This window comes from Ruminococcus sp. RTP21198st1_G1_RTP21198_201120 (genome assembly GCF_040924265.1).
GTDB classification, from domain to species: Bacteria; Bacillota; Clostridia; order Oscillospirales; family Ruminococcaceae; genus Hominimerdicola; species Hominimerdicola aceti.
Window position 1 is genome coordinate 1 of the sequence record NZ_JBCOMH010000004.1, and the last position, 57,671, is coordinate 57,671.

General features: G+C 44.6%; 51 protein-coding genes (1 of these 51 running past the window's edge). 26 read left to right on the forward strand and 25 right to left on the reverse strand.

Going from position 1 to position 57,671, the window contains the following annotated elements:
* Positions 1–258 precede the first annotated feature (258 nt).
* The gene (locus AB5627_RS03435) at positions 259–1,206 is read left to right on the forward strand and encodes an alpha/beta fold hydrolase (protein ID WP_117958033.1); all 948 of its coding nucleotides are present in this window, start codon (positions 259–261) and stop codon (positions 1,204–1,206) included.
* A 22-nt stretch (positions 1,207–1,228) separates the two neighbouring features.
* The gene (locus AB5627_RS03440) at positions 1,229–2,758 is read left to right on the forward strand and encodes a YifB family Mg chelatase-like AAA ATPase (protein ID WP_117958032.1); all 1,530 of its coding nucleotides are present in this window, start codon (positions 1,229–1,231) and stop codon (positions 2,756–2,758) included.
* A gap of 203 nt (positions 2,759–2,961) precedes the next feature.
* Here AB5627_RS03440 and AB5627_RS03445 read toward each other — a convergent pair whose 3' ends face one another.
* The 10 genes from AB5627_RS03445 to AB5627_RS03490 form a co-directional block, all read right to left on the reverse strand.
* The gene (locus AB5627_RS03445; RefSeq protein ID WP_118053775.1) at positions 2,962–5,043 is read right to left on the reverse strand and encodes a translation factor GTPase family protein; all 2,082 of its coding nucleotides are present in this window, start codon (positions 5,041–5,043) and stop codon (positions 2,962–2,964) included.
* Between the two features lie 383 nt (positions 5,044–5,426).
* Complete coding sequence (locus tag AB5627_RS03450; protein WP_148303556.1) at positions 5,427–6,029, reverse strand: dipicolinate synthase subunit B; 603 nt, start codon at positions 6,027–6,029, stop codon at positions 5,427–5,429.
* Complete coding sequence (locus tag AB5627_RS03455) at positions 6,001–6,870, reverse strand: dipicolinate synthase subunit DpsA (RefSeq protein ID WP_368369671.1); 870 nt, start codon at positions 6,868–6,870, stop codon at positions 6,001–6,003. The genes AB5627_RS03450 and AB5627_RS03455 overlap by 29 nt, the downstream gene beginning before the upstream one ends.
* A gap of 130 nt (positions 6,871–7,000) precedes the next feature.
* Complete coding sequence (locus AB5627_RS03460) at positions 7,001–7,861, reverse strand: histidinol-phosphatase HisJ family protein (RefSeq protein ID WP_368369672.1); 861 nt, start codon at positions 7,859–7,861, stop codon at positions 7,001–7,003.
* A gap of 30 nt (positions 7,862–7,891) precedes the next feature.
* Positions 7,892–8,671, reverse strand: a complete 780-nt coding sequence (locus tag AB5627_RS03465) for a sugar phosphate isomerase/epimerase family protein (protein WP_368369673.1) — start codon at positions 8,669–8,671, stop codon at positions 7,892–7,894.
* Between the two features lie 55 nt (positions 8,672–8,726).
* Positions 8,727–10,082 (reverse strand): PFL family protein, encoded by a 1,356-nt coding sequence (locus AB5627_RS03470; protein WP_022286600.1) that lies wholly within the window; start codon positions 10,080–10,082, stop codon positions 8,727–8,729.
* An 18-nt stretch (positions 10,083–10,100) separates the two neighbouring features.
* Positions 10,101–10,370 (reverse strand): ACT domain-containing protein, encoded by a 270-nt coding sequence (locus AB5627_RS03475; protein ID WP_022286601.1) that lies wholly within the window; start codon positions 10,368–10,370, stop codon positions 10,101–10,103.
* A gap of 299 nt (positions 10,371–10,669) precedes the next feature.
* A complete protein-coding gene (locus AB5627_RS03480; protein ID WP_022286602.1) occupies positions 10,670–12,169 on the reverse strand; it encodes a sialate O-acetylesterase in 1,500 nt (499 codons plus the stop codon).
* A 95-nt stretch (positions 12,170–12,264) separates the two neighbouring features.
* Complete coding sequence (locus AB5627_RS03485) at positions 12,265–12,753, reverse strand: GNAT family N-acetyltransferase (RefSeq protein WP_046441384.1); 489 nt, start codon at positions 12,751–12,753, stop codon at positions 12,265–12,267.
* A gap of 33 nt (positions 12,754–12,786) precedes the next feature.
* Entirely contained in the window at positions 12,787–14,403 is a 1,617-nt protein-coding gene (locus AB5627_RS03490; RefSeq protein WP_022286604.1) for an ABC-F family ATP-binding cassette domain-containing protein, read from the reverse strand.
* A 233-nt stretch (positions 14,404–14,636) separates the two neighbouring features.
* On the opposite strand from AB5627_RS03490, the gene glgA reads away from it, so the two are divergent.
* Positions 14,637–16,079, forward strand: coding sequence for a glycogen synthase GlgA (gene glgA, locus AB5627_RS03495; RefSeq protein ID WP_022286605.1), 1,443 nt, complete (start codon positions 14,637–14,639; stop codon positions 16,077–16,079).
* Between the two features lie 169 nt (positions 16,080–16,248).
* Here glgA and AB5627_RS03500 read toward each other — a convergent pair whose 3' ends face one another.
* Together AB5627_RS03500 and AB5627_RS03505 are read right to left on the reverse strand one after the other, a co-directional pair.
* Positions 16,249–17,322, reverse strand: a complete 1,074-nt coding sequence (locus AB5627_RS03500) for a 6-phosphofructokinase (protein ID WP_022286606.1) — start codon at positions 17,320–17,322, stop codon at positions 16,249–16,251.
* A gap of 43 nt (positions 17,323–17,365) precedes the next feature.
* The gene (locus AB5627_RS03505) at positions 17,366–19,471 is read right to left on the reverse strand and encodes a methyl-accepting chemotaxis protein (RefSeq protein WP_022286607.1); all 2,106 of its coding nucleotides are present in this window, start codon (positions 19,469–19,471) and stop codon (positions 17,366–17,368) included.
* 179 nt (positions 19,472–19,650) lie between these two features.
* Here AB5627_RS03505 and AB5627_RS03510 point away from each other — a divergent pair, with 179 nt between their 5' ends.
* Positions 19,651–20,514: a polysaccharide deacetylase family protein gene (locus AB5627_RS03510; protein WP_022286608.1), complete on the forward strand. Its 864-nt coding sequence runs from the start codon at positions 19,651–19,653 to the stop codon at positions 20,512–20,514.
* A gap of 214 nt (positions 20,515–20,728) precedes the next feature.
* On the opposite strand, the gene AB5627_RS03515 is transcribed toward AB5627_RS03510, so the two are convergent.
* The 3 genes from AB5627_RS03515 to AB5627_RS03525 are packed head-to-tail and all read right to left on the reverse strand — an operon-like array spanning position 20,729 to position 27,057.
* A complete protein-coding gene (locus AB5627_RS03515) occupies positions 20,729–21,745 on the reverse strand; it encodes a cadherin-like beta sandwich domain-containing protein (RefSeq protein ID WP_022286609.1) in 1,017 nt (338 codons plus the stop codon).
* Positions 21,746–21,772: 27 nt separating this feature from the next.
* On the reverse strand, positions 21,773–25,873 hold the full coding sequence (locus AB5627_RS03520) for a C1 family peptidase (protein ID WP_368369674.1): 4,101 nt from the start codon (positions 25,871–25,873) through the stop codon (positions 21,773–21,775).
* 20 nt (positions 25,874–25,893) lie between these two features.
* A complete protein-coding gene (locus AB5627_RS03525; RefSeq protein ID WP_022286611.1) occupies positions 25,894–27,057 on the reverse strand; it encodes a nucleotidyltransferase family protein in 1,164 nt (387 codons plus the stop codon).
* 233 nt (positions 27,058–27,290) lie between these two features.
* Here AB5627_RS03525 and AB5627_RS03530 point away from each other — a divergent pair, with 233 nt between their 5' ends.
* Entirely contained in the window at positions 27,291–28,487 is a 1,197-nt protein-coding gene (locus AB5627_RS03530; RefSeq protein WP_022286612.1) for an acetate/propionate family kinase, read from the forward strand.
* A gap of 141 nt (positions 28,488–28,628) precedes the next feature.
* Here AB5627_RS03530 and AB5627_RS03535 read toward each other — a convergent pair whose 3' ends face one another.
* From AB5627_RS03535 to AB5627_RS03555, 5 genes are all read right to left on the reverse strand, one after another.
* Positions 28,629–30,464: an ABC transporter ATP-binding protein gene (locus tag AB5627_RS03535; protein WP_022286613.1), complete on the reverse strand. Its 1,836-nt coding sequence runs from the start codon at positions 30,462–30,464 to the stop codon at positions 28,629–28,631.
* Entirely contained in the window at positions 30,464–32,197 is a 1,734-nt protein-coding gene (locus AB5627_RS03540) for an ABC transporter ATP-binding protein (protein ID WP_022286614.1), read from the reverse strand. Before AB5627_RS03540 ends, AB5627_RS03535 begins: the two co-directional genes overlap by 1 nt.
* Positions 32,198–32,427: 230 nt before the next feature.
* Positions 32,428–34,899, reverse strand: a complete 2,472-nt coding sequence (locus AB5627_RS03545) for a glycoside hydrolase family 2 protein (protein ID WP_022286615.1) — start codon at positions 34,897–34,899, stop codon at positions 32,428–32,430.
* Positions 34,900–34,910: 11 nt separating this feature from the next.
* Positions 34,911–35,981, reverse strand: coding sequence for an FkbM family methyltransferase (locus AB5627_RS03550; protein ID WP_022286616.1), 1,071 nt, complete (start codon positions 35,979–35,981; stop codon positions 34,911–34,913).
* A gap of 68 nt (positions 35,982–36,049) precedes the next feature.
* The gene (locus AB5627_RS03555; protein WP_368369675.1) at positions 36,050–36,466 is read right to left on the reverse strand and encodes a PH domain-containing protein; all 417 of its coding nucleotides are present in this window, start codon (positions 36,464–36,466) and stop codon (positions 36,050–36,052) included.
* Between the two features lie 614 nt (positions 36,467–37,080).
* Here AB5627_RS03555 and AB5627_RS03560 point away from each other — a divergent pair.
* On the forward strand, positions 37,081–37,899 hold the full coding sequence (locus AB5627_RS03560; protein ID WP_022286618.1) for a sporulation initiation factor Spo0A C-terminal domain-containing protein: 819 nt from the start codon (positions 37,081–37,083) through the stop codon (positions 37,897–37,899).
* Here the strand turns inward: AB5627_RS03560 and AB5627_RS03565 are convergent.
* The 3 genes from AB5627_RS03565 to AB5627_RS03575 all read right to left on the reverse strand — a co-directional run bounded on the left by AB5627_RS03565 (position 37,892) and on the right by AB5627_RS03575 (position 41,363).
* Positions 37,892–38,023 (reverse strand): hypothetical protein, encoded by a 132-nt coding sequence (locus AB5627_RS03565; protein WP_256321068.1) that lies wholly within the window; start codon positions 38,021–38,023, stop codon positions 37,892–37,894. The two genes, AB5627_RS03560 and AB5627_RS03565, sit on opposite strands and share 8 nt — an antisense overlap.
* A 429-nt stretch (positions 38,024–38,452) precedes the next feature.
* Entirely contained in the window at positions 38,453–38,809 is a 357-nt protein-coding gene (locus tag AB5627_RS03570) for a DUF1292 domain-containing protein (RefSeq protein WP_022286619.1), read from the reverse strand.
* Between the two features lie 1,585 nt (positions 38,810–40,394).
* On the reverse strand, positions 40,395–41,363 hold the full coding sequence (locus tag AB5627_RS03575; protein ID WP_022286620.1) for an aldo/keto reductase: 969 nt from the start codon (positions 41,361–41,363) through the stop codon (positions 40,395–40,397).
* Positions 41,364–41,570: 207 nt separating this feature from the next.
* On the opposite strand from AB5627_RS03575, the gene ylxM reads away from it, so the two are divergent.
* The 6 genes from ylxM to AB5627_RS03605 all read left to right on the forward strand — a co-directional run bounded on the left by ylxM (position 41,571) and on the right by AB5627_RS03605 (position 44,828).
* Positions 41,571–41,966 (forward strand): YlxM family DNA-binding protein, encoded by a 396-nt coding sequence (gene ylxM, locus AB5627_RS03580; protein WP_022286621.1) that lies wholly within the window; start codon positions 41,571–41,573, stop codon positions 41,964–41,966.
* 33 nt (positions 41,967–41,999) lie between these two features.
* Positions 42,000–43,367 carry a signal recognition particle protein gene (ffh, locus tag AB5627_RS03585; protein ID WP_022286622.1) on the forward strand — a complete coding sequence of 456 codons (1,368 nt, stop codon included), beginning with the start codon at positions 42,000–42,002 and terminating at the stop codon, positions 43,365–43,367.
* 67 nt (positions 43,368–43,434) lie between these two features.
* Positions 43,435–43,677, forward strand: coding sequence for a 30S ribosomal protein S16 (gene rpsP, locus AB5627_RS03590; protein WP_022286623.1), 243 nt, complete (start codon positions 43,435–43,437; stop codon positions 43,675–43,677).
* Positions 43,678–43,790: 113 nt separating this feature from the next.
* Positions 43,791–44,024 carry a KH domain-containing protein gene (locus AB5627_RS03595; RefSeq protein ID WP_022286624.1) on the forward strand — a complete coding sequence of 78 codons (234 nt, stop codon included), beginning with the start codon at positions 43,791–43,793 and terminating at the stop codon, positions 44,022–44,024.
* 54 nt (positions 44,025–44,078) lie between these two features.
* A complete protein-coding gene (locus tag AB5627_RS03600; RefSeq protein ID WP_022286625.1) occupies positions 44,079–44,438 on the forward strand; it encodes a sulfite exporter TauE/SafE family protein in 360 nt (119 codons plus the stop codon).
* 33 nt (positions 44,439–44,471) lie between these two features.
* Positions 44,472–44,828, forward strand: coding sequence for a sulfite exporter TauE/SafE family protein (locus tag AB5627_RS03605; RefSeq protein ID WP_147339929.1), 357 nt, complete (start codon positions 44,472–44,474; stop codon positions 44,826–44,828).
* On the opposite strand, the gene AB5627_RS03610 is transcribed toward AB5627_RS03605, so the two are convergent.
* Both AB5627_RS03610 and ruvX read right to left on the reverse strand, forming a co-directional pair.
* A complete protein-coding gene (locus AB5627_RS03610; protein ID WP_117958015.1) occupies positions 44,787–45,647 on the reverse strand; it encodes a metallophosphoesterase in 861 nt (286 codons plus the stop codon). The genes AB5627_RS03605 and AB5627_RS03610 overlap by 42 nt on opposite strands.
* On the reverse strand, positions 45,610–46,041 hold the full coding sequence (gene ruvX / locus AB5627_RS03615) for a Holliday junction resolvase RuvX (protein ID WP_022286628.1): 432 nt from the start codon (positions 46,039–46,041) through the stop codon (positions 45,610–45,612). Before ruvX ends, AB5627_RS03610 begins: the two co-directional genes overlap by 38 nt.
* Before the next feature lie 304 nt (positions 46,042–46,345).
* On the opposite strand from ruvX, the gene AB5627_RS03620 reads away from it, so the two are divergent.
* The 14 genes from AB5627_RS03620 to AB5627_RS03685 form a co-directional block, all read left to right on the forward strand.
* Positions 46,346–47,062, forward strand: a complete 717-nt coding sequence (locus tag AB5627_RS03620; RefSeq protein ID WP_265290410.1) for a hypothetical protein — start codon at positions 46,346–46,348, stop codon at positions 47,060–47,062.
* A 128-nt stretch (positions 47,063–47,190) separates the two neighbouring features.
* Entirely contained in the window at positions 47,191–48,147 is a 957-nt protein-coding gene (locus AB5627_RS03625; RefSeq protein ID WP_022286630.1) for a type I phosphomannose isomerase catalytic subunit, read from the forward strand.
* 10 nt (positions 48,148–48,157) lie between these two features.
* The gene (locus tag AB5627_RS03630; RefSeq protein WP_117858428.1) at positions 48,158–48,403 is read left to right on the forward strand and encodes a hypothetical protein; all 246 of its coding nucleotides are present in this window, start codon (positions 48,158–48,160) and stop codon (positions 48,401–48,403) included.
* A gap of 28 nt (positions 48,404–48,431) precedes the next feature.
* Complete coding sequence (locus tag AB5627_RS03635; RefSeq protein ID WP_022286632.1) at positions 48,432–49,391, forward strand: ROK family protein; 960 nt, start codon at positions 48,432–48,434, stop codon at positions 49,389–49,391.
* A 24-nt stretch (positions 49,392–49,415) separates the two neighbouring features.
* Positions 49,416–50,216: a hypothetical protein gene (locus AB5627_RS03640; protein WP_368369676.1), complete on the forward strand. Its 801-nt coding sequence runs from the start codon at positions 49,416–49,418 to the stop codon at positions 50,214–50,216.
* A gap of 44 nt (positions 50,217–50,260) precedes the next feature.
* Complete coding sequence (locus tag AB5627_RS03645; RefSeq protein WP_368369677.1) at positions 50,261–50,746, forward strand: hypothetical protein; 486 nt, start codon at positions 50,261–50,263, stop codon at positions 50,744–50,746.
* A 42-nt stretch (positions 50,747–50,788) separates the two neighbouring features.
* Positions 50,789–52,456 (forward strand): dihydroxy-acid dehydratase, encoded by a 1,668-nt coding sequence (ilvD, locus tag AB5627_RS03650; RefSeq protein ID WP_022286635.1) that lies wholly within the window; start codon positions 50,789–50,791, stop codon positions 52,454–52,456.
* A 39-nt stretch (positions 52,457–52,495) separates the two neighbouring features.
* Positions 52,496–52,975, forward strand: coding sequence for a hypothetical protein (locus AB5627_RS03655; RefSeq protein WP_265290409.1), 480 nt, complete (start codon positions 52,496–52,498; stop codon positions 52,973–52,975).
* A gap of 89 nt (positions 52,976–53,064) precedes the next feature.
* Positions 53,065–54,333, forward strand: coding sequence for a dihydroorotase (locus AB5627_RS03660; protein WP_022286637.1), 1,269 nt, complete (start codon positions 53,065–53,067; stop codon positions 54,331–54,333).
* Between the two features lie 28 nt (positions 54,334–54,361).
* Positions 54,362–55,297, forward strand: coding sequence for an orotidine-5'-phosphate decarboxylase (gene pyrF, locus AB5627_RS03665; protein ID WP_022286638.1), 936 nt, complete (start codon positions 54,362–54,364; stop codon positions 55,295–55,297).
* A gap of 21 nt (positions 55,298–55,318) precedes the next feature.
* On the forward strand, positions 55,319–55,801 hold the full coding sequence (locus AB5627_RS03670) for a hypothetical protein (RefSeq protein WP_046440459.1): 483 nt from the start codon (positions 55,319–55,321) through the stop codon (positions 55,799–55,801).
* A gap of 18 nt (positions 55,802–55,819) precedes the next feature.
* Complete coding sequence (locus tag AB5627_RS03675; RefSeq protein ID WP_038671067.1) at positions 55,820–56,593, forward strand: dihydroorotate dehydrogenase electron transfer subunit; 774 nt, start codon at positions 55,820–55,822, stop codon at positions 56,591–56,593.
* Positions 56,586–57,497, forward strand: a complete 912-nt coding sequence (locus AB5627_RS03680) for a dihydroorotate dehydrogenase (protein WP_022286641.1) — start codon at positions 56,586–56,588, stop codon at positions 57,495–57,497. Before AB5627_RS03675 ends, AB5627_RS03680 begins: the two co-directional genes overlap by 8 nt.
* Before the next feature lie 145 nt (positions 57,498–57,642).
* Positions 57,643–57,671, forward strand: partial view of a DUF4358 domain-containing protein gene (locus AB5627_RS03685; RefSeq protein WP_022286642.1) — the 5' end (the start) only. It continues 493 nt past the right edge of the window; the window shows 29 of its 522 coding nt (coding positions 1–29); its start codon is at positions 57,643–57,645; its stop codon lies beyond the right edge, outside the window.

Consider the following 57,671-nt stretch of genomic DNA (forward strand, 5'->3'; position numbering starts at 1 on the left):
CCCCTAGACCCCACAAGCCCTCTAGCGCCGGGCTTGAGCGTGCGCTTTATCTCTCGCTTCGCTCGGTGCTTTATTTTACTTTATACTTGCAATTTACTTTGGTCTGCTATGCTCATTCCTCATTCCTCACTCCTAACTCCTCACTTAAACTCCGCTCCTCACTCAAAAAAAACTTCCCCTTGATTATTCCCCCAAAAAGTGCTATACTATTGATAAGTAAAATTGTACGAAATCCTAACCCCAAGGAGGTAAATTTCTATGAATTGTACTCATTTCAAAAGCTACTATCCGTCCTCTGACGGACTTCATAAGATCGCGTATTACGTTCGTTTCCCTATCGGCACAGTAAGAGGTGTCGTTCAGATATCCCACGGTATGTGCGAATATTTCAGACGTTATGACGACCTCGCTGAGTTCCTCACAGGCTTAGGCTTCGCTGTCTGCGGAAACGACCACCTCGGTCATGGCGACAGTGTGAACGACAGCTCCGAGCTTGGCTACTTCTCCCCTGAACATGGCTGGGAAAACGCTGTCGAGGATATGTATACTCTCACAAAAATGATGAAACACAACTACCCTGACAAGCCGTATTTTCTTCTCGGCCACAGCATGGGAAGCTTCCTTGCAAGAGCTTTTGTCACCAAGCATGGCAGAAACCTCACAGCGGCTATCTTCTGTGGAACAAGCGGCGGCATGGAGGGTATTCCTGCTTTGCTCACCCTTGTTGACAGCCTGAAAATACTCCATGGTGATAAATATAGGAGCAACGCTGTAAATAAGCTTGCTTTCGGTGCTTATACAAGAAAAATTACCGATAAGGTCAGCGAATATGATTGGATATCCCGTGACCCTGAAATAGTTTCCACCTACGAAAAAGACCCTAAATGCAACTTTATTTTCACCCTAAACGGCTTTGAAAATCTTGCAAAGCTTTTGTGGTATGTTTCAAACGAAAAGTGGTTCTCCACCTATCCGAAAACTTTGCCTACCTATCTTATAGCAGGCAGTGCCGACCCTGTGGGAAACTACGGAAAAGGCGTACTAAACGTGTTCAACAGGCTGTCCCTCAACGGCTGTGACGTTGAGATGAAGATATACGAAAATGCACGTCACGAGCTTGTGAACGAAACCAACCGCCGCGAAGTGTATAATGATATTGCAGATTTTCTGCTCGATATCATAAGCTCTGAAATGTGTTCAGATTAAGCTGTAAGGGAGAGAAGTCAACGTGTTTGCTGTAATAAACAGTGTAGGTCTGCTGGGGCTTAATGCCTTTGCGGTCAAGGTGGAGATAGAAGCTTCAAAGGGTCTGCCCTCTTTCGATATCGTGGGGCTTGCAGACGCATCTGTAAAAGAAAGCCGTGAACGTGTGCGTTCTGCACTGCGTTCAAGCGAGATAACATTGCCTCTGAGAAAAATAATCATAAATCTTGCACCTGCCGATGTGAGAAAAACAGGCTCGGTCTATGACTTAGCCGTGGCAGTTGCACTCTTGCGAATGGCTGACCTTGTTGATGACAGTATGCTTTCCACCTCCGCTTTTATCGGTGAGCTTTCTCTCAGCGGAGAAGTAAGACCTGTTCAGGGCGTTTTGCCTATGACCATAATGGCGCAGAAAATGGGACTTTCTGAGATATATGTTCCTACCGACAATGTTCGTGAAGCTTCCGTTGTGGAGGGTATAAAAGCCTATGGCGTAAGGTCTTTACGTGAGCTTGTTTTTCACTTTGAGAAAAAGGCGGCAATAGTTCCTGCGGCACATTATAAGCCCACCGCTGAAAGCTATTTCGGAAGTCTTGATTTTGCCGACGTAAAAGGACAATCAGCGGCAAAAAAAGCATTAGAGGTCGCAGCGGCAGGCGGTCACAACGTTCTTATGATAGGTTCGCCTGGCTCAGGAAAATCAATGCTTGCAAAACGTATGCCGTCGATACTTCCTGCCATGACCTTTGAGGAGTCCATAGAAACCACAAATATCCATTCTGTGGCAGGACTTTTGGACAGCAACAGTCCTCTTATCACCGCCAGACCTTTCCGTTCACCGCATCATACAGTTTCACCAGCAGGACTTTCAGGCGGAGGCTCTGTGCCAAAGCCCGGCGAGATATCCCTTGCACATAACGGCTTGCTTTTTCTTGACGAGCTTGCAGAGTTTTCACGCCCTGCCCTTGAGATCTTACGTCAGCCTTTGGAGGACAGGCAGGTGACCATATCCAGAGTGTCAGGGTCGATAACATACCCATGTTCGTTCATGCTTATTGCTGCAATGAATCCATGTCCATGCGGATATTTTGGTCACCCCACAAGAAAGTGCATATGCTCTCCGAAACAAGTTTCAAGCTATCTTTCCAAAGTCAGCGGACCACTTCTCGACCGTTTCGACATTCATTTGGAGGTCGCACCTGTTGAGTTTGCAGATCTTTCTTCCACTGCCAAAGAGGAGTCATCAGCGTCCATAAGAGAGCGTGTTCAAAAAGCCCGTGACATACAAAACGAGCGTTTCAAAGGCACTAGCATAACCTGCAACGCACGAATAACTTCTGATATTCTTCACGAGGTCTGCCCTGTGACAGATGAGGCTTCGAAGCTTTTGGAGAACGTTTTTGACAGGCTGGGTCTTTCAGCAAGAGCCTATGACCGCATACTTAAAGTCGCACGAACTGTTGCGGATATGGACGGTGCAGAGGTCATAGACAAAAAGCATATCGCAATGGCTGTTCAGTATCGAAGCCTTGACAGAAAATACTGGAATGGGTGATATGTGCGTCACATAAAAGCTGACAGGAAACGGGCGAACACTGTTCGCCCCTACTATGGCGTATTCAATACATATGATAATTGCAGACGGTTTTTATTCCGTCTGTTTTTTTGTGCAAAAAAGTACGGGAACGCCCGAAACATTCCCGTACTGTCCTTATCACAATTCTATAATTATCCCTTAAAAATTCTATTCCAAAAAAATCAATCTGCCACTGCGTTCTTTGCGATAACGTCTGCAACAAGATTTGCAGGAAGCGGCTCGTAACGTGCTTTTTCAAATGTGAACACGCCCTGACCCTGTGTCATTTGTCTCAGAAGCAACGTGAAGTCTGCCATTTCAGCCATTGGAACTTCCGCAACTATTTCTGTCATGCCCTTCTTTTCCGCAGGATTCATGCCCAGAACTCTGCCTCTTCTCTTATTAAGCTCGCCCATCATGTCGCCAGTGTTATCGTCAGGTACGAAAACGCTCAAGGAGCCGATCGGTTCGAGGAGAACAGGCTCTGCCTGACGCATACCCTCTTTGTATGCGATAGAAGCTGCCATTTTAAATGCCATTTCTGAGCTGTCAACGGGGTGATATGAGCCGTCCACAAGGATAGCTTTCAGACCTACTACAGGGAAACCTGCGAGAACGCCTTTCTTTACGCTTTCCTGCAAGCCCTTTTCTACGGCTGGGAAGAAGTTCTTTGGAACTGCTCCGCCAAACACCTTTTCTTCAAATACAAGGTCGTCAGATACGCATGGCTCAAATTCTATCCAAACGTCGCCATACTGACCGTGACCGCCTGACTGCTTCTTATGTCTGCCCTGCACCTTGACTTTCTTTCTGATTGTTTCACGATAGGAGATCTTAGGCACAGAAGTTTCTACTTCAACGCCGAATGTTCCCGCAAGTCTGCCCACAACAGAATCAAGGTGAAGTCCGCCCAAGGTGCTGAGTATCATTTCGTTTGTTGACGGGTCGAGCTTGTAATCTATAGTAAGGTCTTCTTCCATAAGTCTTGTCATTGCGGCGGATATCTTGCTTTCATCGCCCTGCTTTTTAGCTCTTACTGCCATTTTGTAGCACGGCTTAGGGAAGGTCATAGGTGCAAACTTAACAACTCTCGTGGAGTCACAGATAGTATCGTTGGTGTTCACGTTCATCTTCATTGCAACAACGATATCTCCACAGCCTGCTTCGGCAACGTCTATCTGCTTTTTGCCCTGAAGCGTAACAAGCTTTCCGACCTTTTCGGTGCTTCCTGTGGTAGCGTTCACAACCTCCTTGTTAGGTGTAAGCTTTCCTGAAAATACCTTTATATATGACATCTTGCCAACAAATGGGTCAGCAACTGTCTTGAATACAAATGCGCTCATAGGGTCGCTTTCAACGCAAGCGACCTCAACAGCTTCGCCGTCTGCTGTTTCGCCTATCATAGCGTCCTTTTCTGACGGAGGAGGGAGCAGTAGGTCTATCTCCTTAAGGAGCATATCAACACCTGAGAGATCTGTGGAAGAAACGCAGGTAACAGGAGTTATAATGCCTGAGTTCATGCCGCTATGTATTCCGTCGGTAAGCTCTTTCTGTGTGAATGCTTCGCCTGAGAAGAACTTTTCAAAAAGCGCCTCGTCAGTTTCTGCAACGGCTTCGGACACGGCTTCGATAAGTCCGTCGATACGATAGCCCATTTTCTCTGATACCTCAGCTGTAGGCATATCAGTTTCAACTGCCTTGCCGTCTTCATACTTATATGCTTTCATCTCAATGAGATTTACATAAGAAACTATCTTTCTGTCTGCGATAACAGGCACAACAACAGGGCAAACTGTAGGTCCGAACTCTGCTTTGAGCTGAGTAAGAACGTTATTGAAGTTTGCGTTATCGTCATCAAGCTTTGTTACAACGAACATTGTAGGCTTGCCCATTTTCTTTGCAAGGTCATAAGCCTTGTGAGTACCTACACGAACGCCTGATTTACCTGATACAGTGATGAGTACGCAACCGCTTGCGGCAATGCCCTCAACAGCTTCGCCCTCATAATCGAACATACCGGGAGTATCAAGAAGATTTACCTTGAACTCGCCAGTTTCCAAAGAAGAAAGAGATGTGTAAACAGAACATTTTCTCTTTATCTCATCAGGGGTATAATCAGAAACAGTGTTTCCGTCAGTTATCTTGCCGAGCCTGTCAGTAGCTCCGCTTTTATATAGCAGTGCCTCAGTCAGAGAGGTCTTTCCAGAACCTGCCTGACCTGCAATAGCAATATTTTTTATTTTTGTGCTGTCGTATTTTTTCAAGTTGATCGCTCCAATCTATGCCGTTGGACGGCTTAATGTGATATGCAGTATAATTATATGTATCATTTACACAAAATATATCAACCGCATAAGATAATTATATACTATTTTCACATAAATAGCAAGGGTGGAAAGAAAAATTTCTTTCGTGAATGTGAACAAAGTTTAGACTTGTTATAAAGCAGATTGCACAAGGGCGAAAGAAGTGAGGAGTGAGGAATGAGGAATTAGGAATTAGAAATTAGGAATGAGCAAAGCTGCCCTCAAGCGCCGAGCGAAGCGATTTTGCGGCGGCAGGACTTGCCCGAATATCTGTAGGGGTGCGGTTATCAGAGATGTGTGAATGCAAAAAAAGCTCCCCGAGCGTTTCGGAGAGCTTTGCGTTATTTTACCCTTATGATAGGCTGAAGCTGTATCCCTTCAAGAGCCGACTGAATAGTTTCGGGTATGAGTTCAAACTCAGCCACTATGGAGTTTGGCTTCTTTTCACAGTTGTCCTGCGCATATGGTACGAAATAGTAGTTTCTCAGATTTTGCAGATAACCTATGTTTTTAGCACACCCTGCCAGTGCGTCATTTGTCGATATGGCGATGACCACGGGACGAGCATTTCTCAGATGACTTTTTACCGCCATGGTGGCTGGAGTGTCCGTCAAGCCAAGAGCAAGCTTTGCTGCCGTGTTTGAGGTGCAGGGTGCTACTACCATGATATCACACATCTTTTTCGGGCCGATCGGCTCGGCTTCTTCTATGGTGCGTATGACCTTGCGGCCTGCTATGGTTTCAAGACGTTTGATGTTTTCTTCCGCTGTGCCAAAACGTGTAGATATAGATGCGGCGTTGAAAGACATTATTGGCACAAGCTTTGCGCCCTGCTGCACAAGCCGTTCTGCGGCGGCAAATGCCTTTTCAAAGGTGCAGAAGGAGCCGGTCATGCAAAAGCCTATTCGTATGCCGTCAAGTGACATTCTTTGTTCCCCTTTCATTCAAAATGTCCGTGACTGTTCGGGCGATTATCTCTCCTGCAGTCATAGGTGCGGCTTTGGCTGGAAGTCCCAATGCCCATACCACACGCCTGTTCAGCTTTGCGGCAGTTTCATGATCTACTCCGCCAGGTCGGGAGGCAAGGTCTATGATAAGAGATTTTTTATCCATTACGCCCAAAAGCTTTTCATCAAGTATCATGGCAGGGACGGTGTTTATTATTATAGTGTACCCCGAAATATTGTCCGCAAGAGCTGTGATAAGCTCTGCCTTATATCCTGCACCCTCGGCTTCTGCAAGCGCAGAAAGCTTTCTTGCGGATATAGTCACATCTGCGCCGACAGCCCGAAAAAGCTTAGCGCAGGCTTTCGCTACTCTACCATAGCCAATAACTAGGACGGTGGAACCGTTCACGGTGACAGCAAGCTCCTGCATGGCTATTTGCAAAGCGCCCTCCGCCGTGGGGATACAATTTCTTATAACAAGCTCCTCTCGCTTATAGTAATCCTTAACATCGAAGCCAAGAGAGGAGAAATATTCTATTTGATCACGGCGAAGCAGACCGCCTGCCACGAGTGCATTTTTCTTTAAATGCGTTGAAACGTCACTGCATGATACCTTTACATTACGGCTAGAAGAGATATCCAGCCCGTCAGCTTTCATAAGAGGAAGTACGAGAACGTCCGCCTTTTCGGTGAGCTGATCGAGATGAGCGAGGGGGATAGTGTCCTCGCCTTTATCGTCCATGCCGTAAGTATAGACTCTGCCGATTTTAGCGAGAGTCTGAGCTGTATATGTTTGTCTTGCGTCACCGCCGACGCAGAGGAAAACTGTTTTTTTCATATGGATACCTCCTGTGGGACTATGCCTGATAGAGTTATATATAATTATATGTATCGGTGGGCTAAATGTTACCGGCAAAACAAAACGCCCTATCCCTGCAAAGCAAGAATTGCGGCGCTTTGATATGATATCATATTTCTATCTTGATAAACTTCGGCTCGTGCTTTTTGAAATAGGTCAGATACTTAAAGCCTGCCGCCTGCGCCATTTCTACGCCTGCGGAAATATCTCTGCCGATATCTGCGGTGCAGTGGGCGTCTGAGCCTATGGTCAATATCTCGCCGCCGAGGGCTTTGTAGAGCTTCACATAGCCAAGGTCCGGGAGTGGCTTGCCGTATTTTTGCCTAAGTCCCGACACATTTATCTCTATGCCCTTGCCTTTTTGGATAAGTGTACAAAAAATTTCTCTGATAATATCTTCATATGGGGAAAGATCTATTTGTATACCGCAATCTCCTTGGATATATCGCAGAGGATAGGTGAGGTGTCCTAAAACGTCTAACTTGCCCCATTTGCACATTTCAAGCATTTCTTTGAAATAGTCGTCAAGGAGAGCATAGGTTTGCGACAAGTCCATATTTTTGTACTCTATCCAATAGAAATCGTCCTTGCCTTTATTCTGATGATGTGAGCCTATGATAAAATCAAGGCGTTTGTCGGAGGCTATCTCCTCGGCAAATTCTATATCCTGCAAAGGCTGACCAAGCTCTATTCCGCAGAGAAAATTTAAACCCTCCAGATGCTGGGAAGCTTCATACTGGGCGACTATGCTTGCGGGGGCATACTCCCCCGAGCCGTACATCATGCCGTCTTTCAGGGCTTCAGGGTCACCATAATGCTCGGCTTTGTAGCGGAAATTGCAATCGCAATGGTCAGTTATGGCAAATGCCGCCAAACCAAGCTCTTTGGCTTTTGCTAAAGACTGTTCTACAGTTCCCTCACCATCTGGGGAAAAGCCTGTGTGGGTGTGCATATCTATAAGAGTTTTCATAGGTTCTCCTATCTGTACAGAAATTTGTACTTATATAGAATTGTAAAGCTTTTCAAACTGTTTTGCCGCTTCTGCCGCACGTCTTACAAAGCTGTCAGGTGCAGCATTTCGGTACATGGTGGACTTTGACATATAAAGCTCTAATGACAATGGTGGCTGGTGGTCGAGGTTTTTGAGCTTTCTGAGAAATTTCTCAAAGTTCAGGTTGCCGTCAAATGGTATCATGTGTCCGTCGGTGTTGCCGTCGTTATCGTGGATATGCAGGCAGGCAAGCTTGCTTCCAAACTTCGTCAGGCAATCGGAATTCTTTGAGAAGCAATTCTCATGACCTGTATCGTAGCAAAATTTCACGTTATCATGGCTTCCGAACTGGTCAAACAGCACGTCAAGAAACTGCGGGAGCTGGATATTCTCAAAGGCGATATCGACGCCGTTTTCTTCTCCGCACTGTATTATCTTGGCGAAATTCTCTATACCGAAACGAGATACTTCGGGCGGAACAAGCCCGTCAGTGGGGTGGCATATCATGGTTTTTATGTCGTTTTCACCGCACACTCTTACACATTCAAGTGTTCGTTGGAGGATATATTCGCTCTCCGGGCATATTGTCCAAAGGGCGTTCATGCGGTCAAACTGTGAATGGACGTTTTCTATTTCCAGTCCAAAATTTCGTACAATATCATACTGCGTGTATTTTAGTCCGTCAGAAAAACCAAGCATTACACCGTCAAAGCCGTTCTCTTTTATAAGTCTTATGCGCTCCTCAAAGGGTATTTTGAAGGTGAAGTCTGCAAACATACAGCGTTTCAATCTGTTTTCCTCCTTACCAAAAACAGCGGCAGAATTGCTCTGCCGCCGTGAAAATTTAGTTTTTGAGAGAATGGAGTGGTGCAGGGATCTGTCCGCCACGATTGATGAACTTGGAAGGCGACTCTTTTTTGAGCGGCATAACAGGTCCGCAGCCAAAAAGTCCGCCCCAATCAAGTTCTTCGCCAACGCCCTTGCCAATAGCAGGGATAACTCTTACGGCGGTGGTCTTGTTGTTTACCATACCGATAGCAGCTTCGTCTGCGATGATAGCGGAAATAGTATCGGCTGGGGTATCGCCCGGAATACATATCATATCAAGACCAACTGAGCATACAGCGGTCATAGCTTCAAGTTTTTCAATGCAGAGCGCACCGCTCTTTGCGGCATCGATCATACCTGCGTCCTCAGAAACAGGGATAAATGCACCTGAAAGTCCGCCTATTCTTGAGCAAGCCATTACGCCGCCCTTTTTAACTGCGTCATTGAGCAGGGCGAGGGCTGCTGTTGTGCCATGTGTACCGCACTTTTCAAGTCCTATTTCCTCGAGGATATGGGCAACAGAGTCGCCTACTGCCGGAGTTGGTGCGAGTGAAAGGTCAACGATGCCGAATGGCACGCCAAGGCGCTTGGAAGCGATAGTTCCAACGAGCTGACCTACTCTTGTTATCTTATATGAGATCTCCTTGATAACGTCGGATATCTTTGTGATATCAGCGTCAGGATATTTTCTCAAAGCGGCTCTTACAACACCAGGACCTGATACGCCCACGTTTATCATGCAATCAGGCTCGCCAACTCCGTGGAAAGCACCTGCCATGAACGGGTTATCCTCAACTGCGTTACAGAAAACAACGAGTTTTGCTGCGCCAAAGCAGGCAGAGTCAACTGTTCTTTCTGCACACTCTCTTACAACGCCACCCATCATTTTGCAGGCATCCAGATTGATACCTGTTTTTGTTGAACCGATATTTACAGAGGAACATACTCTCTCAGTAGTAGCAAGTGCCTCTGGGATAGACTTGATAAGCTCGATATCGCCTGCGGAGAAGCCCTTTGGAACGAGGGCTGTATATCCACCGATAAGGTTTACGCCAACGTCCTTTGCGGCTCTGTCCATAGCGTGTGCAAATGGAACAGGTGAACACTTGCAGGCAGCAGACACGATAGCGATAGGGGTAACGGAAATTCTCTTATTTATGATCGGGATTCCAAGCTCCTTTTCTATCTGCTCGCCCACCTCAACAAGTCTTGCGGCTTTTGCGGTTATCTTCTTATAGACATTCTCGCAGGCAACGTTTATATCGCTGTCGATACAATCAAGCAGAGAAATGCCCATTGTGATAGTACGAATATCAAGACAATCGTCCTGTATCATTCGTATCGTTTCCAACACGTCATATGTATTAATCATTTTACAGAAATCTCCTCTTTAGATATGGTGCATACAGTTAAAAATATCCTCGTGCATGGTATGGATCTTTACACCCATTGTCTGACCAAGCTCTGTCAGTCCGTCCGCCATGGTAGCAAAATCGGAGTTGAGCTTTGTGATGTCAACAAGCATTATCATAGCAAAGAGGTCCTGCAAAACTGACTGAGTGACCTCGATAACATTCGCATTATATTCTGCACACTTTGTGCTTACCTTTGCAAGGATACCTACAGCGTCCTTACCTATAACCGTAACAACAGCTCTCATTAATAAGACCAGCCTTTCCAAATTCATTTATATATCTTCTATTATACCACACAGCGGAGATTTTGCCAAGAGTTTTAATTATAAATATTTTATTAACGTTGGAAAATCCGTGTTATGGGTCGAGGGTCAAGGCAGGTGGTTTGCAGTGAACGAAACGGGCGAACATTGTTCGCCCCTACCCATATTTGTACGAATTACAAAAAAATTCGTAAAAAAATCAAAAACGTTGAAGTGCAAAAAAGCGGGGTGTCAGATTTCTGCAAAACAAAAAACGCCCCCATTCAGGGGACGTTCTTGTATTATTTTTCTGTTCTGAATGGAGCAAGTGGTATGCCTGTTTCGTTGAAGATAGTTACCTCGCAATAGTTGAACCAGTTATATCTTGCATACAGAGGTTTTTCAACGGCGTCTGACTTGATGAAAATTTTGCTGCCGTTTATGGTGATATCGGCTTTTACGAACTCTTCGTCCTTGCCTGCTATCTCAAAGCCCTGTGCTTCGCCCTTTACTACAAAGCCGTTTTCGGCATGGTCAAAGCTAAGCTCTATACCGCCGTTTTTATACTCCAGCGACTTATAGATAGGTCCGAATGCTTTTACGTCCATGCCGTAGAAAAGCTTTTCTGCCTGCAAACAAAGTCTTTCGCCAACGGGTACTTTATTCTTTGGGTGGATCTCGTTGAACTCACCGCAATCTGAGATAACAGCTATTCCTGTATTTTTCACTGTCTTATATGCTCTCATCTGTGCTTCTCTTATTTTACACCAATGCTTATAATCAGGGTCGGCGGCATATTTGAACATTGGGAGCTGGACGATTATGAACGGAAGCTCGTCGTCGCCCCACTTCTCTCTCCAAAGCCTGATAAGAGATGTGAGGAGGGTATAATAGCTGTCAGGCTTATGGTCGTCAGACTCGCCCTGATAATAGAGGAAGCCTTTTATTGTATAAGGACAAACTCTTGACACCATGGTCTCAAAAAGTCCTGTTGGACGGAATGGGTTTACGCAGTTTATCGGGCCCGGCCAATTCTTATCGCCAAGGATCTCGTTGGCTTTCTCCCAGCTCATTGTTGGGTCTTTTTGCAGAAGCTCGCCGTATTTTTTATCCCACACACGCTCAAATTTCTGATAATCTCTGTATTCTTTTATCTGCTCCTCGACAGTTTTGCCCTCAATACGTTTTTCATACTCGTCTATGTAGCTTCTTATTTCAGCGTTGTTTTCAAGGGTCGGTCTGTCTACCCATGCGGAGGCTGATGTGCCGCCCCAGTTACAGCCGATAAGTCCTACTGTTACGCCAAGGTCTTTGGCAAGCTTTCTTCCAAAGAAAAAGCCGACTGCACTCCATGCCCTTGAATTATCTTTTGAAGCCTGTGACCATGCGGTATTGTTTTCGTCCTCATAGAACATTTCGTCAAGGGTGCCACGCTTTTGAGTGTAATAAAATCTTACGTTGCAATCAGGGGTGAGGTTTTCGAGGACTTCTTTGCCGCCCTTTGCGTTTTGAAGTTCAAGCTCCATATTTGACTGACCGCCGCAGAACCACACTTCGCCTATCATGATACGGCAGAATTTTTTCTCTGTACAGCCGTCTGAAACTGTCATTTCATACTCTCCGCCAGCACTCATTGGAGGGAGAACGGCTGTCCACCTGCCGTCGCAGACCTGCGTCTGGACTGACACGCCGTTGAGCGTTACGGTGACAGTTCTTTCCTCGTCCCCAAGTCCCCAGACTGTTATGTTCTTGTCACGCTGGAGCACCATATCGTTTGAAAAAATATTTGCTACTTTTAACATACTTCTTTCACCTTTCAATACCTATAAAAATTCAATATTCAAAAAGATATCATCGCCTCAGGCGATACCTTAATTCCTCACTCCTAACTCCTCACTTACAGTGTGTGGTAGAAAAGAATGATATCCTCAAAGACGCCCTCTTTGTTTTCAAAGCCCTTCGGTACAGTGCCGAGCTTAACAAAGCCGAGGTTTTCGTAAAGCTTTACCGCCTTGACATTTGACGCAACAACGGCATTGAACTGGAGCACCTTAAAGCCTTTCTGCTTTGCTATGAAAAGACAATGTTCGACTATGACCTTGCCTGCTCCTTTTCCACGGCAGGTGCTTTTTACGGCATAGCTTGCGTTTGCGATATGTCCGCATCTGCCAACGTTATTAGGGTGGAGGATATACATTCCTACAGTTTCGCCCTCATACTCTGCAACACCGCAGAATGTTTGTGAAGCAAAAAACTTTTTCGCACCCTCATAGTCGAGAGTTTCTTTCTGTGGGAAGGCATTGCCCTCTTTTACAACTTCGTTCCATATCTCTGCCATTGCAGGAACGTCATCAATATTGTAACCTCTTACGGTCACGTTTTTCATTTTTGCCATTTTGGATACTTCTCCATAATAAAATTACTCTATAAATGACTTCATGCCACGCTCACGTCGCCAATCAAGGAACTCCTCATATGTGCCCTGTCTGTCGATACAGCCGTCGTGGGTTATCTCGATTATTCTGTTTGCAACTGTCTGAACTATTTCGTGGTCATGAGATGCGAAAATCACAACGCCTTTGAAATCTCTAAGTCCGTTATTCACGGCTGTGATAGACTCAAGGTCGAGGTGGTTGGTAGGTCTGTCAAGCATTATAACGTTTGAGCCGAAGAGCATCATACGGCTGAACATACATCTTACCTTTTCACCGCCTGAGAGAACTTTTACAGGCTTATATATCTCGTCCCCTGAGAAGAGCATTTTGCCAAGGAAACCTCTGAGGTAGGTGTCTGTTACCTCGGAAGTGGAATATTTTCTTATCCAGTCAACTATGCTTTCGTCATTATCGTTGAAGTAGGCTGAGTTATCTATTGGGAAATAGGAACGTGATGTGGAAACGCCCCACTTAATGCTGCCCTCGTCTGGCTCTTCTTCCTCTGCAAGTATCTTGAAAAGCATTGTGATAGCCTGCTCGGACTCGCCTATGAAAGCGACCTTATCGGTACGGCTGAGGGTAAAGGAAACATTATTGAGAAGCTTTACTCCGTCAACTGTTTTTGAGATGCCGTTGACTTTGAGTACGTCTTTTCCAAGCTCTCTATCCATATTAAAGCCTATGAAAGGATATTTTCTTGATGAGGCAGGCATTTCCTCGACTGTGAGCTTATCAAGAAGCTTTCTTCTTGCGGTAGCCTGCTTGGACTTTGATTTGTTTGCTGAGAAGCGGTTGATGAACTCCTGGAGTTCCTTGATCTTCTCCTCGGCTTTCTTGTTCTGGTTCTTTATCATTCTCTGCATAAGCTGTGAGGACTCATACCAGAACTCGTAGTTACCAACATACATTTTTATCTTTGTATAGTCGATATCCACGATATGGGTACAAACATTATTAAGGAAGTGTCTGTCATGGGATACGACGAGGACAGTTCCGAAATAGTCGGCAAGGAAGTCCTCAAGCCAGCTTATAGCGTCGATATCAAGGTGGTTTGTAGGCTCGTCAAGCATGATGATATCAGGGTTGCCGAAAAGTGCCTGTGCAAGGAGCACCTTGACTTTTTCGTTACCTGAGAGGGTGGACATCTGTGAATAGAGGATATCCTCGGAAAGACCAAGACCCTGAATGAGCTTTGAAGCGTCAGACTCAGCTTCCCAGCCGTTTAATTCTGCGAACTCGCTTTCAAGCTGACCTGCTCTGTCGCCGTCCTCCTCGGTGAAGTCCTCCTTGGCGTAAAGCTCGTCCTTTTCTTTCATTATCTCATAAAGACGCTTATTGCCCATTATTACAGTTTCGAGAACTGTATACTCGTCAAATGCAAAGTGATCCTGACGAAGCACTGAAAGTCTGTCCTCTTTTGAGATCACTACCTCGCCTGTGGTAGGCTCTATCTCACCGCAGAGGATCTTCAGAAATGTTGACTTTCCTGCACCGTTTGCACCGATTATGCCATAGCAGTTGCCGTTTGTAAATTTAAGGTCAACGTCCTTGAAAAGAAGCTGACCACCGAATGAAAGGCTTACGTTTGATACTGTTATCATTTTAACTCTCCTATATCTGATAATTATACTTTGACACTTTATTATACCACACAAAGCGGCTTATGTCTACTTTTAATTATTAATTTTTCATCACTGCGCTTTTATGGTGCAAACGAGGTTTTGCTCTTGACGTTTTCAACAAAAAGTGTTATAATTGTTATGTTCACATTGGCAATAGCGATAATTATTGCCCTGAAAATTCAAGAAATTAAGTTGGAAAGGATAACTTGAATATGAAAAAAGTTTTGTTCGCTTCTTCGGAGTGTGTTCCGTTTATCAAGACAGGCGGTCTTGCTGACGTTGTTGGCTCTCTGCCTAAGTGCTTTGACAAGAGGTATTATGATGTCAGAGTAATTCTTCCTAAATATTCCTGCATGAAACAGCAGTGGAAAGACATGATGCAGTACAAAACGCATTTCTACATGGACTTTGCAGGTCAGAGCCAATATGTGGGCGTGCTTGAATGCGTTTATGATGGCGTTACGTTCTATTTTATCGACAACGAACATTATTTCACCGGTGACAAGCCTTACACTGAGCATCACTGGGATATAGAAAAGTTCATGTACTTTGACAGAGCTGTGCTTTCTGCTCTGCCGCTTCTTGATTTCCGTCCTGACGTTATACACTGTCACGACTGGCAGACGGGTCTTATACCTGTATATCTTCATGACAGCTTTGCAGGGGGAGATTTTTTCCGCGGCATAAAGACTGTTATGACTATACACAATCTGAAATTCCAGGGAAATGACGGAGTTGAGCAGTTCAAGAGGATATCCGGTCTGTCTGACTACTACTTCACTATCGACAAGCTGAGAACGGGCGTTGACGGAAATATGCTCAAGGGCGGTCTTGTTTATGCTGACGCTATCACAACTGTCAGCAACACATACGCAGAGGAGATAAAGACGCAGTTCTACGGCGAGGGTCTTGACGGACTTATGAGGGCAAGGGCTAACGATCTCCGTGGTATCGTAAATGGTATCGACTACGTTGATTACAACCCTGACACGGACAAGAACATTGTTGTAAGATACAATTATGACAACGTGCTTGAGAAGAAGATACACAACAAGAGGGCAATTCAGGCTGAGCTTGGTCTTGCGCAGGACGACAATCGCTTTATGATAGGCATTGTTAGCCGTTTGACAGATCAGAAGGGCTTTGACCTTATTGCATACATGATGGAAAGAATGTGCGAACAGGGCATACAGTTCGTTGTGCTTGGCACGGGCGAGCAGAAATATGAGGATATGTTCCGCTGGTTTGCAGGCAAGTATCCTGACAGGGTTTCCGCTAACATTTACTACAGTGAGGAAATGAGCCACCGCATTTACGCATCTGCTGACGCATTCCTTATGCCGTCACTTTTCGAGCCATGTGGACTTTCACAGCTTATGTCACTGCGTTACGGTACGTTGCCTATCGTTCGTGAAACTGGCGGTTTGAGAGATACTGTTCAGCCGTTCAATCAGTTTGAGAGGACCGGCACTGGTTTCAGCTTTGCAAACTACAATGCACACGAGATGTACAACACTGTTATGTTCGCAAAGTACATATTTGATGACAGACGTGACGAATGGAACGGACTTATCAAATCTGCAATGGCACAGGATTTCTCATGGCAGGCTTCTGCTAACAAGTATCAGGAAATGTATGACTGGCTTATCGGCTAAGATAGATACAAGAAAAGCTCCGCCTTCCTGCGGAGCTTTTCTTATGTTATAGGTTTTGTGGCAAGCATATGATTTATCGGAGATCAGGTGGGAGACCTCAGATCACCGCTACGGAAACAAACATAAAAAGCGGTACAGTTTAGGCTGCACCGCTTTTGTTTTGCATTTATCAGTCACCGAAAGCGACGCCCAGAGCCTTTGCGGTCTTGACGAGCTGGTGGTCGGCAGGGACGAATTTTGTTTTGCCTGCGACTTCTGAAAGTGGGTTTTCTGACACAACTTCATTTATCATTGCCACTGCATAGCCGTATTTATCGGCTGCGATAAGCTCTGCGGCATGGACGCCGAACTTTGTGGCGAGAACTCTGTCATAGGCTGACGGGCTGCCGCCTCTGAGCATATGACCAGGAACGCAAACTCTTGTTTCTCTGCCTGTAAGCTCTTCTATTTGCTTTGCAATTCTAGGGGTAGCAGTTGTAAGACCCTGTTCTGCACGGAGTCTTGCTCTTTCCTTCTTTTTAAGCTTTGCCTCTTCTTTATCAAAAGCACCCTCAGCTACGGCGAGGATAGAAAATCCCTTTGATTCTCTCTTTTCGCAGGCAGCGGCAAGCTTTTCGATATCATATGGTATTTCAGGAATGACTATCATATCTGCACCGCCTGCGATACCTGAATAGAGGGTGAGCCAGCCGGCTTTATTGCCCATTATTTCTGCAACGAGTATTCTTCCGTGGGAATTAGCTGTGGAATGAAGTCTGTCGATAACGTCTGTGGCTGTGTCAACAGCGGTATGGAAGCCGAACGTTACGCTTGTGCCCCAGATATCGTTGTCGATAGTTTTAGGCAGGCCGATAACGTTAAGTCCCTCGGTTGAAAGGAGGTTAGCGGTCTTATGAGTGCCGTTGCCGCCCAAGGTGAGCAGGCAATCGAGCTTCTGCTTTTTATAGGTTTCTTTCATAGCCTTTACTTTATCCACGTTATCTTCTTCGATGACCTGCATTTTCTTGAAAGGCGTTCTCTTTGTGCCGAAAATAGTTCCGCCTGTGGTAAGGATACCTGAAAAGTCAGACTGCTTCATTTCCTTGCACATATTATTGATAAGCCCATAATAGCCGTCCTCTATGCCGATTATCTGGACGTCTTCGCCAAACTTTTCATAGCAAGCCTTTGCAACGCCTCTGATAGTTGCGTTAAGTCCCGGACAATCTCCTCCGCTTGTGAGTATGCCTATTCTTTTCTTCATTTTACCAAGTCCTTTCAATGAAATTCTATCATTATCAACGATATCAATACTTATCGCTTGTGCTGAAATCTTCTATATCGGCTTCGTCGGAAGGAGTGATATCCTGCTGAGTTTCCTCAGGGGTGGCCTCGCTTTCCGGCTCATCGTCAATATATGTGAACCTTGAAGTCTGATGCTCTTTCTTATCCTTTTCACTGTTCTCGCTAAGTTTGAAACGTGCTATCATATTCTTTAGTATGAGCGACTGGCTTGAAAGCTCTTCACTTGCGGAAGCTGAACCGACTGCAGTCGAGGTATTGGCTGATACAACGGCTGATATCTGGTCTACTCCCGTATTTACCTGAACGATAGCTTCTGCCTGCGCCTCAGAAGCATCTGAGATATTTTTTACGAGATCCTTTATAGTATTTGAATTGCTTACGATATTGTTCAGCGAATCAGCAGTTTCTTCGGCTATCTTAGAGCCCTTTGAAACAGCGGCAGACTGGTTTTCGATAAGTGAAGCGGTCTGCTTTGCGGCTTCGGCTGATCTTGACGCCAGACGTCTTACCTCGTCTGCTACCACGCCAAAGCCCTTTGAACCCTCTCTTGCGGCCTCTACGGCGGCGTTAAGGGCAAGGATATTTGTTTGGAATGCGATCTCGTCAATGACCTTGATTATCTTTGAGATCTCATCAGAAGCAGTATGGATAGCATTCATGGCATTTACCATGTTGCCCATATCGCTGTTGCAGTTGTCAACGGCTTCGGTATTCTTAAGTACGATATTATAAGCGTTCTTAGAGTCCTCAGAGTTCTGAGTTATCTGCTTTGAAACATCACTGAGGGTAGCGGAAAGCTCCTCGATCGCAGAAGCCTGCTGTGTAGAACCCTGTGATACAGACTGTGCGATATTTGACACCTGAACCGCTCCTGAGTTCACCTGCTCGGCTGACATATTGATAGAAGCAAAGGTATCAGACAGTGAGTCGAGTATCTCGTTAAACGTACTCTTTATCTTATAGAAGTCGCCCTTGAAAGTGCCTTCCATTCTATGGCAAAGGTTACCCTCGGATATCTGGGTAAGAGCCACTGTAATAAGGTTGATATACTGTCTGAGGCAGACGATAGTTTCTTCCAGAGAGTTTGAAAGGACGCCAAGCTCGTCCTTGGAATACCACACGTCAACAGGGTCGGTAAGGTTGCCCTGTGCGAGAGAACGAAGTCTGTTTGTGGTAGAAATGATAGGCTTTGTTATCCTCTTTGCAAAAAGCAGAGAGAACAGCACCGTCAGGCACATAAGCACAACGCCCATTACAATGATATTAGTAAGTGCGCTGGAGCTTGCAGTGGTGAAGTCGGCAACATTTGTAACCATGACAACAGTACCGTCAAAATATGACGAACCATAATAGCCCACGATATAATTGTTATCCTTAAATTTATACTCTGTTGTACCGCTATTATTTGCAAGTATTTTCTCAACTGCATTTGTCACTTCCGTATATTCTTCATCTTTCTTACCGATCTCAAGGGCATTTTTACCTATCTGATCGGTATCCTTATGAAGAAGGATCTCTCCGTCTTTACCAACAAGATAAACATAGCCGGATTTTCCGAAGGTATATTCATTAAGAGCATTGACAAGCATATCGCTCTGAATGGTAATACAAGCGACTTTTTGTTCTGAGTTGCCAGACTTTGTTGAAGCAAGTATAGAAAAATAATTCTTACCGCCAAAGGAATATATATTGGTTATATAAGCCGAGCTTCTTTCGCAAGCGCTTACGATGTGTTCCTTTTCAACTGATGACGATACCATTTCATTATCTGTTGCAAGCACAATGCCATTGCTGTCAAAAACCGTAAAATTCAGATAGAAGCCTGTGTTGTCTGCAAAGCCACTTTTTACCGCCTTCAGTCTGTCAGCGTCAGTTTTTGCCCCTAAAAAAGAATCAGACTTTACGGTCGAAACTATATTATTCGTATAAGAGCTGATCGTCGAGTCAAAATTCTTAGCCGCCTGAACAGCCAGTGGTTCAGCGGTGCTTTTGAGCGTATCCTTTGCAGAAACGTTTATAAAATACACGGAAACCAAGCTGAGCAGCACCGTGATGATAAGTGCGATTGAAAGCATTGCCAAAAGCAGCTTTGAACGCAACGTTTTCATATACAGTTCCCCCTTATGAACTTGTTTTTAACGCAGCACACAACACTGCGATATTACGTGTTTATTATATCATAATTGCACAATTATTTCAAGTACCACAAGCATATTTTTTGTGAACTTATGATGCAATTAATGATATAGAGGTGAATAAAAATAGGTAAAAAGGGGGTAAATAAAATATGTACATAAGTCTAAGGATAAGAAAAAGGGTGATGCTTTGCGTTATAGCTGTGCTTTCTATGCTGGCGGCGGTGGCTGTTATGCCGACCTTTGCAAAAGAAGAAAAAACAGATGGGATAAAGCTTCCGATCATAATGTATCACAGCATCGTAAAAAACGAAGATTGCAGCGGTGAGTATGTCATAACGCCTATCGAGCTTGAAAAGGATCTGCTTTATCTGAAGCAGAACGGCTACACTACTGTTTTTGTAAATGACGTTATAAGATATGTGAAGCGTGGGGGCGAGCTGCCTGAGAAGCCTATTATACTGTCCTTTGATGACGGCACTTACAACTACAGAGAATATCTTCTGCCGCTTCTTGAAAAATACGATATGAAAGCCACTGTATCTATTGTGGGGGCTTACACTGACGCTGCCTGCGAGGAGGCTGAGCCTGATCCTGCTTACTCTTATCTTGACTGGCAGGACGTTTCGGTGCTTCGTGACAGCGGTCATGTGGAGATATGCAATCACTCTTACGATATGCACAATCTTGAGGGCAGGCGTGGAGTCGGTCAGCTAGAGGGGGAAAGCTACGAGGATTACCGAAAGATATTTCTTAACGACACCACGAAGCTTCAAACGCTTTGCGATGAACACTGTGGTTTTCAGCCAAACGTTTACACCTATCCTTTCGGCATAACCTGCGAAAGTGCAAGTCGGCTCGTAAAGAACATGGGGTTTGAGGCTAGTCTTGGAGTAGAGGAAAAAATCAATATAATAAAAAAAGAAGATGAGCGCTGCCTTTTTGGTCTTTACAGATACAATCGCAGCGGGATCATCTCCACAGAAGAATTCATGAAAAAAGTTTTTGGAGCATAAAAAAAGCAGCCCCTATTGGAGCCACTCTCTAAACTGAATCACCATCAGCATATTCACATTATACTCTGGCAGGTGTCGAAATTATACTTGTTTTTGTGTGATTTTTGTAAAAAAAATGTGTATTCGTGTAAGCAGAGTGAAAAATGCTGTCACAAGCAGCCAAAAGCACGTTGATACGCCACTTTTGGCTGTTTATCATCTCTTTACACAGAACTTATTTATCCTTTTTGCCGCCTTTGATCTTTCCTCTTATCCAGATAATTATTACGACAAGTGCGATAACAAGGACAATAAGGACGATAGCAAGGGCGGTATTGAGCATCTTTTTATACTGGTCCATAACATTTGCGTTTTTGGACACGGCAGATGAAGTATCGGAGCCGTCTTTCTTTTGGACGGTCTGGGTCTGCTGTTCATCTCCGCCTGCGGCTCTTATTATGGTGACAGTATAGGTGGCGGCATTGCCGTCAACGTCTGTGACGGTTATGGTTCGTACATTTTCGCCCACCTGACACTCGCTTGTGCCTGTATACCATACATAATCAGAGGGGCTTGCTGTTGTTCCCTCTATCTCAACATTGGTAACGGAATTGTCAACGTTCACTGTATAGTTATAGACATTATAGGCAAAAGCAGGAGAAAGCTCGCCGTTATCCACTGTCAGGTCTGTAAGAACGCCTTTATCGGGTATGCCGTTTGAAGGTGCGGTCTTAGTGGTAGTGGTGGTGGTAGTGGTCTTTTCGGTGGTGGTCGTGGTTTCTGTTTTGGTCTCGGTTTCCACCTTATCGCCTCCAACTGTTATGACACAATAGGCGGTAGGCGAGCCGATAAGCTCTGAATCAGGGGAATATATCTGACAGCTTTGCAGGCTTATATTTGCATTTCCTGCTGACAGACCTTTGAACGTAAAGCTGAAATCCACTTCTGAAGAGGGGGTATCAGGAAATCCGTTTACTGTAAGAACTCCTCCGCCACCTGAGGCGTTGTCGCTTGACACAAATTCTATAACGGAATCGTCATAGGCGATATTTGCCTGAACGCTTCCTATCTCTGAATCTGCGGAAAATGTCACGGACACTTCAAACTGCTGATCGGTCATGACGGGGTTTTTAGGCGGATAGAAGAAAGCCTCCCCTGTAGCATGGGCAGTGAGAGCCGTCATTGGAACTGCAAGTGCGGCTGTCAAGAGCGATGAGAATATTCTTTTTACAAGCTTTGTTTTTGTGATCATTGCTATCCCTCCCGATAACATGGATAATTATTTGGTATAAACTTTGGCTATATCAGACCACTGTCCGAAATAGGTCTTGTTCCCTGTGGCTGTATAGCTTCTCACACGGACAAAATATGTCTTTTGGCTTTTAAGATCTGTTACGGTCTTTTTGTCGGTCTTTTTTGAGGTCACCTTAACTGTCTTTGCACCGCTGAAAGATATATTTTCAGCGTAGGATATCTCATAGCCTGTAGCAGAGCCTTTCTGTGCATAGTCTATATAAAAGCCTTTTTTCACTGGCATGAGCTTTTGTATGGTCTGCCTGGCGGGGGTGATGACAAAAGACTTCGTTATCACTCCGCCATACGAACCTTTCCCTGTTACTGTTACCTTAGCTTTGCCTATATTCTTATTGCGGGAATATTTCACTATATAGTCTGTGCCGTTTTTAAGGGTCTTGCCCGAATATGTGACTGTTATGCTTTGGGTGATTTTCTTGCCTGTGAAAGACTTGTTTTTTATGCCTGCGACCTTAGCTTTGGCAATATCATATTTTGCGGTGGTCACGCTATTTGTATCAGACCATGCGCCGTTATAACGCTTGCCGCTGACTATTGTATACGAACGCACTCTTACATAATATTTCTTCCCTGCCGTCAGGTTTGAAACTGTCTTTTTATCCGTTTTGTTTGAGGATATGATCAAGGTTTTTGCACCTGCGAAGTCAGAGCGTGTACTGTACTGCAGTTCATATCCTGTGGCTGAGCCTTTCTGAGCAAAGTCGATAAAAAAGCCTTTATATCTTGTTTGCAGAGATTGTATCTTCTGTTTTGCAGGACAAATGGTAAAAGTTTTTGTTATCGTACCCTGATAGTTGCCCATGAAGCTTATGGTTATTTTTCCAACGCCTATTTTTGTATTTGAGCTATAGGAAACAGTATAATCATGTTCAGGAAGAAGAAATTTTCCTCCGTCCGTTACCATAACGTCAGGTCTTATAGGCTTGCCTGTGTAGGAGAGCGTATCAACATAATAGACGCTTGTCAATTGGGCGGACTTTGGAAGAATGTCGAATGCTTTGGCTATAGTGCCACTGTATCCGCCAATGCCTGTTATTATCATTTTGCCCTTGCCTACGGCTATATTATCGGCATAGTCAATGGTATAGTCTTTATTATTTGTCAAAGCGGTATCGCCATAGGAAAGCGTTATACTGCTTTGAGCAAGCTCATAGCCTGTGAATGTCATATGTGTTTTAAATCCTGATATCTCGCAGTCTTTTATAAGCTTTCTGTCGGTATAGACCGCCTGCACTGTCATATGGGCTGTGACTTTTGAAAAGTCTTTATCCCAGCCTGTAAAGCGTTTGCCTTTTATGGTCGGTGCTTTGGGCGGATCGGCACTTTTGCCGTATTCTACGGTCTGAGATGACAAAACTGTGCCGTTTATATCGGTGAAATCAACCGTGCAGGTATTGGCTTTCCAGCCTGCATAAAGCGTCTTTGAGCCGTCTGAAAAGCTCACGGACGTTATAGGCTCGCTCTCAAGCTGTGAATCGGCATACCAGCCTGTGAACTGTGCGCCCTCTTTTGTGGGGGCGGAAAGCTGTGCGGTTTCGCCCTCGCCAAGCTCATCAGGGTTGAGGGGGCTGTTTTCGCCGCCGTTAAGGATATAATCTATCTTTGCTTTGTCACTTGGGGTGACTGTTGCGGAAACTGTGGTGTTTTCTGTGAAAACTGTGTTGCTGTTCACAGGTTCGCCTTTACGATACCAGCCGAGAGTGTAGCCCTGCTGAACGTTCACATTCGGGAACACGGCTTTGCCTGCATAGTCGGTGCAGACTTCTATGGTCTGTGCCACAGCGGAGAATGTTATCTTATGGGAAGCCTGCTCACTATATGAGGTCTGGCGCACAAGAGTGCCGTCCATTGTCCACTTTGCGCTGTCTTTGAACTTTTCACCGTAGGTGTTCATTGCATATGCCCCTTGAGAAAGTGCATTTTTTGCAGAAAGGCTTGAAACCAGGCTGTCGCTGTCATTGCTGTAACAGCCGTATGCGTTCACAACGGAAACGGCAATATCCCTGCCTCCTATAAAGGCATTTGTAATGGCGGAGCTGTTTTCCCTTAGGTTTGAAGAACACTCTGTTATGATACCACAGGAATGTCTTCCTATGACGCCACCTGAATAGACTTCTCCTGACACGGTGCCGTCAAAGGTGCAGGCTTTTATGGCTGTTCCTTGATAAAAACCCACTATTCCACCTGCGTAATCGCCTTTCACTATACAGTTTTTCAGGGAAATGTTATTTATCTCCGCACCATTTTTTATGTATGCGAAAAGCCCTGAATACTCCCCTGAGGAGATAACTGCGTTTTTTATAAGATGTCCGTTGCCGTCAAAATAGCCCATGAATGGGTTTTCAGAATCGCCTACGGGTGAGATAGTTTTTCCGTCAAAGTCAAGGTCAGCTTCAAGGGTGACTAGCTTGCCCTCGAAGCTTTCGCCACTGCTGACACGCTTTGCAAAGCTTTCCCACTGGGCTTCGGTTGTTATGACAAGGGCTTCGTCCTGTTCTTCTGCGGCGGAGATAAGGAGCTTTTGTGCGTTTGAGATATCATTTTTAGAAGCGTTCTCGTCTGCAAGCACCGTTCGGGCGTTGTTTGCTTCCCTTTCACAGCCTGCAAGGGTGCCGTACTTCGCAAGGGTGGTTTCAAGTGAACTTTTATCGGGCTTTGCAGTATCGTCAGTATAAGCATAGATAAAAAGACTTCCTATGGAGTCGGTCTTATCTGCTCCAACGTCAGACCAATATTTGCCGTTAAGAGAAACATAGCTTTGCCCTGACTGCGCCTTTGATGTTCGGTCGCTTTCTGCAAGGAGATATCCCCTGCCGCTGTCACCGCTGAATTTTACTGAAATGGAATATTTCTCGCCCTCTTCAAGGAGGATATCCTCGGGAAAGTCAACTGTATAAAAGCCGTTTGCGGACACTGAGTCGCTTATCTGCGTTTCAAGGACGCCTATAGGGTCGCTGTCGGAAACGTTGGTATAGACGCTCAGGGTGTAATCCGCACTGCCCGTTTTGCCCACATACATAAAGCCTGCTTTATCAAGCTTTTCATCGGCTTTAGCGGTGAAAACATTTGCACCGTAAACAGAGCCGTCGTTGCTGGCGTTCACAACATAGCCTGTCATTTTGCTGTAGTGATATGTATTATCACAGCTTTCTTCAAAGTCATAGCAGCAAAACTGTCCGAACTCTGCTTCGTCATAGGACACCCAATAGAAGCCGTCATTGTCCTGATCTGCGCCCCACGAGCCTTTCACAAGCCATGCACCGTTATTGGCAGGCTTATATCTGAAATTATCCTTACTGTAGTTATCGTCCCAGCCCACCACTGTGACGGAATGATTTATGATAGTGTTTTTTGAGGCGTCGGGATCATAGTAGGCAGTATTGTTATGATTCATATAGCCATTTCCTGCAAAATAGCTTGCGGAAACTGCTCCAAGCTCCATTATTTTACGCTTCACCTGCGTGGTGCTTGAAAGCTCCATGACATAATTCAGCCTGTATTCGCTGACGCTTTTCTTATTTTCGGAAACTATCATATTCCCTGTGCCGGATTCTAAAAACGGCTCGTAATCCTCATAGCATAGTCCCTGACCATTTGCAAGGGCAGAGGCCGCAAAGAGCCAGTTTCCCCCTGATGAAAAATCGTCTTTACCTGTGGCTGTGCCTGAATTTGAGGACAGCACCAAGGCAGGCACTGAAAATTCTGTGGAGGGGTTTTCAAGCCCCTTTTTGATAAGATCCTGTTCTGCGCAGGCAAGGGCTGAGAATGCCCAGCAAGCACCTGTTGAAGCCTGATCTTTTACTGTTGTGATCTCTCCTGAGCTTCTTGGGTCATAGGTGGATGGGAGCTTTCGGGCAGCTAGTCTTGCAGGGGACTTCATCTGATAGTCACCGTCTGTGCTTTTGGCCACGCCCTCTATCTCATAGCTATAGCCGTTATGGGTAAAGTTTACGGGAACGACTTTTATGCCGTTATCCTCGTTGGCAAGTGCAAAAGTCTGCGCCGAAAGCTGAAAAGCCAAGAGCAAAGCTGTCAAAAGCCCTGCCGCACCTTTCATTCTTCTCATTTTCCGCCCTCCTGTTTATATCAGGTTATGGTTATCTTTCTTGTATACTCGTTTGAAATACATCTGCCGTATGCCGCTGTTTCTCTAAGTCTTACTGCGTTCTTTTCAAGGAAAGCAACACGCTTTGCATAGTCGGAGATATCCTCAAGCTTTTTCAGCGAGGTATCATACTCAAGCGTTCTGTTTTCAGCCTGCGCAAGTATACGTGTGCCTGTGCGGTTAAAGGCAAGTATCCTGCCGTATGGCACTTGTCTGATATCGTCCTTTCTGATGCCGAGAACAAGGTGCAGGACCATTCTTCTTACTCTTGCCATGGTGATATTCTTTGACTTTATACGCTGTTCAAAGATATCCATAGTTTCAGGGCAGGAGCTTACGACAGACATAAATCTGTTGGCAAGGTGTTCGTCGCAGTCAGGTAGGGCTAGAAAATCTTCTCTTGAAGCTGTGCAGAGCTTGAAAAGCATTTCTCTGCCTGCCTGCCGGGTAAAGGACGGCTTACAGCCCTCAAAATCATATGGAACAAATTTCTGCCACTCACCGCCCTCTTTTATAAGCTCTCTTATATGAGAAGCCGAAGCAAAATCACCAGACTCTGCCTGAGAATCATGTGCAACAGCTTCACGCTTTACGGCATAAGGCACTAGCCATGGGGCTATACGCTTTGCCGCCTTTATATACTCCACTGCAAGAACGTTATTTGGTGTGGAGAATATCTCTTCGGCGGTTCTGCCATAAAGACCTATGGAGGCTTCATACATAGCCTGCGGGTAGGACTTTCCCTGAGATAAAAGTTCTCTTACCTGCTGTGAATTTTCAAGCATTGCGGATATTTCAGCTGCCTGTTCAAGGGCGTTCCTATCACCGCTTTCACAGCCGAAAGACAAGGTCGTTACCACGTCCTCCCCAAGACCTGCAAGAAGCCTTACTGCACTTCTTGCAAAGACCTCACTGTTTGAACATGAGAACGGGCATGGCAGTTCTATAACAAGGTCTGCACCGTTTCTTATAGCAGCCTGCGCTCTGTCATATTTTGAGAAAACAGCCGCTGAGCCACGCTGCACGCAATCGCCGCTCATTACTGCGACGATACCCTCTGCGCCAGCCTGTCTTGTGGCTTGTATCTGATATTTGTGTCCGTTATGGAACGGATTATATTCCGCAACTATTCCCGCAATTTTCATTTTTTACTCCTCTTTCTACCCTATGCATATTTTATTCCGTCTTTCAAAAGCTTACTGCGAATTATGATACTAATATGTTAAGCCCTAGTAAAAAAAATTGTGCAATATGTATATTTATGAAAAAAGCTCTTGAAATTTATCATTAATATTGATATACTATAAGTATATGATATTATGGGCTTAAAGTCAAGCCCGTTATCTGACATATTATAATCGGGAGGAGATTTTTTCCAATGAAAATCTTAGTTGTAAACGCAGGTTCATCATCACTTAAATATCAGCTTCTGGATATGAAGGACGAGTCTGTTATCGCAAAGGGCAACTGCGACCGTATCGGTATCGACGGCCATGTGAGCGCAAAGACAGGCGACGGCAGACACATCGAGGAGGATTGCAGTTTCCCTACTCACACTGAGGCTTTTGAAAAGCTCGTTGAGGTACTCACATCAGGCGAAACAAAGGTCATCGACTCTATGTCTGAGATATCAGCCGTTGGTCACAGAATAGTTCAGGGTGCTGAGGTATTCAAGGTGACCTGCCTTGTAACAGACGAAGTTATCGACCAGATCGACGCACTGGCTGAGCTTGCACCTGTACATAACCACCCACACGCTCTTGCACTGAGAGCCTGCAAGGCAGTTATCCCAGCAGGCACACCACAGGTAGTTGTATTCGACACTGCTTTCCACTCAACAATGCCAAGAAAGGCTTATCTCTACGGTCTGCCATACGAGTGCTACACTGATCTTCATGTAAGAAAATACGGCTTCCACGGAACATCACACAGATTTGTTTCAGGCGAGCTTGCAAGAGTAATGGGCAAGCCTATCGAGGAGCTTAAGATAGTTTCATGCCACCTTGGCAACGGCTCATCTATCACAGCTATCAACGGCGGCAAGTCTGTTGACACATCAATGGGCTTCACTCCTCTTGACGGTCTTGTAATGGGCACACGCTGCGGTTCTGTTGACCCTTCTGCTGTTGACTATGTTGAGAAGAAAATGGGCTTTACACCTGACCAGATGACAGAATACATGAACAAGAAGTCAGGCTTCCTTGGTCTTTCTGGTATCGGCTCTGACAACAGAGATATTCAGGCTGCTGCAAGCGAGGGCAACGAGAGAGCGCTTATCGTAAGCGAGATATTTGCTTATCAGATCAAGAAGTTCATAGGTTCATACGCTGCTGCAATGAACGGTCTTGACGCTGTTATCTTCACAGGCGGTATCGGTGAGAACGCACCTGAGGTAAGAGCGGCTGCTTGCTCAAATCTCGATATCCTCGGTATCCACATTGACGCTGAGAAAAATCTCTGCCGTGGAATACTCAAGGAGATCTCCACAGACGATTCTAAGACAAAGGTTTACGTTATCCCTACAAATGAGGAGCTTCTCATTGCAAGAGATACTCTGGCACTTGTTACAAAGTAATATTTCAGATAACATTAAGGACGGCTTTCTTATGAGAGCCGTCTTTTTTTGCACATAAAAAAGGCACAGGAGAGGTCTTCCTGTGCCTTGATTTGTTTGAATGTACGATATCGGCTATATACGTTTTCCAAACACATTGTATCAGGTCTTAACGCCTGAGAACTGCGTCTGATAAAGTCTGTAGTAACAGCCCTTGGCGGCGATAAGCTCCTCATGGCTACCCTGCTCTGCAACACGTCCACCGTCGATAACGACTATCTTATCGGCGTCACGGATAGTGGAAAGTCGGTGAGCGATGATAAGGGACGTTCTGTTTTTCATAAGAGCCACCATTGCGGACTGAATGTGCATCTCAGTTCTGGTATCAACTGAGGAAGTGGCTTCGTCAAGAATAAGTATCTTCGGGTCGGCAAGCACTGCTCTTGCTATGGAGAGAAGCTGACGCTGACCTTGTGAAAGGTTTGAGCCGCCCTCGGCAAGCACTGTGTCGTAACCCTCGGGAAGTCTTTCTATGAACTCGTCTGCGTTCGCAAACTTTGCCGCCGCCTTTATTTCATCAAGGGTGGCGTTTTCTCTGCCGTAGCGGATATTCTCCTCTATGGTGTCCTTAAAAAGCACTGTATCCTGCAAAACTATGGCTATGGAACGTCTGAGCTTGTCTTTCGGGATATCGTAAATGCTCTGACCGTCTATGGTTATCTCACCGCTGTCAACGGGATAAAATCTTGTGAGAAGATTTACTATGGTGGTCTTGCCAGAGCCTGTTGCACCGACTATGGCTATTTTCTGACCTGCTTTTACTTCAAGATCGAGGTCTTTCAGCACCTGTTTTTCAGGAACGTACGAGAAGTCGATATGCTTGAAGTCGATATCGCCTTTGACGTTTTCCACCTCAAAGTCAGCCTTGCCCTCGTCAGTTTCCTTATCGGCGTCCATGACCTCAAAGATACGCTCTGCGCCTGCTATTGCGGTCTGGATATTCGCAAACTGGTTTGCAATCTCATTGATAGGACGTGAGAACTGTTTTGAATAGAGTATAAAAGCCTGAATAGTTCCCACTGTTATAAAGCCTTTTATTGCGAACCAGCCACCAAAGGCTGCGATAAGGATAAAGCCGAAATTGGATATTAAGTTCATGCAAGGACCCATTACACCACCGAATATCTGAGCTTTTATGCCACATTTTTTCAGATTGTTGCTCATTTTCTCGAACTTGTCAACAGCGTCCTGCTCTTTGCCATAGGAAACGACCGTTCTATAACCAACGACCATTTCTTCCACTTCACCGTTTATCTCGCCAAGAAGCACCTGCTGTTTGATGAAGTATTTCTTCATATACTTTGTGAGTACGCCTGAAACGAATATGGTAAGGAACACTGTAGACAGCGAGATAAGGGTAAGAAGCGGTGAATACAGAAGCATTATGACAACTGTTCCCACTATGGTCAGCACGCCTGAGATGAGCGAGCCTATAGACTGAGAGATAGTTGTGGAGATATTCTCGACGTCGTTTGTCATACGGCTCATTATATCGCCATGGCTATGGGTATCAAGATATTTTATAGGAAGTCTTACAAGGCTTGAGAACAAGTCTTTACGCATGGTCTTTACTGTGTACTGTGAAAGCTTTGCGGAGAATATTCCCTGCATATAGGTGAAAACAGAGGACAGGAGATAAACTGTCCCAAGACCTATGAGCGTTTTGCCAAGCGCACCGAAGTCAACGCTTGTTTTCTTTTTGGTGAGAGTAATGCAGTCTATGGCTATTTGCTGTATTGACGGTGCGGCAAGGTTGAGCAGAGTTATAATGAGCATTACACCGATAAGAGCGAAAAACAGATATCTGTTTCTTCCTATGTAGCCGATAAGCTTTTTAAGGGTGTTCTTTGCGTCCTTAGGCTTTTCCATTGTGAGCCTTGCACCGTGAGGTCCGCCCGGTTTTCTTCCGCCGGGTCCCATTGGAGGCATTGGAGGCATTACACTTCACCTCCTGACGTTTTTACCTGTGAAGCGTAGATATCCTGATATACCTCGCAGGTCTTTAATAGATTTTCATGAGTATCGCAGGCACAAAGCTTGCCGTGGTCAAGGACGGCTATCCTGTCGCATGATTTTACGCTCTGGATACGCTGTGCGATTATGATAAGGGTAGTGCCATTCATTTTGCGGTCTATCTCCGCACGAAGCTTTGCTTCTGTGCCAAGGTCGAGGGCGGAGGTGGAATCATCAAGAATGAGGATCTCAGGTTTTTTAAGTACCGCTCTTGAGATAGAAAGCCTTTGCTTCTGACCGCCTGACAGTGAAGCACCCTTTTCGGCTATAATACCCTCATAGCCTGCAGGTATCTTCTGAATGAATTCGTCAGCCTGAGCTGCCTGTGCGGCGGAGATGACCTCCTCATGGGTAGCGTTTTTGTCGCCCCACTTTATGTTGTCCTCAACTGTGCCTGAGAAAAGCTCGCTCTTTTGCAGGACTATGCCAACTTTCTTTCTAAGCTCGTCAAGCTTGCAATCCTTGACGTTTACGCCGTCAACAAGGACTTCCCCTGCTGTGCAATCATAAAATCTTGGAATAAGATTTACAAGTGAAGATTTTCCCGAACCAGTTGCACCTAGTATGGCGACGCTCTCGCCTGACTTTATATCAAGGGTAAGGTCTGAGATAACAGGTCTGCCCTTGGTTTCTGGATAGGAGAATGAAACGTTTTTAAAGCTCACTGTGCCGCCTGTTTTATCTGAAAGGGAAACGCTGCCGCTTTTTATAACAGGGTCAGTTTCGAGGACTTCTCTCAGTCTGTTTGCAGATGCGGAAGCCTTTGCGAGGGTCTGGAACATCATAGACATCATCATTACGCCATGCAAGACCTGAGTAAGATATGTGATAGCCGCCATGACCTCGCCGACCTTCATATCTTGCGCCTGCACCTGCCAGCCGCCTATAACTATAACGGCAATAACAGACAGATTGAGTATTATCATAAGAAGCGGCTGAAGGATAGCCATAAGGGTCTGAACACGGAGGTTTGATTCCATAAGGCTTATATTTGCATCGTCAAAACGCTTTTCTTCTGTATCCTCTCTGACATAGGCTTTTACTACTCTTGCGCCTGTGACGTTCTCCTGAACCACAGAGTTTACGCTGTCAAGACGTTTTGCAACGATAGAATAGTATGGGTTTGCCTTTTTGAGAATTATTATCATCATGATTATCTCGACAGGCAAGGCACATAGGATTATTATTCCAAAGCGAACGTTCAGAGTGAGCATCATGATTATTCCACCAAAGAACAGCAGGCTGTCACGCACCAACATTCTCAGCATGAAGTCTACCATTTGCTGGATAGCGGTTATATCCGCTGTAAGACGTGTTACCAATGAGCCTGTGGTGAACTTGTCGGTCTGTTCAAATGAAAGACCCATGACACGCCTAAAAACGTCCACACGCAGATCTCGTGAAAAGCTTTGGGAAGCTATCCCACCGAATGCAGAAGCCGCAATTCCGCAAGCTCCGCCGCCTATAAGAACAAGGAGCATGAGAAGTCCCGTTCTTATGATAAGATCCATATCCTGACCCAGCACGCCGTCGTCAACTATTTTTGACATAAGCTTTGGCTGAAGCAGGTCGCCCAGCACTTCTCCCACCATGGATAGAGGTGTCAGCACCGCAAACAGTGCATAGGGCTTCAAGTATTTGCTTAGTTTTACTTTCAAAGCAGTTCCTCCTAAAATTTTATTTCAGGCTACTTATACGCAGGGGAACATTGACGGAAGATAGCAAATGCAGAGCAGTGGGCTGTTAAGGACGCCAGCCCCTACAAAATGTGTGATATAACTTTTTTATGTAGTGGCGAACAGCGTTCGCCCGCATTGCTTTTGTTTTGCTAATGATCGCATCGACTTTTCACTGCTGGTGACAAGGCAGAGCCTTTGAAATCACAGCCCTAATTGTGCATTATCTCAAGCTCCCTGGACAGCTCCTGCGCTGTCATTTTTCTGCTGAGGGAGGCTTTGTCTATCATTATGGTAACAGGCTCTTTTCCGTGGATATCGAACCAGTTGTCAGAGAAAACGCAATCTGCGGTCTTCAGGCTGAGGCAGACGCTTTTGGCGTAATTCTCGGCACAGAATGTCAGGGCGAATTTATCCTCGCTTTCGGAAATGCCGTAAGTTATGGCAGGCTCTAAGAATGTAAATTCTTTCGGGCGCACAAAGAGCGTTGTGCCAAAACTCAACACCTTGCCGTTTTCCATAATGGAATATTCGAGATATTTTTCACGAGGGTCGGTACGGCTGACAAGCTCCTGCGAAAGGTCTATGTCAAGGACGTTTTGTGCGGTAAGAGCCGGAATGTTCACGGATTTTTCTCCGCTTTGCAAAATTTCAGCTTTATTGTTTCTCAGCGTCCATTTTACCACGCCCTCAAAGGCTGTCATGCGTTCGTTAGATATATTAAGGACAGGCTTTTTTCTATCGGTATCGTCGCAGGAGATAAGGCATGGAGCGTAAAAACGCTTTGCATAATAATGCAGACCTTTCCACCTGCCGAAATAGTCGATACTTGACCACGAGATAACAGGGTTTGAATCGTTCACCTGCCAATAGGCAGAGCCCATACATCTGCCTCTCGCTCTTCTCATATGCTCAACATTTGAGCGTATGCAATCCGCCTGAACGAGCTGTGAGGAATAGATGAGCTGTTTGAAATCGTACGGATATCTTACCATTTGAGCGAGATAGTACATTATCTTCTCGTTGCCCTGAACGCACTTCTGATGTGCCGCCATAACTGGTGAGCAAAGGTCAAAGTCGCCCTTTGTTTCATCAGCAAAGGCACGGCAGGTCTTTATATCAGGCAGGCTTTCAAAGCCGTACTCCGAACAGAAACGGTAATAGAACTCTCTGAACGCTTCGATAGGCTTGAAGTTGTGCCAAACGTCCCAATAGTGCATATCACCTGCATGGTTTGAGGAAGCGTCCTTGAAGCCTCCCCCTGATGAAGGTGATGACGGCCAATAGAAGGTGTTTTCGCAGGGGTCATAGGCTTTAAGCACCTGTGGGATAATATCCTCAAAAATAATAAGATAGTCACGCTTTGCTTCCTCGTCCTCGGGAAGACCCCAATATTCCCATGCGGATTCTATCTCGTTGTTGCCACACCACAGACCAAGAGAGGGGTGGTTTCTCAGGCGGATAACGTTGTCACGAACTTCCCCACGGACAGTTTCTTCAAACTCCTCTGTGAGCAGATATGCAGAGCAGGCGAACATAAAGTCCTGCCATACTATGATACCATTCTCGTCGCAGTAGTCATAGAAATACTCGTCAGGATAATAACCGCCTCCCCACACTCTTATAAAGTTATAGTTTGCGGCCTTGCAGTCTGCAAGGAGCTTTCTTGTTTTCTCCTCGTTACAGCGTGTGACTATCTGGTCTTCGGGGATATAGTTTGCGCCCATGGCAAATATCTTCACACCGTTGTTTATAAAGCAGAACTCCTCGTCCCACTGATCTTTTTCACGGCTGACAGTTAAAGTTCTAAGACCTATGCGCTGTGTATTTTTATCTGTGCAAGCGTCATTTTCATCATACAAAGTCACGGCACAGCTATAAAGTGGCTGTTCGCCATAGCCGTTCACCCACCAAAGCTGAGGGTCGTTTATCACAAGCTCTGTTTCATAATATTCTGCACTTTCCTCCAGGCTTATGTCGGCTTTTGCGGTGATATTGCCCTGCGGGTCGGATATTTCCACCATAGCTTTTTTACAGCCGTGGTTTTCTATATGCAAAAGGGCTTTCAAAGTCACTTTGTTCTCGGTATGTTTCTGGCTGTAGTAGACGTCAAGTATACGTCCTGCATCTGGGACGATAAGGGATACACTGCGCCATATTCCCATGTCAGGGAGCATTGGACCCCAATCCCAGCCGAACATACAATGGGCTTTTCTTATATGTGTATAGCCTGTCATGGTGGAGTCAACGCCCCAAAGGTGACGTTTTTCGTCCATTTCTTTTATGTATCTGTTTGGCGAGGTTATTTTCACTGTGAGAGTGTTGTCCCCCTCTTTGATAATACCATGGACAGGAAACTCCCACACTCTGTGCATATTGTTCACTCTGCCGAGGTGAATGCCGTTGAGATAGACGTTTGCTATGGTATCAATGCCGTCAAAGTGCAGGACAGTATTCTCGCACTCCACTGCGGCCTTGTCTGCGGTGAATGTGGTTTCAAAATCGTAATCATCATCACATATCTGTGTTGAGATATACTCGTTCTCACGATAATATGGGTCGGGTATCTTTTTATAGTCAAGCAGGGTCTTATATACAGAGCATGGAACTTTGCAATCAAAGCTCTCCTGCGAGCCTGCTTTTTTCATTTTCCAGTTATCGTTAAGGCTTACTGTTATACTCATTATTTTTCTCCTTATTTATCATGGACGCAGAAAAGGTTTGTTTCCCATGCGGGGTAGTATCTTTCCTGACGAATATAGAATTTGTATCCTTTGCAAAGGCTGTTTATATACAGAGGCAGGGTGATGTAATCATATGGTCTGTGATACAAGGCACAGCATATTTTGGGGGCATAGCGTGAAATGGTATATTCACTGCCCTTGATAGCTTCTAGGTCTGCTCCCTCAACGTCATATTTTATATAGGTGCATTTTTTGCCTGCAAGAACGCTGTCCAGACTTCTTGCACGAACCTTTTTTCCTGCGGCATCTACTCTGCCCTGTCTGCCTGCGCCACCTGCAAAGCTAAGTTCGGTATCTACGCTCCATGCGGCGGCGTTATAAAAGCTTATATTGTCATTGGCTTTTAGATTTTTCAGGCATTTCTGAAAGTTTTTTCTCTCAGGTTCGAGGGCATATATTCTCTCATACTTTCCCCCTGTGCGTGAGATAAGCTCTGCGGCAGTGTCGCCTGTGTATGCTCCCAAGTCGCAGTATATCTCGTTTTCTCCAAGGGGAAGTATCTCGGTTATCTTGTCCTTATCCGTAAATATCTCACGGATATAAGAAAGCTTGCCTGTTATCTTGAACGCTGTCAGTTTTTCAAAGGTAAGCTTTGAAATATCGTCATCAAAAAGACGGTAAGCTTTTTCAGCCTGAGAATACATTGAGAGAAGCTTTTCCTTGCTGAAATTTTCATCGCCTGCAACGCACATTTCCGGCACTATGACCTCGCAGCTTTTTTCAATATTGTCGATACGCTCCATTATCTCAGGCAGGCTCGTGCCAAAGCCAAGCACAACTGTGATATCCCCAAACTGCGCTTGCACCTGTGAGAAAGTCTGCACCTTAAACCCTCTGAAGCTTTGTCCACGGACAAAATCGTCGCTTGCAAAAACACCTGTGCATTTTATGCCAAGTCTATCAAATTCATCAAGAAGCTTTTCCGCTCCATCGCCCATGCCGTATATGAATATCGGCTTTTCGCAGGTCTTGAGCCTGTCCCACGAGCTTTCAAGGGACTGAAAATATTCTTTTGAAAACATTCACACTTTCCTCTCCAAAAAAGGCTCTCACAGAAAGATCTGCGAAAGCCCCTTATTCTTATAGAACTTTATATGATATCGTCATCGATATCAAAATCATCATGATCATGGCAATGACCGCCGTCACCGCCGACCATATCTCTGCCCCTTACACGGTATCTATCACGATTTATATCGATATACTTATCAAGCCGTGCAAGCACATCTCTTGGCGCTTTTATGGACTTGACTTCCTTAATAGGCGTATCAACGTCTTTGACATTCATTACTATTGTGCCACAGCCGAACATTCTTTGTCCGAACGGCAGGACAAGCTTTTTGTCGATGACCCTATAAAGGTCAAGCTCGTCTTCCTCTATGCTGAGAAAACCTTTGCGTGTTATAAACTTATCTTCTGTGAGAAAATATCTTGTAAATGATATAGGCAGACCAAAAATCGTTCTTTTCTTATCTGTCCAAATGTAATTGATAACGTCTTTTTTCATAAAACGACGTCGCCTCCCTCAAGATGATCTATAATTTTTTACAAAGACATCATTGCAAACTGGTGGCACAAAAAAGTTGCTGACCATGTTTTTGCAACGATCCTCCCGTATATTTTACCACGCAATAAAGCTTTTGTCAAGAAATTATCCTTTGTAAAAGCTATGTAAAAATACTATTCATATACATATTTCTAATTGATTATATTTATATTAACAAATATAATATCATGCATTTATTTTAATATTTAATTAATTATATAGCAATCTTTGCTGGCGTTTTCGACTTTTTTCTACATAAAATGAGCTTTCATAACAATGTAAAGTTGATGTAAAATATAATGAATCGTCAATTTATTCATATAATGTATTGATTTAAACGACACAAAAGCTTATTTTCTCTGTGTAAATTACAATATTTGCACAATTATCTCATTTAAAATTTGGTCATAACCGACATTTGTTTATTTACTATGTATAGATTGTTGCGTGTTTCTTAAAACATAGTACAAAAAGCAAGAAAATTAAGTAAAAAACTTGAAATTATATCGTAAAAATGTTATACTGCAAGTGTAGTATAAAGTTAAAAAAATAAAAAAACCGGAGGAAGATTTAAAATGTGTAAAAAAGACGTGATCAAAATCCTTGTCGGAAGCCTCAATCAGGCCGGCATGAAGGTGGCAGACTATCTGAAAAAACAGGGGTACAATGTTGCGCAGTCAGACTACAATCCACTGGAGATACAGCTTGAGGTGCTTAAAAGCAAACCTGATTTTCTGATAATTTCAGAAATAACTGAGTTTCCCTACGAGCTGTGCAAAAATCTCAAAGGGGCTTGTCCTAAGCTGAAAATAATCATGCTTTCCGACAGAAAAACCAACAATGGACTTGCAAAATACGCAGACATGATAATAAAAAGTCCTCTAAGCTGTGCGGATATCAAAAACGCACTCAGAGCGCTTCAGTGTCCTGACGATTCTGCAGATCTGAACATCACAATAACACGAAGCTCTGATGAGGGGTACACCAATGGCGACATACAATCTGCTATATCCACCGTAATGAAGCGGTTATGCATAACTCCGAATTATAACGGCTATGGCTACATTAAAGAGGCAATAAAAATGGCTCTTACGACAGACAAAGCCAACAGACGTGTCACAAAGGTCATTTATCCAGAGATAGCGGCGGCACATGGAGTAACCACAGTAAGCGTTGAAAGAAACATGCGCACCGCCATAAGGATCGGTTGGGAAAAGGCTCATGACAAAGACAAAGCCGAGATATTCGGTAATTTCGCCATAAGACCTGACCACTACCCCACGAACAGCGAATTTATTTTCGTTGCCGCCGAATACATAAACAGCAAATATCCAGCGGAAAAGGCATTATCAGCAACCGCTGAACATACTAGCGAAAGTAATTTATTTATCTGACAAGAAGAAAGCCGTTATGCCCACAGGCACAGCGGCTTTTTTCTATATAAACGAAACGTCCTGCAGTAAATGACAACGGGCTGCCCTGCGGACGCAGATCTTCGGCTGCGTCACCCACTGTCATACGATCACTGCAGACGCTCCGTTATCTCATTTTATGCCGACATGGTTTTTATGACACAAAAAAGCGTACCGAAAAATCGGTACGCTCAGTGTTTAAGTAAAAGCCGCCTTGCCGTCGCACAGCCGATAAACCCGCTATAAAAGCAGGGTGGGTAAAACAGCCTGAAAGCTTCACGCTCCCTTCGTCCGTTTCCGAAACGGCAAATGCGGTTTCGTTCGGGAGGTCTGCAATCCCTTTCCAGAGTCTGAATCCCTTTTTAGAAGTGTTGGATTTATAATAACTGTGCTTGTTCGCACAAGGCAGGAATCTTTTTCTGTTATTTAGTATATCACAACATATCCATAATATCAATAGGTAATTTCAGCAAATCAAAGTACATAAAATTGTACATTTTACATATTGACAAGCCTATATGCTGAGATATTTTTCTTATGACAGGTGGTCGTGATCGTGACAACCGCAGCCACAGCCGCAATCATCGTCTTCGTCCTCATCATCGAACTCGAACATTTCATCGATACGCTCCATGAACATCTGACCAATCTTCTCATACTCGTCATCATCTTCGATAGAAGCAAGTATCTCGTCATTGTTCTCGTCATACTCAGCCTTGAGTATCACAACGTCGCCTGAATCTTCAAGGGCTTCGTCACCGTTCTCATAATAAGGAGTGAGAGCATAATACTTCTCGTCACCATATTCCATTGCGTCCAACAGCTCAAAAGTCTGCTTATTACCATTTTCGTCCTCCAGCTCGTAGAGGTCCGGCAGAAACTCGTTATCCATAATTATCCTCCTAACATGATCTTGTGCGGTATATCGGCACTTTCTGAGTGGGATATATCGAAAAAATCAGAACAGAAAGACTGTTTCTGACCACCGCAACACTTTAATTATACTACACTGCAAAATCAAAGTCAAGCGCATTTTGTAAAAGTAATATTAAATATAAAAATCACAAAAAAGTTGAGAAAAACTATTGACAAGTAACAAAAGATGTGGTATAGTATAGTCAAGGAAAAACAAAGAGCCAAACAAAAGCAGACAACAGGGTTCGCTGAAACGGTCAACGGTCTGACGATACAGTAACGATTTCAGAGGGCACGGCAAAGCGAAGTGAGGCAAGAGGTTTTCCTTATATATCACAGGCAGATCGATGGACACAGCATATACCCGACACTAGGTACACTACAGTTCAGCAGGCGGGCAGGCTCATCGGATACCTAATAAGATATGAAAGGAGCGAGTCCAATGGACGCATCAGAGATCCAGGAGAGTATCCATAGGCTCGGCAATTTCTTAAAGTAAGAAAGGATCAAGACGCAGACGAATGAGCTGACAGGAATCCAGACATATATGATTTACACAGGAAGAAATTGCAGAGCCTCATGGATTAATCACAGCACAGAGTTACTGCAATTTAAGGATACTCTCAAATTTACAATTGAATATTTTGCAACTTTTATATAAGGAGTGATCGACATGATCGGTTACAGAAGGTTTGCAAATAAAATTTAGACAGGAGTGTTTCCAATGCACAATTTCAGCTTTTCAGAGGTAAAGAAATAAACTGAAAGAGTGATTCCAATGTAAAATTTAGCTTCTGAACATAAAAAGCTCACAGAGCTATAAAAATCAAATAAATTTCGAGGAGTGGTGCATATGAAAATGCACAAAAGGAACTTGAACATGAAATAGAATGGAGTGAGTCCGCCAAGAAATTTACGAGCTTAATGCTCTTACTGATTTGATTTACTGACTAAGATTTTTCTAAAGATCATATAAAATACTGAAGGAGTGGTGCGTTATGAAAATGCACTCAAGGCTTTTGAACATCTGATATTTGGAGGTGAATCCGCCAGTTACTTCAGCAAGGCTTATCTGATATGATGAGCATAAGATCTTGAAATTATGCGAAAGGCGATAATTCCAATGGAAATGTGATAAGTTTCATTGACAATAAATTTTCACGAAAGGTGTTAAGTCCGATGGCACGTTAAGTTTTATCCACTGAGGCATAACTTAATATTTTGAAAGGAAATAAATCCAATGGAAAGGTAATTTGCACTTAGAGATTATTTTTACCGAAAGGAAATAGATCCAATGGAATAGCTTATATTATGCGGACAGAATTTTACTGAAAGGCGTGAGTCCAAAGTACAATTTAGCATGAGTTTACGACTAGAATTTTCAGAAGGGCGTAATACCAATGGCATAATCAATATGAACGTACATACTTAACTATGTGGTGTATTCAGATATCACATAGTTAAGTTTTTTTGTGCAAGAGGTGGGACGTCGAGGACGCCGTCCCCTACAATATTCAAGAAAACAAGAAAGCACCCTGCGGTCAATGCAGAGTGCTTTTATTTTATATCATATTTTCAAGGAAAGCAACTGTCTTTGGATCGTATGTAAGATCCTGCGCTTCCATATCCTCGTCAAGCTGCCACAGCTTTGTTACTGCGAAAACTGACGATACAAAAAACGGCTGGCTGTTCAGATAGCCGAGGGTTATCTTTGCCGGAGTGTCCCCCGTCTGCTCGCTGAGCTGTTTTACCTTTGCAAGTCTTGCAAGATTAGCAGGGCCTGCATACTGTCCCTCAGGGAGATTGTTTGCAGCGTCGCCCTTTGCAAGCTTTGCAAAAAAGCCCTTTGCCTGCGGTGAGAACGCCATAACAGGAAAATCATGCTTCTTGTACCAGCGGAACTCCTTTGTATCCATACAAACAAGAGTATTGTCACCGAAAGTTTCAACGCTCGAATGTGCAAGGCTGTAGTTTATCTGACTGATCCTGATAGGCTCCATGCCGTTTTCCTCTGCAAACTTATTCGCTTCCTCTATCCTCTGAGTTGTCCAGTTTGAAACGCCTATAAAATGTATCTTTCCGCTCTCATAAAAATCATTGAGAACTGGCATTATCTCTTCCACAGGTATCTTCGGGTCGTCACGATGAAGAAAATAAATATCCACATAGTCAACGCCCAAGACCTTCAGGCTTTCCTCAAGGTCTTTGGTAAGCTCTTCCCTGCTAAGACGGCTTTCGTCCATATGACCCATTTCAGGGTGACCGCCCTTTGTGGCAATACAAATTTTATCACGATTGTTTCTGGCTTTGAGCCATCTGCCTATTACGCCCTCGCTGGAATCGTGACCATTCTCCAGCCAGTCGCAGTAAACTCTTGCGGTATCGATACACCAGCCGCCAAGCTCTACATATTTGTCGAGAAACTCAAAATACACATCGTCACAATCGTTTCTCTCAAAACCTGCCGCACCAAAAGTCAGGGCAGGGACTTTCATTTCATATCTGTCGTTTTTCAACACATAGCTTATCATACACTCTTCCCCCTTGGCATACAATTTCCTATACTATTTATCATCACTATGTCTAGCAATATATTATTATACCATATAAAAAGGACTTTTTCCACAGAATTTTGTTAAATTTTATTTTTTCATAAAAACCCCTTGACAAGTCGGTAAACTTGATATATAATTGTAAAGGTTTATGACTTTACAGAAATCCATTAGGAGGTAAGCGGTATGAGTAAAAATTTGCAAAACAGCGTTTTGCTCGACTTGTATGGCTGCCTGCTCACTGATAAACAAAACGAGATCATGGATCTTTATTACAATGACGATCTGTCGTTGGGAGAGATCGCCGCTCAGCTAGATATCTCAAGACAGGGCGTTCATGACGCTATAAAAAAATGTGAAACTGCAATGGCTGATTATGAAGAAAAGCTAGGTCTGCTAAAACAGCAGGAGGCTTATCTGGCAGAGCTTAAAGAGTTCAAGGCTCAGGCTATGGACGTTTTTAACGAGTGTAAAAAAAAGAATTATGCGAGAGATATCGCTGAAAAGGTGATAGTGCTTCTTGAAAATCTCGATTCTAAGCTTGATGAATTTGACAACGCAGAATATACCGAAGAAGAATAGATATAGATAAAAAAATTATACGGAGGACAGCTTATGGCGTTTGAAGGACTTTCAGAAAAACTAAACGGCGTGTTCAAGCGTCTTAAATCAAGAGGTAAACTTAGCGAAGCCGATGTAAAAGAGGCAATGCGTGAAGTTAAAATGGCTCTGCTTGAGGCTGACGTTAGCTACAAGGTAGTAAAGGATTTTATTGCCAAGGTAACAGAGAGAAGCGTTGGCGAGGAAGTGCTAAAGAGCCTTACTCCTGGTCAGCAGGTCATAAAGATAGTTAATGACGAGCTTATAAAGCTCATGGGCGAGGCTAACTCGAAGATAAACTTCCCTAACAAGCCGCCTTGCATAATAATGATGTGCGGTCTTCAGGGTTCAGGTAAAACAACGCACGCTGCAAAGCTTGCGAAGATGTTCAAGAAAGAGGGCAAACGTCCTCTGCTTATAGCAGCCGACGTTTACAGACCTGCGGCTATTGAACAGCTAAAGGTTGTGGGAGAGAGAGCCGAAGTCGCAGTATTTGAAATGGGTCAGATAGACCCACGAAAGATAGTAAAAGAGGGTATCAAGCACGCCAAGGATTACGGCAATGACCTTGTTATCATAGATACGGCAGGACGTCTTCACATTGATGAGGAGCTTATGAACGAGCTTAAAGACATCAAGAAGATCGCTGAGCCGAACGAGATAATGCTCGTTGTTGACGCTATGATCGGTCAGGACGCTGTAAAGGTAGCTTCAAGCTTTGACGAGGCTCTTGGTATCGACAGCGTTATCCTTACAAAGCTCGACTCTGACACAAGAGGCGGTGCGGCGCTTTCAGTGCTTGCTGTAACAGGTAAGCCTATCAAGTTCGTTGGTATGGGCGAAAAGCTTGACGAGTTTGAGGCTTTCCACCCTGAGAGAATGGCTTCAAGAATACTTGGCATGGGCGATATGCTCACACTTATTGAGAAAGCTACTCAGACAGTTGACGAAAAGGACGCCAAAAAGCTTGCAGAAAAAATGCAGGAAAAGGGCTTTGACCTTAACGACTTGCTGGAGCAGATGAAGCAGATACAGAAAATGGGCTCTATGAAATCCATTATCAGAATGCTTCCAGGCGCAAACAAGGTAACAGACGAGCAGGTGGAGCAGGGCGAGGTTCAGCTGAAAAAGACTGAGGCTATGATAAATTCAATGACAAGGGCTGAAAGAGAAAAGCCTGCGATCATTGACCCTAAGAGAAAAAGACGTATCGCTGCCGGAAGCGGTACGCAGGTATCTGACGTAAATCAGCTTCTTAAGCAGTTTGAACAGATGCAGAAAATGATGAAGCAGTTCGGTATCGGCGGAAATCTTCACGGAAAGAAATCCAGAAGAAACAGAGCGGCACTTCTCAAAGGACTTGGCGGCGGAATGCCACAATAGTTGATAAGCTATCAGCAATCAAGTGATTGATTTGATATATGAAGTTTTTTATGGAGGTGAAAATACAATGGCAGTAAAGATCAGACTCAGAAGAATGGGTGCTAAGAAGGCTCCTTTCTACAGAATCGTAGTTGCTGATTCAAGATATCCAAGAGACGGACGTTTCATCGAAGAGCTGGGCTACTATGACCCAACTAAGGAACCTTCTGTACTCAAGGTTGACGACGAAAAGGCAAAGTCTTGGATCGCTAACGGTGCACAGCCAACTGATACAGTTAAGGCTCTTCTCAAGAAGAACGGCACTATCTAATAGCTGACAAGACAATTCAGACGGCGAGCCACCTATCCCACCACTTCGCTTGCCGTTTTCGGCGGGGAAAACGCTTCCCTGCCGCATTTTCGTGGGAGAATGGAGATATTTTTATGAAAGAATTACTCGAAACTATAGTTTCTGAGCTTGTTGAAAACAAGGACGCTGTTGAGGTCGTTGTTGACGAGCCTAACGCAGAGGGTATCGTGGTTTATCATCTTCACGTTGCTCCAGACGATATGGGCAGAGTTATCGGCAAGCAGGGCAGGATCGCAAAGGCTATAAGAGTCGTAATGCGTGCCGGTGCTTCCCGTGTAGATCAGAAAATAATGGTAGAGATAGACTGATAGTTCAGTGAATAAATCATCACCCCGTACAGATAATAGTATGGGGTGATTTTTTTGCGTATAAATAAAAAATGCTTCAATGCGCTGACGGGTATAGCCGTGGGTATATGCAACGGTTTTTTCGGCTCGGGCGGTGGAATGATAGCAGTGCCTATGCTTGAAAAAGGCGGCAGCGAGGCGAAAAAAGCTCATGCCACGTCCATTGCTATAACGCTTCCATTGTCTATTATAAGCGGACTTGTATATTTCAAGGGCGGAAGTCTTGATTTTTCCCAGGCAGTGAAATTCATACCCCTTGGTCTAGCAGGTGCGGCAGTGGGCGCAATGCTCATGAAAAAGCTTTCAAACAGTCTGCTAAAACGCATTTTCAGCGCACTTATGATAATTGCAGGCGTGAGGATATTTATGAAATAGGGTGATATTACGGCTTGGTATACAATATGTGCGGTGGCTTTTCTCACCGGTATCTTTGCCTCCATGGGTCTTGGGGGCGGAATGGTGCTTATAGTTTATCTGACGGTCTTTGCAGGCTTTTCGCAACTAGCGGCGCAGGGGATAAACCTTGTGTTTTTTATCCCTATCGCAATAATAAGCCTTGTGCTTCACACAAAAAACAAGCTTGTGGAATGGAAAAAAGCCGTTCCCGCAGTTTTGTGGGGAACGGCCGCTGTTATCATATCAGCATGGCTTGCAAACAGGATAGAGCAAAGCCTGCTTTCAAAAGCTTTCGGTATTTTCCTTATCCTAATGGGACTGAAAGAGTTATTTTTCAAGAGTGAAAAGCACAAGTTCAAAAGGGTCTGAAAAACGCTGTGTCCAGCCACTATTGCCTACTCCTCTTGACACCACAAGCGTTGTATCGTTCACGTCGTAAGTGCCGTCGGTATATTTCGGGAACAGACCCTGACCAGGTGCATAAAGACCATTCACAAAGGGAAGCCTTATAAGTCCGCCATGTGCGTGACCTGTGAAGTCTATGTCTATATGCGTTCCATACTGCACTGCGGTCTTACTGAAATAGTTGCAATCCTCAGGATAGTGGTTTAGCAGTATGACAAAATCCTCTGTGACCTGAGAAAAAGCCTCGCTGTCATTTTCCATATTGTCAAAGCCCAACAGGCTTATAGTATCACCATTTCGTGTAAGTGTGGTATGCTCGTTATAGAGGACGTTTACACCATAGCTTTCACAGCCTGCAACAAACTGTTCCCTTTCCTCCTGAGAAAGATTATATTCATGGTTGCCCATAACAAGATAGACAGGACATATGTCAGGAAGCTTTTTCATAAGCTCCAGCGAGCGGTCAACATCGGGAAATATCTGGTCAACACTGTCCCCTGTGACAAAGATATAGTCAGGCTCACAGTCTTTGACCTTTTCCGTCAGCCTATCTATGTAGCCTTTGCCCCACTCGTTGTGGAAGTCAGATATCTGAACTATCTTACAGCCCTCGAAGCCCTCAGGCAAGTTATCAAAATGCGCTGACAGCTTTTTCACCTCGATATAGGTATTAGACCACACAAAGTCGGCTAATACCATTACCACAAGCACTATTATCACTATGATGATATTTCTTTTCTGTTTTTTAGTCAGCCTGCTTTGCTTTTTTTCTTCTGTATTCAAGATAGCCCTCCAAAATTATCGTTGCGGCAACTGTATCTACAACAGCTTTTCTTGCCTTTCCCCTGACGTTTGTTTCGTTAAGGATATTGTGTGCTGTGACAGTAGTGGAACGCTCGTCCCACATTCTCACCGGCAGGTCGGTACGCTCTTTCAAAAGCTCGGCAAACGCCCTGCACTTCTCTGCTCTTGGTCCCTCTGTGCCGTTCATGTTTATAGGCAGACCTACTATTATCTCACCTGCACCGTATTCAGCCGCCGTCTGAGCCGCCTTATCTGCAAGCCTTTCGGCGTTTCTCTCAGGAACAGTGCCGATAGGAGAAGCAAGAAACTCCGAGCGGTCGCTTATTGCGAAGCCTGTTCTTGCGTCGCCATAATCTATTGCCATTATTTTCATTTTGCGCACCTCTATATCAAGACTTTTCTTATCATTATATCATAACACTGTCTGTAAAACAAGTCCTAAAGCAGGATTTTGGGAATTAAACTGCAAAAAGCGCAATGTCGAAGAGTTCTCTGCATACCATTTGCTTAAAAAAGTAAAATAGTTCCTTAAATACTGTGATTATTTGTGCATTATGGTTATTGATTTTTATTTTTAATTATGTTATAATGCTTTATTATCAGAGGGTATGCACAAATATCAGGGCTAAGTTTTGTGCAAAATTATATTATATAAGAATTTGAAAGGAAAAAGAAAAATGAAGAAATTTTTATCAGTAGCAATGTCTGCTATCATCGCCTGCGCTTCAATATTCTCATGCACACTGACTGCTTTTGCCGAAAATGCAGAAACAGAAGACGTTACTATCGACTGCTCTTCCGCAGAGACTTGTAGCAATTGGAAACAGTCTATCACTGTCGATCAGGCAACTTTCAACGCAACAAGGCTTACAAAGGATTCAGAGATAATCGTCACATTCAAGAGCGAGGAAATAAACGAAAAGGCAGGAAACAAATACAATGCTGAGCTTATTTTCCAGAGCTGGGACAACACCACTACACCAGCCGCTCAGGACGGTGCGGTATGGGCAAAGATAGCACCTGTGAAGTTTGACGATTCATCAGCTACATATGATTTTGAATCTATTGCAACTGCATACGGCACGGACGATTTCAGTCAGGTATACAACATCATAATCGGTGCAACTGACAGAGCAAAGATAACAGTAACAGGCATAACGGTAACGAACTGCAAGACAAAGACTTATGCAGAAAAGGAAGAAAAAGACTCAAAGGGAACAAACCCTATTATCATAGTTATTGCGGTCATTGCAGGAATTGCTATCGCAGTTGTGGTAATTGTGATAATCATGAACAAGAAGTCAAGCGAAGCCTTTGACGTAAGCACCGGCAAGTTTGTAGACAAGAAAAACCTTTTTGACGAGCCTAAGAATGGTGAGGACGAGAAGAAATAAAAATAACGCTATCAGCAGGAGGACGAGCAGTTCGTTCTCCTGCTTTTTTTATACCAGAAATATTGACTTATAGACGGAGTTATGGTATTATATTAAGAGGTATATTTAATAATTGGAGGCTATATAAAATGTCAATATTTAAACTTGATCCAGCATTTAAGGACTACATCTGGGGCGGTACCAGACTTAGAGATGAGTACGGCAAAAAGTGCGATTATGATAAGGTCGCAGAGAGCTGGGAGCTTTCTTGTCATAAGGACGGTCCAAGCGTTGTGGCTAACGGTGAATACAAGGGTCTGACACTCAATGAGTATATCGAAAAGGCAGGCAAGGGCGTTCTTGGCAAGAACTGCGAAAGATTTGAGAACTTCCCTATCCTTATTAAGCTCATTGACGCTAAGGACAATCTTTCTGTACAGGTACACCCTGACAACGATTATGCAATGAGAGTTGAAGGCGAATATGGCAAGACAGAAATGTGGTATGTTGTTGACTGTGACGAGGGTGCAACTCTTCTCTATGGTTTCAAGCATGAGATAACAAAGGAAGAATTTGCAAGAAGGATCGCTGACAACACGCTTCTTGAAGTAACAAACGCTGTACCTGTTAAGAAGGGCGACGTTTTCTTCATCAAGTCCGGCACGCTTCACGCTATCGGCAAGGGTATCCTTATTGCTGAGATACAGCAGAACTCAAACACTACATACAGAATTTATGACTATGGCAGAGTTGGCAATGACGGCAAGCCTAGAGAGCTTCACGTTAACAAGGCTCTTGACGTAACAAAGCTTGCTCCTGCTGAGCAGTATCCTGAGACACCTGTCGAGAAGAAGGACGGCTATGACATAAAGCTTCTTTCAAAATGCGAATACTTCACAACATACAGAGTGAACGTTGAAACAAAGGCTGAGCTTGACGCTGACGAAAACAGTTTCAACAGTATTCTCGTTCTCGAGGGCGAGCCTGTTATCAGCGGTGGCGAAACTGTTTCTGCAAAGAAGGGCGAAAGTGTATTCATTTCAGCAGGCACAGGCAAGTATACTGTTGAGGGCAAATGCACATTCGTGCTTACAAAGATAGACTAAGGTGAGATAAATGCTTAAACTTGACCTAAAAAAAGAGATAGGTGAGCTTGGCGCACTTGTGATCGCTTTTATTATCGGATTTGTGGCAAGCTCATTTTGGATAGGTCTTATCAGCTTTGTAGTGCTGGAGCTTGTGTATCTTCTGGTATATGACGCCATAGCAAAAAAGGCTGAAGCCCAAAAGCCAAAAGAGGAAAAGGAAGAGATAAACTTTCACGAATATGACGATGACACTGAGAGCGATAACGCTCAGTAAGCTCAGAAAATAAAAGGGAGAAATTATTATGAAGTATTACATTGGTATTGATCTTGGCGGCACTAACATCAAAGCAGGTGTTGTAAATGAAGAATTTGAGATAATCGCAAAGGCTACCTGCAAGACCAATCTGCCGAGACCTGCGGAGGAGATCTGCGAGGATATGGCTAAGGTCGCTTTGGAAGCTGTAAAGAACGCAGGGCTGGAGATAGAGCAGATAGAGTCTGTAGGTATCGGCACACCTGGCACTGCAAATTCTGACACTGGCGTTATTGAGTATTCAAACAACCTTGGTTTCCTTAACTTCCACGTTGTTGACCTTATGAAGAAGTTTATCGACAAGCCTTGCTATGTTGAAAATGACGCTAACGCTGCGGCATACGGCGAGTATGTTGCAGGTGCAGCAAAGGGTGCGAACGACGCTGTTTGCATCACTCTCGGCACAGGCGTTGGCGGAGGAATAATCATTAACGGAAAGATATATTCAGGCTTCAACTTTGCCGGTGCTGAGATAGGTCACACTGTTATCGACCCTAATGGTCCGCAGTGTACTTGCGGCAGACACGGCTGCTTTGAGGTATTCTCTTCTGCAACAGGTCTTGTAAGAATGACAAAAGAGGCTATGTTCGAGGACAAAGACTCTATCATGTGGAAAATGAACGAAGAGGACGGCAAGGTATCTGCAAGAACTGCGTTCAACGCCATGAGAGCAGGCGATAAGGCAGGCAAGGAAGTTGTTGACAAATACATAAAGTATCTTGCCTGCGGAATCACAAACACAATAAACATCTTCCAGCCTGATATTCTCTGTATCGGCGGCGGCGTATGCAACGAGGGCGACCCTCTGCTTTTGCCGCTGAAAGAGCTTGTGGCTAAGGAAATTTACACAAAGAATTCAGCAAAGAACACTGAGATAGTTATTGCAAAGCTTGGAAATGACGCAGGCATTATAGGTGCGGCATTCCTTGGACTTTCACACAAAAAGTAATAAAGATATAAAGGGGAATTCAAAATGGGACTTTTCGACAAGATATTAAAAGGTGCTGTAGACGCTATCGACAACGCTGCGGCAAAAAGCGGCAACGGCCCGACAGGGCTTAAAGACCTGTTCAATCAGGCTATGGACAAGAAAAACGAGGCTATAAACGGCTCTTCAAGCACCACAACTTCAAGCAAACCAAGCACTGCCACTTCAAGCACAAGTTCAAGCAAGAGAAGCAATTGTGCTTATACAAGACCGACATATACCACACCGCAGGAAGTTCTTGACACAGCGAGCATTCCTGCAAAGCCGTCAAGGAAAATAGAATTTGAGGTTTTTGACGGTGAAAACGCTGAGATAAGAGTGAAGGTAACATTCAACCTGAGCGGAGATTTTCTTGAAACGGCCGGAGATGTACACTATCTGGCGTCATATCTTCCGACCATTGATGATGATTATGATGCAGATTACTCTGACTCAAATACTCCGCTTTTTAGAGTTTTAGATGTAGATGACGAAATAATCTATAACATGGCAGAGAAATTTGATAAGGGCGGCGTACCTGAAAATGCAATGATGTTCCTGCCTGTCAATGACATGGGTCCAAGAGCACGCTTCAAGGCAAAAGTCGAAAACAGAGGTAAGATTGAATATTTCTATTATTGTCCGCTTTACGACTATATGCCTGACTTCAAGACCTGTTTCACCGTAAGCTACACTCATAATGTTGTGGGCACTCCACTTGAGAAAAAGCTTATGGCGGCTGTTGATGAGGCTGTCCGCACAATGAAGAGAGAAGTATTAGAAGTGGAGCACAGACCATTCCGCTAAGGAGGACAAAACAAAATGAAGTTCAATATAGGATTATACCTACTTTGCTTTTGCTGATACCTGTGATAGCAGCCTGTTTCAAGACCCCTGCCGACAAGCCTGAGCTTGAGGACGAGAACATTATCGTTTTCATTGCAAAGTGTGTGGGCAGATTTGGCTGCATAGGCTATATGTGCCTTGCTATCGGAGATTACGAGATAGGCTTTTCAAGCAAGCTGCTTTTCATAATATTGGCTGTTGTTGCACTGCTCGTTATCGCACTTTATTGGGTGCTTTGGATAAGGCAGTATAAAAAAGGCAATCATTTTGAAGATATTTACGGCACTGGGATCCCGCTTTTCATTATCCCTGCGGCATTCGTGCTTGTGACAGGTATCTTCTCAATGAATTTTATGCTTATCATATTCTCAGTGCTGGATATCGTTTGCGAATACTGCTCTGCATACGGTGTAAGAAAGCGTCTGCACCCTGCAAAGACAGAGGAAAGCTCAGACGAGGCTGAAACAAAAGAGAATGAGGACGGAGAATAATACCGCTCTCAGTAATATATTTTTCAAAAGAGGTAATAAAAAATGGCGTGTAATTATTTTTGTGACGGAGTAGACAAAGCTCCACAGAGATCACTTTTCAATGCTCTTGGCATGACAAAGGAAGAAATGGACAGACCTCTCGTTGGTATCGTATCTTCATATAATGAGATAGTTCCTGGTCACATGAACATTGACAAGATAGTTGAAGCTGTTAAAATGGGCGTTGCAATGGCAGGCGGAACACCTGTTGTATTCCCTGCTATCGCTGTTTGCGACGGTATCGCTATGGGTCACATGGGAATGAAATATTCTCTCGTTACCCGTGACCTTATCGCAGACTCAACAGAGTGCATGGCTTTGGCTCATCACTTTGACGCTCTTGTTATGATACCAAACTGCGACAAGAACGTTCCTGGTCTGCTCATGGCAGCCGCAAGAGTAAACGTTCCTACTATTTTCGTATCAGGCGGTCCAATGCTGGCTGGTCACGTTAAGGGCAAAAAGACTTCCCTTTCAAGTATGTTCGAGGCTGTTGGTACTTACAACGCAGGCAAGTTCACTCTTGATGACGTTGAGGAATTTGAGAACAAAGCCTGTCCGACTTGCGGAAGCTGTTCAGGTATGTACACTGCAAACTCTATGAACTGCCTTACAGAAGTTCTTGGCATGGGTCTTAGAGGAAACGGCACTATCCCTGCTGTATATTCTGAAAGACTCAAGCTTGCAAAACACGCAGGTATGCAGGTAATGGAGCTTTACAAGAAGAACATCAGACCAAGAGATATCATGACAAAGGACGCTTTCATCAACGCTATCACAGCTGATATGGCGCTTGGCTGTTCAACAAACTCAATGCTTCACCTCCCTGCTATCGCTCACGAGTGCGGAGTAGAGCTTGACCTTGACTTTGTAAACGAGATATCAAAGAGAACGCCAAACCTCTGTCACCTTGCTCCTGCCGGTCACACATACATGGAAGACCTCAACGAAGCAGGCGGAGTTTATGCAGTTCTCAGTGAGCTTAACAAGAAAAACCTTATCAACACTGACTGCATGACCTGCACAGGCAAGACAGTAGGCGAGAACATCAGCGGCGTTGTAAACAAGAACCCTGAACTTATCAGACCAATAGACAATCCATACTCACAGACAGGCGGAATCGCAGTTCTCAGAGGAAATCTTGCTCCTGACACCTGCGTTGTTAAGCGTTCAGCTGTTGCACCTGAAATGCTTGCCCACGAAGGTCCTGCAAGAGTATTCGACTGCGAGGAGGACGCTATCGCTGCTATCAGAGGCGGCAAGATAGTTGAGGGCGACGTTGTAGTTATCCGTTACGAGGGACCAAAGGGCGGTCCTGGAATGAGAGAAATGCTCAATCCTACATCTGCTATCGCAGGCATGGGTCTTGGCTCAACTGTTGCACTTATCACTGACGGACGTTTCAGCGGTGCTTCAAGAGGTGCTTCTATCGGTCACGTTTCACCTGAGGCAGCCGTAGGCGGTCCTATCGCACTTGTTGAAGAAGGAGATATGATAGCAATAGATATCGACAACTGCTCTATCACACTTAAAGTATCTGACGAAGAGCTTGCTGAAAGAAGAAAGAACTGGAAGCCAAGACAGCCAAAGGTAACAACAGGCTATCTTGCAAGATACGCTTCACTTGTAACTTCTGCAAACAGAGGTGCTATACTTCAGATAAAGGACTAATATCCGATACAAAATAATAAGGGAGAAAGGCGGAATAATATGAAAAAATTCATTTCAGGCTTGCTTGGAATACTCTTTGTAGTTCTTGTAGTAGTAGGTGTTTTCATCTGTACATATGTATTCAATCAGCCGTCAAGATCAGGCGATTCAAGAGAGCTTATCTCTGGAACATGGACAGATAAGGACGCAAACATCACTTTTGAGTTCTCTGACGAGGGTGATTTCACTATCACTCACACTGATAACAAATCAGTTATCGCAAAGGGCTGGTTTAAAATTCAGGAGGACGGGGGAAGCGGAAAGATACAGCTTCTTGTAAATCCGTCTGACAGAGATACAACTGTTGACATCGGTCTGAGAATGAAGTTCTTCTCGACTATTTCCTACAAAAACCTTTCTGTACCGTCTGAGGACGAGGGCGACAAGGTCGCTACCTGCAAGTTCATTTTCCAGAACTCTGACGGAGTTTACTCATGCGAGAGAAAAGACTCCGAAGGCTCGTTCTACGACGGCAAATAACGAATTTTCAAGGGCTACGGCTGAACGATATGTTTAGCCGCAGCTTTTGTGCAGTAAAGACTTGATTAAGATAAAAAAAAGGAGTAAAAATGGAGCTACTGATCAAAAATATCCGTGCCTGCGACCCGCAGACAGGGCTTGACGGTATAACGGACATAGGCATTGACGGAGGAAAGATAGTCAGCCTTGGAAAAACTGACGAGCATGCTCAGAGAGTTATCGACGCAAAGGGCAAACTTTGTGCATTGCCTGGGCTTTTCGATATGCACGTTCACTTTCGTGACCCAGGTCTTACCTACAAGGAGGACATCATCACAGGTGCGAACGCCGCAAAGGCTGGCGGTTTCACGGGCGTCGCTTGTATGCCGAACACAAAACCGCCTATCGACTCCCCTGAGGGCGTGAAATACGTTTTTGAAAAGGCAAAGAAAACAGGTATCGACGTTTTCCCTATCGCCTGCGTTACAAAGGGCATGAAAGGTCAGGAGCTTTGCGACTATGACGCACTCAAAGCCGCAGGAGTTACCGCCATTTCAGATGACGGCAGACCTGTTGAGAACGCTGAGCTTATGCGTCAGGCTATCGAAAAGACTAACGAGAACGGTCTTATCGTGACTTCTCACTGCGAGGACTTGAAGATAATAAACGGTGGTATCATCAACAAGGGCGAGATATCCGAAAAGCTTGGAGTAAAGGGCATGGACAGAGCCTCTGAGGACTATATCACAGCCCGTGAGATATGCCTTGCAATGAGCTGTAATGCGAGAGTTCACATATGCCACGTTTCCACCAAAGGCTCTGTGAACATCATAAGAGCGGCGAAAAAGAACGGCGTTAAGGTCACCTGTGAAACTGCGCCGCACTATTTCACATTCACAGACGAAAAGCTTTTAGCCCGTGACGCAGATTTCAGAATGTCGCCGCCGCTTAGAACTGAGGAGGACAGGGCGGCTGTTGAGGAAGCTGTTCTTGACGGCACTATCGACTGCATCATCACCGACCACGCTCCACACTCCGCAGAGGAAAAGGCTGACTTTGAGAAAGCCCCAAACGGCGTCGTTGGACTTGAAACTTCCCTTGCGGCAACGCTCACAAAACTTTACCACAGCGGCAAGTGCGGTCTTGACAAGATAGCAGAGATAATGTCGGTAAATCCGAGAAAGATAATGGGACTTGAGCCTATCAAGATAGCAGTGGGCGAAAGATGCGATCTTTGTATCTTTGACCCTGACTATGAATGGGAAGTTATCCCTGCGGAGCTTAATTCAAAGAGCAAAAACAGCGTGTTCAAAGGCACAAGGCTCAAAGGCAAGGTAATGTACACAATATGCAGAGGAAAGCTCGTTTTTGAGCTTTAATATAAAAATATCCGAAAGGAAGATAAAAATGGCATTTGACAGACTTATTGAAAATATCGTAAAGACACAGAACCCGTCAGTAGTGGGACTTGACCCAAAGCTTGACTATGTTCCTGAATACATCAAGGAAAAGAAGTTCAAGAAATACGGCAAGACGCTCAAGGGTGCGGCTAAGGCTATATGGGAGTTCAACAAGACTATAATCGACGAGATACACGATATCTGCCCTGCTATCAAGCCACAGGCTGCATACTATGAAATGTATGGCTACGAGGGTGTAAAGACCCTTTACAAGACTATACAGTATGCAAAGGAAAAAGGAATGTTCGTCATGACAGACGGCAAGAGAAACGATATTGGCGCAACTATGGAAGCTTATGCAACCGCACATCTTGGTCTTACTGACGTTGGCGGTGAGCTTGTGGAAGCTTTCGGTGCAGACGCTCTCACTGTAAACGGCTATCTCGGCTCAGACGGAATCAACCCGCTTCTTGACCAGTGCAGAAAATATGACAAGGGCATTTTCGTTCTTGTAAAGACATCAAACAAGTCAAGCGGTGAGCTTCAGGATCTTATGATCGGCAACAAGACAGTTTATGCCACAATGGGCTCAATGTGCGAACTGTGGGGCAAGGACGTTATGGGCAAGTATGGCTACAGCGGTGTTGGCGCAGTTGTGGGTGCGACTTATCCTGAGCAGCTTGCTGAAATGAGAAAGGCTCTGCCGCACACATTCTTCCTTGTACCGGGCTACGGTGCACAGGGCGGCGGTGCTGAGGGCGTATCAAAGGCATTTGACGATCACGGACTTGGCGCTATCGTAAACTCCTCCCGTGGCGTAATGTGTGCATACAAGAAAGAGGATAACTGTGACGAGCATGATTTTGCAAAGGCTGCAAGACGTGAAGTTATCAGAATGAAAGAGGATATAATCTCATATCTGCCAAAGATCACACTTGAATAAACACTAAAGGAGTGACTGAGTATGACAGCAAAGGGCGTTATATTGTTTACAGCGACGGTGGGAGCATTGCTTTTATGCTCCTGCGCAAAGAACGAGGATACAAGCTCTTTGACAGAAAGTCAGCAGGAGCAAAGCGATTTCCCAAGATGTATCGTAGGTGAGTGGAAATGCCGTGAAACGCCCCTTGACAACAGCGAGCTTTATTCGGGCTATCTCAGCCTTATTATCCGTTCAGACGGCAACTATCTCATGTATGACGCAGAAGCAGGCAATCCCTGCTTAAAAGGCACTATCGAAATGGACAGCGACGATCTTGATCTTATCTTTATTGACGACAGCGGAGTGGATTTTGCGCCGCCTGCCGGTTGGGAGAATATGTCCAAAAAGCAGAAGATAGGCTATTTTGCTGACTCTTACACGCTAAAGCTTACTTATACTGATAATGACAGCTCGGTCACTCTCGTTTTTGATGCGGTGAACGCTCCGAATGAGGTAAAGAACTAAGTACAGGGAGGATTTTTAATGTACAAGCAGGGTAAATACCCAATAGTTTCAAAAAAGACCCTTGCAAAAGGAATTTTTGACATTGAGATATACTGTCCGCACATTGCAAAGGCGGCAAAGGCAGGACAGTTTGCACAGGTGCAGGCAGAGGGCTTTTTCCTCCGCAGACCTATCTCTATTTGCGATATCAACAAGGACAAGGGTACTATCCGCCTTGTTTTTGAGGTAAGAGGTCACGGCACTGACAAGATAAGCGAGCTTAACAAGGGCGACCTTGTTGACATTATCGCACCGCTGGGTAACGGCTTCAAGGTGCTTGAAAAGGGCAAGAAAGCTGTCTGTATCGGCGGCGGCATAGGCACACCTCCAATGGTGGGCATTGCAAAGGAATACGGCGAGAACGCCACTGTTATAAGCGGTTTCAGAAACGCTGCGGCTGTTATTTTGCAGGAGGACTTCAAGGCTATGGGCTGTGACGTTCAGCTTTGCACTGACGACGGCTCGGCAGGAAGAAAGGGCTTTGTTACTGACGCGCTTCTTGACGTGCTTAAAAGCGAAAAGCCTGATATCGTTTATGCCTGCGGTCCAATGATAATGCTGAAAAATATCACAAAAATATGTGAGGAAAACGGCATTTACTGTCAGGTATCTCTTGAGCAGAGAATGGCTTGCGGCGTGGGTGCGTGTCTTGTATGCGTATGCCGCACTGTCAAGGACGGGCAGGAGTTCAATTCTCACGTTTGCAAGGACGGTCCTGTATTCGACAGCGAGGAGGTAGTGTTTGATGAATAGGATAAATGTGAATTTCTGCGGAGTTGAGTTCAAAAACCCTGTTATCCCTGCAAGCGGAACATTCGGCTACGGCAGAGAATACGAGCAGTTCTATCCCCTTTCAAAGCTGGGCGGAATATCCGTAAAAGGCACTACGCTTCACCGCCGTGAGGGCAACCCCAGTCCGAGAGTTGCGGAAACTCCAAGCGGTATGCTCAATTCTGTTGGACTTCAAAACGGCGGCGTTGACAAGTTCATAAACTACGAGCTTCCAAACCTTGTAACAAAGGACACAAGGATAATAGCCAACATAGCAGGTTCAACTATCGAAGAATGTGCAGAGCTTGCAGAAAAGCTCAACGGCACCGCTGTTGACATGATAGAGCTTAACATATCCTGCCCGAACGTAAAACAGGGCGGAGCGGCTTTCGGCACTGACTGCAACGTTGCAGGTGCGGTCACAAAGGCTGTTAAGGACGTTACGGAAAAGCCTCTTATGGTAAAGCTTTCACCGAACGTTACAAGCATTGTGGACATTGCAAAGTCTGTTGAAGCAAACGGCGCTGACGCTGTTTCGCTGATAAACACACTTCTTGGTATGCGTATCGACATAAAGACACGCCGTCCGATACTGAAAAACAACGTGGGCGGACTTTCTGGTCCTGCGGTATTCCCTGTTGCCGTAAGAATGGTATGGCAGGTGGCAAACGCTGTTAAAATACCTGTTATGGGCATGGGCGGTATCGCCACATGGGAAGACGCCATTGAAATGATGATGGCAGGCGCAGGTGCTGTTCAGGTAGGTGCGGCAATATTTGCTGACCCTTATGTACCTGTGAAGATAGCCGAGGGTATGCAGAAATTCTGCGAAGACAACGGCATTAACAACATCTCTGAGATAGTTGGCACTGTTAAGCCTTGGTAATAACATAGTAAAATATCCGTCTTTTTACAGGACGGATATTTTTATGGTATTTTTTCTTATGAATTTCTTAAATTCATTGAAAACAGCTTGCAAAAGTGTTATAATTTAAGTCGTCAGGAAAGGCTGACAGAGAAAGGGGAAAGATATGTTTCTTAGAGTACTTTGCGTGATAAC

Excerpts from the sequence above, each read along its gene's own strand:
- AB5627_RS03595 (WP_022286624.1), top strand. The coding sequence starts at position 43,791 with ATGAAAGAATTACTCGAAACTATAGTTTCTGAGCTTGTTGAAAACAAG.
- AB5627_RS03475 (WP_022286601.1), bottom strand. The coding sequence starts at position 10,370 with ATGAGAGCTGTTGTTACGGTTATAGGTAAGGACGCTGTAGGTATCCTT.
- AB5627_RS03480 (WP_022286602.1), bottom strand. The coding sequence starts at position 12,169 with ATGTTAAAAGTAGCAAATATTTTTTCAAACGATATGGTGCTCCAGCGT.
- AB5627_RS03470 (WP_022286600.1), bottom strand. The coding sequence starts at position 10,082 with ATGATTAATACATATGACGTGTTGGAAACGATACGAATGATACAGGAC.
- AB5627_RS03655 (WP_265290409.1), top strand. The coding sequence starts at position 52,496 with ATGAAAAAATTCATTTCAGGCTTGCTTGGAATACTCTTTGTAGTTCTT.
- AB5627_RS03565 (WP_256321068.1), bottom strand. The coding sequence starts at position 38,023 with ATGACAGTGGGTGACGCAGCCGAAGATCTGCGTCCGCAGGGCAGCCCG.
- glgA (WP_022286605.1), top strand. The coding sequence starts at position 14,637 with ATGAAAAAAGTTTTGTTCGCTTCTTCGGAGTGTGTTCCGTTTATCAAG.
- AB5627_RS03535 (WP_022286613.1), bottom strand. The coding sequence starts at position 30,464 with ATGCCTCCAATGCCTCCAATGGGACCCGGCGGAAGAAAACCGGGCGGA.
- AB5627_RS03680 (WP_022286641.1), top strand. The coding sequence starts at position 56,586 with ATGAATAGGATAAATGTGAATTTCTGCGGAGTTGAGTTCAAAAACCCT.
- AB5627_RS03505 (WP_022286607.1), bottom strand. The coding sequence starts at position 19,471 with ATGAAAACGTTGCGTTCAAAGCTGCTTTTGGCAATGCTTTCAATCGCA.
- AB5627_RS03435 (WP_117958033.1), top strand. The coding sequence starts at position 259 with ATGAATTGTACTCATTTCAAAAGCTACTATCCGTCCTCTGACGGACTT.
- AB5627_RS03455 (WP_368369671.1), bottom strand. The coding sequence starts at position 6,870 with ATGAAAAAAACAGTTTTCCTCTGCGTCGGCGGTGACGCAAGACAAACA.
- AB5627_RS03670 (WP_046440459.1), top strand. The coding sequence starts at position 55,319 with ATGACAGCAAAGGGCGTTATATTGTTTACAGCGACGGTGGGAGCATTG.
- AB5627_RS03675 (WP_038671067.1), top strand. The coding sequence starts at position 55,820 with ATGTACAAGCAGGGTAAATACCCAATAGTTTCAAAAAAGACCCTTGCA.
- AB5627_RS03485 (WP_046441384.1), bottom strand. The coding sequence starts at position 12,753 with ATGAAAAACGTGACCGTAAGAGGTTACAATATTGATGACGTTCCTGCA.
- ilvD (WP_022286635.1), top strand. The coding sequence starts at position 50,789 with ATGGCGTGTAATTATTTTTGTGACGGAGTAGACAAAGCTCCACAGAGA.
- AB5627_RS03555 (WP_368369675.1), bottom strand. The coding sequence starts at position 36,466 with ATGAAAAAAGACGTTATCAATTACATTTGGACAGATAAGAAAAGAACG.
- AB5627_RS03620 (WP_265290410.1), top strand. The coding sequence starts at position 46,346 with ATGAAGAAATTTTTATCAGTAGCAATGTCTGCTATCATCGCCTGCGCT.
- AB5627_RS03530 (WP_022286612.1), top strand. The coding sequence starts at position 27,291 with ATGAAAATCTTAGTTGTAAACGCAGGTTCATCATCACTTAAATATCAG.
- AB5627_RS03660 (WP_022286637.1), top strand. The coding sequence starts at position 53,065 with ATGGAGCTACTGATCAAAAATATCCGTGCCTGCGACCCGCAGACAGGG.
- AB5627_RS03635 (WP_022286632.1), top strand. The coding sequence starts at position 48,432 with ATGAAGTATTACATTGGTATTGATCTTGGCGGCACTAACATCAAAGCA.
- AB5627_RS03640 (WP_368369676.1), top strand. The coding sequence starts at position 49,416 with ATGGGACTTTTCGACAAGATATTAAAAGGTGCTGTAGACGCTATCGAC.
- pyrF (WP_022286638.1), top strand. The coding sequence starts at position 54,362 with ATGGCATTTGACAGACTTATTGAAAATATCGTAAAGACACAGAACCCG.
- AB5627_RS03460 (WP_368369672.1), bottom strand. The coding sequence starts at position 7,861 with ATGAAAACTCTTATAGATATGCACACCCACACAGGCTTTTCCCCAGAT.
- AB5627_RS03625 (WP_022286630.1), top strand. The coding sequence starts at position 47,191 with ATGTCAATATTTAAACTTGATCCAGCATTTAAGGACTACATCTGGGGC.
- AB5627_RS03630 (WP_117858428.1), top strand. The coding sequence starts at position 48,158 with ATGCTTAAACTTGACCTAAAAAAAGAGATAGGTGAGCTTGGCGCACTT.
- rpsP (WP_022286623.1), top strand. The coding sequence starts at position 43,435 with ATGGCAGTAAAGATCAGACTCAGAAGAATGGGTGCTAAGAAGGCTCCT.
- AB5627_RS03490 (WP_022286604.1), bottom strand. The coding sequence starts at position 14,403 with ATGATAACAGTATCAAACGTAAGCCTTTCATTCGGTGGTCAGCTTCTT.
- AB5627_RS03575 (WP_022286620.1), bottom strand. The coding sequence starts at position 41,363 with ATGATAAGCTATGTGTTGAAAAACGACAGATATGAAATGAAAGTCCCT.
- AB5627_RS03510 (WP_022286608.1), top strand. The coding sequence starts at position 19,651 with ATGTACATAAGTCTAAGGATAAGAAAAAGGGTGATGCTTTGCGTTATA.
- ruvX (WP_022286628.1), bottom strand. The coding sequence starts at position 46,041 with ATGAAAATAATGGCAATAGATTATGGCGACGCAAGAACAGGCTTCGCA.
- AB5627_RS03520 (WP_368369674.1), bottom strand. The coding sequence starts at position 25,873 with ATGAGAAGAATGAAAGGTGCGGCAGGGCTTTTGACAGCTTTGCTCTTG.
- ffh (WP_022286622.1), top strand. The coding sequence starts at position 42,000 with ATGGCGTTTGAAGGACTTTCAGAAAAACTAAACGGCGTGTTCAAGCGT.
- AB5627_RS03560 (WP_022286618.1), top strand. The coding sequence starts at position 37,081 with ATGTGTAAAAAAGACGTGATCAAAATCCTTGTCGGAAGCCTCAATCAG.
- AB5627_RS03550 (WP_022286616.1), bottom strand. The coding sequence starts at position 35,981 with ATGTTTTCAAAAGAATATTTTCAGTCCCTTGAAAGCTCGTGGGACAGG.
- AB5627_RS03515 (WP_022286609.1), bottom strand. The coding sequence starts at position 21,745 with ATGATCACAAAAACAAAGCTTGTAAAAAGAATATTCTCATCGCTCTTG.
- AB5627_RS03570 (WP_022286619.1), bottom strand. The coding sequence starts at position 38,809 with ATGGATAACGAGTTTCTGCCGGACCTCTACGAGCTGGAGGACGAAAAT.
- AB5627_RS03545 (WP_022286615.1), bottom strand. The coding sequence starts at position 34,899 with ATGAGTATAACAGTAAGCCTTAACGATAACTGGAAAATGAAAAAAGCA.
- AB5627_RS03525 (WP_022286611.1), bottom strand. The coding sequence starts at position 27,057 with ATGAAAATTGCGGGAATAGTTGCGGAATATAATCCGTTCCATAACGGA.
- AB5627_RS03500 (WP_022286606.1), bottom strand. The coding sequence starts at position 17,322 with ATGAAGAAAAGAATAGGCATACTCACAAGCGGAGGAGATTGTCCGGGA.
- ylxM (WP_022286621.1), top strand. The coding sequence starts at position 41,571 with ATGAGTAAAAATTTGCAAAACAGCGTTTTGCTCGACTTGTATGGCTGC.
- AB5627_RS03450 (WP_148303556.1), bottom strand. The coding sequence starts at position 6,029 with ATGAAAGGGGAACAAAGAATGTCACTTGACGGCATACGAATAGGCTTT.